This is a genomic window from Lentzea sp. CA-135723 (genome assembly GCF_050936595.1).
Lineage (GTDB): Bacteria > Actinomycetota > Actinomycetes > Mycobacteriales > Pseudonocardiaceae > Lentzea.
Genome location: NZ_JBNJMK010000001.1, coordinates 1 through 57,671, shown reverse-complemented (window position 1 = coordinate 57,671; position 57,671 = coordinate 1). Strand labels below are relative to the sequence as shown.

The window sequence follows — 57,671 nt, the reverse complement described above, 5'->3', positions numbered from 1 at the left end:
GCTCCACCGCGTACAGCTTCTCGGCGGGCGGCCCGATCACCAGCCCGTCCGTCGAGGCGCTGCTGGTCACCCCCGCCTCGCCGCACTCCGCCTACAACCGGGGCGTGGTGCTGTCCGTGCACGACGAGGTGGACCTCGACCTGCTCCCGTCGAGCGGCCGCCTGGCCGTCGAGGTCGACGGCATGGTCGCGGGCTACGTCGAACCGGGCCAGCGGGTGTCGTTGCGGGGCAGGGCCGCGGCGGCGAAGGTCGTGCGGCTCGGCATGACGACCTTCTACCAGCGGGCGCGCCGCAAGCTGAACCTCACCGACTCGGCCGAGCTCACGTGAGGCTGCGCGAGTGGACCGAGGCGGACGCGGCCTGGTACGCGGAGACGACCAGGGACCCCGAGGTCCAGCGCTACACCACCGACCCGCCCACGATCACGGCGGACCAGGTCGCGGCCGCGATCGCGGCACTGCCCGCGAACCCGTCGACCGCCTCGTTCTGCATCGAGGACGGCGGTGAGCGCTGCGGCAACGTCGCCGTCGACTTCACCGGCGGCGTTGGCCACGTGTCGTACCTCGTGGCGGCACCGGCACGCGGCCGCGGCCTCGCGACCGAGGCGCTCACCGCGTTCGTGGCGTGGATCCTCACCCACCACGCGCCCGCCGAACTGAGGCTGTGGACCCACCGGGACAACACGGGCTCGCGCAAGGTCGCCGAACGGGCCGGGTTCGTCCGCGACCCCGCCCGCGACGAGGACCGCGAGATCAAGGGCGAGATCTGGCCGACCGTCGCCTACCACCTCGTTCCCTGACCTCCAGCGGTGCTCAAGCGCCGCTTGTTCGGATGTCCGCGCCGAGCAACGGAGGGGGCATCAGACGATGGAGCTGAACAGGCGCAAGGTGTTCGCACTGGGGGCGGGCGCCGCGCTCGCCGCGAGCACCGGGACCGCCGCGGCCGACGCGGAGAGGACGGCGCCCGAGCCGAACCTCCCCGGCTTCAAGCACAACTACGCCCAGGTCAACGGGGTGCGCCTGCACTACGTCACGGGCGGCAAGGGCGAGCCGCTCCTGCTGCTGGCCGGCTGGCCGCAGACCTGGTGGCTGTACAACAAGATCCTGCCCGCGCTCGCCCAGAGGTTCCGGGTGATCGCGGTCGACATGCGCGGCCAGGGCTCGTCGGACAAGCCCGCGGGCGGCTACGACAAGAAGACCATGGCGACGGACCTGCACGAGCTGGTCAAGAAGCTCGGCTACGCCAAGGTCAACGTCGTCGGCCACGACCTGGGCAGCATGGTCGCGTTCTCGTTCGCCGCGAACTTCCCGGACGCGACGAAGAAGGTCGCGTTCATGGACGTGCTGCACCCCGACGAGAGCTTCTACCAGATCCCGCTGCTGCCTCCGCCCGGCGTGTTCAGCGTGTGGTGGTTCGCGTTCAACCAGGTCATGGGCCTGCCGGAGCAGCTGCTCGCCGGCCGGTTCCGCTACCTGATCGACTGGCTGTTCGCCAACACCGCGTTCACGCCGTCCGCCATCGACGAGCGTTCACGGCGGATCTACGCGCAGAACTACAACTCCGCAGAGGCCATCCGCGCCAGCAACGGCTGGTACCAGGCGTTCCACCAGGACATCGCGGACGGCAAGACGTACGCGAAGCTGGCGGCGCCGGTGCTGGGGCTCGCGTCGATCTCGTCCTACGACCTGTTCCTGGGCGCGCTGCCGAACCTCGCGAACCAGTTCGAGGTCGTGCGGGTCGACGGGTCCGGCCACTGGCTCTGCGAGGAGCAGCCGGACTTCGTCACCGGTGAGATCCTGCGGTTCTTCAGCTGACCGTCCGCACCTGCTGTGCCGAGGGGATGAACGCCGCGACCACGACTGCCAGCAGCGCGGTCGCGGCGCCCAGGCCCATGATCAGCTGGAAGCTGAACGGCACGCCCACCTGCGTGAGCACCACGCCCGCCACCGCGCTCGACACCGACGTGCCGATCGCGCGCATCAGCGAGTTGAGGCTGTTGGCCGCGGCCGTCTCCGACGACGGCACGGCGCCCATGATCAGCGCGGGCATCGCGCCGTAGCCGAGACCGATGCCGGCGCCGATCACGGCCGAGATCACGACCAGCTGCCACACCGCGGTCAGCATGAAGATCCCGATGCCGTACCCGAACGCGACCACCAGGGCGCCGAGGATCAGCGTCGTGCGCGGGCCGCGGGCGTTCGAGATCCGCGCGGCCACCGGTGCCGTCGCCATCATCACCAGACCGGACGGCACCAGCACCAGGCCGGTGACCAGCAACGACTGGCCGAGGCCGTGTCCCGTCGCGACGGGCAGCTGGAGCACCTGCGGCAACACCAGCGACTGCGCGAACATGGCGAACGCGAACACCAGCGACGAGATGTTGGTCAGCAGCACCTGTCGCCGGACCGTGGTGCGCAGGTCGACCAGCGGCTCGCGCGTCCGCAGCTCCCACCAGCCCCACACCCCGAGCACGGCCGCCGCCGCGACGAACAGGCCCGTGACCTGGGTACCGCTCCACTGCGACGCCTTCGACACCCCGAGCAGCAGGCAGATCAACGCGACCGACAGCCCGGCCGCGCCGAGCAGGTCGAACCGGCCGCCGCCGCGCACCGGTGACTCGGGCACGTAGACGAGCACGGCGGCCAGCACCAGGACACCGACGCCCGCCGACGTCCAGAACAGCATGTGCCAGTCGCTCTGCTCGACCAGGATCGCGGCGGCGGGCAGGCCCAGCGCGCCGCCGACCCCGAGCGAGGCGCTCATCAACGCCGTCGCGCCGGCCAGCCGTTCGACCGGCAGCTCGTCGCGCATGATGCTGATGCCGAGCGGGATGACGCCGACGGCCATGCCCTGCACCACGCGGCCGATGATCAACGGCACCAGCGAGTAGCTCAGCGCGGCGATCACCGAGCCCACGACCACCATGAGCAGGCTGAGGATCAGCATGCGGCGCTTGCCGAACATGTCGCCGAGCCTGCCGATCACCGGCGTGGCGACGGCGCTCGCGAGCAGGGTCGACGTGATGACCCAGGCGGTGTCGCCCGGCTCCGAGCTGAGCAGTGCGGGAAACCTCGGCAGGAGTGGGATGACCAGGGTCTGCATCAGCGACACCGTGATGCCGCCGAGCGCCAGGACGGCCACGACGACGTTCGGGCGCGTCACCGGACGCGTTTCTTCGAGGAGCACGTAACTCATACTAAGTCAGTCACTTGACTTAATCTGGAGCGGTCCAGCGATGTCCGTGATGTCCGGAGCGACTCCCGGTGGAAGATGGTGGCGTGATGAGCAAGGTCGACAACTCGACGCGGGCGGAGCGCGCGCACGCCACCCGCGAGCTGATCCTCACCGCCGCCGAACGGCTCTTCGCCGAGCACGGCGTGGTCGCGGTGTCGAACCGCCAGGTCAGCGAGGCGGCCGGCCAGGGCAACAACACCGCCGTCGGCTACCACTTCGGCACGAAGGCCGACCTCGTGCGGGCCGTAGCGCGCAAGCACCTCGCGCACGTCGAGGAGATCCGCCAGCGGATGGTGACGAGCCTCGGCCCGTCCCCCGACCTGCGCGACTGGCTCGACTGCCTGGTCAGGCCGGTCACCGTGCACCTCGACACGGTCGGCAGCCCGACCTGGTTCGCCCGCTTCGGCGCGCAGGTCATGACCGACCCGACCCTGCGGCCGATCATCATCGAGGAGACCCGCTCGTCACCGTCGCAGGTGCGGATCCTGGCCGGCCTGAACTCCTGCCTCACCCACCTGCCGGACGAGGTGCGGGCCGAACGGCACGACATGGCCCGCCAGCTGCTGGTGCACATGATCGCCGAACGGGAGCGCGCCCTCGCCGACGGAACGCCGACCCCGCGCGCGACCTGGGGCGACGCCGCGACCGGCCTGGTGGACGCGCTTCTCGGCATGTGGCGCGCCCCGGTCAGTCCTTGAGCGCGTAGAACCGGATCGGCGAGTTGGGTTCGAACCCGATCCGCGGGTAGACCGGCGCACCCGCCACCGCGGCGCACGTCGGCGTCCGGGTCACTGTCCAGCACCGGCGCGTGCCGGGCCTAGTCGCCGTTGTCCCGCAACCGCCTCAGCATCAACGCGAGGTGGAGGCGGAACCGCCCGGCCTCGTCGAGCCCGAACCCGAGCGCGGCCTCGGCACGGGCGAGCCGCGCCGTCATCGTGCTGTGGTGGCGGTGCAGCACCACCGCCGCCTTGCGCACAGACCCGGTGGCGCACAACGCGTCGAGCGCCGTGATCATGCCCGGCTCGGCGGCCAGCCGGTCGAGCGCCCGCACGTCGGGCAGCGCCGCGATGTCCGCCCCTGCCAGCCGCTCGGCCAGCACCCCGAGACTGCCCAACCGCTCCCACCACACCACCGGCTCGCCGTCCGAGGTGTACCGCAGCGCGGTCAGCGCACCCCGCCACGACTTGGCCGCGTCGACGGCGGGCAGCAACGGTCTGACCCCGAGCCGTCCACCCACCTCGGGCACCTCGGTGACGAGCACCGCCCGCACCGCGCCGAGCACGACCGACCGTCCAGGCACGTCCCCCGTCGCCGCCAGCACCCGCAACGGCGCCGTCGCGGCGACACCGAGCAGGTGCAACGCCCGCGAACGTTCCGCCGTACCAACACCTTCCGAGAGCACGAGCTCGATCAGCGCGGGATCACCCAACTCCGGCAACGGCACGCTGGAGTGCTCCAGCAGCACCGCCGCCGCGATCGCGAACCGCTCCAGCAACATGTCGTCGAGCGGTGCCGCCGGCCCCGGCCGCGCCACCCAGACCTCCACCCCGCCCTCGAGCGCCCGCACCGAGGCCTTCGCGGGCACCGCCGCCGCCGTGCCGCTCCCCCGGCATCCGCGCACAGGGCGAGCCCCTGACCGGGCGCGTAGAGGCCGACCGGGCAGCCGGCGAGTTCGGACGTGCTGCGCACCAGGGCGTCGAGGCCCGCGCGCTCGGTGATCAGGCGATCGAAGAAGCCGATCACCCGCACGGCGCTCTCGGCGTCGGCGTCGAGCCCGGACAACCTCAGCAGCAGGCCCTTCATCCCGTCACGATAGCCGCCGCGTGACGAAGGCGGGCCGGTCGGCGCGACTCCCCGACCGGACCCGGCCACAGGATGATTCCTCCTCCGAATGCGCGAATATTCCAGCCGATCGTTCAAGCCGGAGGTCATCAGGCAGAGTGCGCTCGGCTTACCGCAATCCATCGCCAGGCAGAACCTGGACATTTCCTGGCCAATTCTTTGTCAGCTCGGCAACACCGTGGAAAAACAGCAGGGGAACCACGGACATCGGCACGGTCACAGATTTCTGGCGACCCACCGCGCGCGATGTTCGGCGGCGAGCCGATTCGCCTCGGCCGCGGCCGCGGGAGCGACCGGTTCGGAACACCACGCCGCCAGCACGGATATCATCCCCGTCACGAAATCACGACCGAGAACGGTCAGGTCGGCGCTTTCCACCATCGCGGTCGCCGCCTCCAACGCGCCCGCCCGCCAGCGGGCGAAGTCCGCCTCCTGCCCTGCCTCCCGATGGAAACGCGCCACGCCGAGATGCGCGTACACGCCGTGCAACAGGCCCGCCAACGGACGTGGGTCCTCTCGCCACGGCGCGTAGAAACGATCGCCGGAGTCGGCCTTCACCAGCGGAAACAGATCCATCAGCACGACCAGCTTCTGATGCTGCAGCTCGTGGGCCAGCGTCACGGCGACGGCCTTCTCGTCGTGTCCGAGCGACAGGAACACGCACCCGAACGCGTCCGCGACGGTCGCGCTGTTGACCCCCTTCTCCGACGGGCGCAACGGCGTGAGCACCCGCACGGCCGCCGCGAACTCCTCCGCGACGGCGGGGTGGTCGCCGCGCAGGTAGCCCCAGGCCGAAGCGAGCCCGTCCCGCCACCGCACCACGTCGATGTCCTCGTCCACCCGCATTCCCGCAGGTGGCGAGCCCGCACGCCACAGCTCCAACTCCAGCGACACGCCCTCGTCCAGGTCGACGCGCGGGACCGGCTCCCAGTCGAGCGCGTCGACGGTGACGCGGCCTGCCACCGGGCGGACGACCGTGCCGACCGACGGCAACGCGGCGTGCTCCGCGCGTGCCAGCCGGACCTGCACCGACCTGCCCGCGTGGATCGCCGCTGCGGCGGCCACGTTCGCGAGCCACTCGGGCGCGCTCCGCCCGGTGACCGCGCGAAGCGCCCAGTCGGCGACCCGCGGGTGGTCGAGGACCCGGTGCACGGCGGCCGGCGGGAGGTCTTTCAGCAGGTCGAAGGCCTCCCTCGCGAACGGGGACAGTCGCGCGGCCAGGCCGGTGAGCTGCAGCGTGCGGCTGCGGCGGGCCAGCACGAGCGTCCTGGCGACGGCCGCGCCGCCACCGCCGTGCGACAGGGCGGTGAAGTCCGCGCGGGACAGCCGCAGCGCCGCTGTCACCGGATCGCCGCCAGGTCGCGGGTCAGCCTGGCGCGCACGTGCCTGATCAGGTGCTTGAGGTCCGGGCAGTACACGGACGGGTGGTCGAAGCCCTCCCCCTCCCGATAGCGGTGGGCGCGCAGCCCGCCCCCGCAGACGCGGTGCAGCCGGCACTCCTGGCAGGTCGCGCTCAGTCCGGCCGCGCCCGCCTGCCGCGCACGGATCTCTGGCAGGGCCAGGACCTCGTCGAACGAGGCGGTGCGGACGTCGAGCCCGGTGCTCCCCGCGCCCTCGAAGGCGGACGCGAGGATGTCCGACTGCTCGATCGTCCCGTCGGTCTCGACCACCACCATCAGCGCGGGGCTCAGCCCGATGCCCTCGACGGTGGAGGCACCGCCGAACAGCACGGTGATCAGCTCCTCGAAGATCCGCACCCCGGTCTCCCTGCGCGGCGCGGAGTACCAGCGGTCGAACGCGGCGGCCAGCCACTCGCCGTACGGAGCACGTCCCGCGTCGGCGGTCCGGCCCGGTGGCGGCGCGCTCCAGTTGCCGTGCGGCAGCAGGAAGTCGATCATGGGCGGCGCCAGGCCGAGCAGCGCTTCGTAGGTGTGGACGGGGTCGTTGCGCAGGTCGACCGTGCAGAGGAGGCCTCCGTAGCAGGATCGCCCGCGCAGCAGGTCGACGCCCCGCCGGACACCCGCGAAGCTCCCCGTCCCGTCCGGCCGGACGCGGTGCCGGTCGTGCGCCTGCTCGTCACCGTCCACGCTGACGCTCACCCGGATCCCGAGCTCGGTGAAGAGGTCGGCGAACCGCTGGTCCAGCAACGTGCCGTTGGTCTGCACGCTGACCCGCGCGGGCACCCTGTCCCGCACCGCGCCCACGACGTGCCTGATCGCGGCCTCTCCCGCGAGCAGCGGCTCCCCGCCGTGCAGCACGACGTCGACCGACGCCAGCCCCCAGGTCCGCGCGTGCTCGCCGATCCGCTCGGCGGTGCGCTCGGCGATCTCCGGTGCCATCGCTCTGGGCCGGGTGCGCCAGCGCTGGTCGGCCATCTCGTAGACGTAGCAGTGATCGCACGCGAGGTTGCACCGGCCGTGCAGCTTCAGCACGAACTGGCGAAAGGGCAGCGTCACGAGATACCTCCCATCACAATGAATCATGCTTTGGTGTCCGGAAGGTGGTCTGATCGGCGTATTCCTCATTTCGCGCCCGCGGACACTACGATGTAATCCGGTCTCGTGCACGGGGGAAGGGGTGCGAACATGACCGATGACGAGTTCCTGGAGTCCGAGCTTCTCGACGTCACCGGCGTGAACTTGTCGGAAGTCGACGCGATGCCGGACTCGGTCCTGCGGGCGTCGCTGCGCCGGATACTCACCCAGAACCCCGAGGAGCACCAATACGCCGCGTTTCAGAGCGCCCTGTAGAAGCGGGGATGCGGCCGTTCGAGTGAACCTCGAAACGTTTTCCGAGTGAGGAAAGCCGCACAGGTAATTACGTGACGGGCTACGGCGACCTGGAGTCGTGATGAGCAACGCACCGAGACCCACCATCGCCGCCTTCCTGTCGGCGTCGGGTGGCGCCGGCCGGACGAGCACGGTGGCCAACCTGGCGTGGGTGCTGTCCAGCGCGGGCAAGCGAGTCCTGGTCGTCGACTGGGGCTCCGAACCGCCACGCGTGCCCGAGTACCTGGAGCCGTTCCACGCGGACCAGGTGCAGATGTCGGACGCGACGGGGCGGCTGCTCGCGGCGTTGTACGACGCGACCGGCCTCAACACGCCGTTCCAGCTTGGGCGCTACACCGTGCCGACCGCCGCCGTGCCCGCGGGCACCGGGTACGTCGACGTGTTCGCGCCGGTCGTGCCGGACGGCAGCGGCCCGGCGCGCGGTGACCAGACGCCGTCGGACGGCGACGCGACCGCGCTGCGCGACCGGCTGCACGCCGAGCCGTACGACGTGGTCCTGATCGACGCGCCGACGAGCGAGACGGAGGACGCGCTGTCGTTGCTCTCCTCCATCGCGGACGTCGTCGCCGTGTGCTTCAAGCCCCGCCCCGGCTCTGTCGAGCACGCGGGCAGGCTGGCCAAGAGGTTGCGGCAGCGCGTCCTTCCCCCTGACGTCGTGCCGGTGGCCACCATGGTCCGGCACCAGCGGCTGCCCAGGGCCGACCGCAGCCGCGCCCAGATCCGCGCGGCGTTCACCGTCGCGCTCGGCGACCAGGTCCCGCGGATGCCGGGCGACCCGGTCGTCGAGATCCCCTACCAGGCCCACGAGGCGTTCGACCCGTTGCTCGCCGTGCTGGTCGAGGATGATGCCGTCGCTCACGACGAGCCCGACCTGCTGGCCCAGTACGGCAGGCTCGCCGACGCGATCACGGCGGGCGCCGTGACAGAGGTGCCGCGGGTGGCGCGGGAGTTCCAGCAGCGCTACCGGCGGATCTTCGGCCTCGCCACGACGACCGAACCCGACCGGGTGTTGATCGTCTACGCGCCCCGCGACCGCGCCTGGGCCGACTGGGTGCGCAGCGCGCTGGGCAGAGCAGGCGTCACGACGGCGTTCCTGCGCGAGGAACCGGGGTGGCTCGGCGTCGAGGCCGTCGACGTGCTGGTCGTCAGCTCCGCGGCGGGAGCGGCCACCACGAACGGCGCCGCGCCCGCCTGGCCACCCCGCGACCTGCCCGGCCGGGCCGTCTGGATGCTCACCGAGAAGGACGCGATCGCTCCCGGCGACTCGAGCCGGTTCAGCGTGGCCGGGCTGGACGAGGACGAGGCGCGGCGGCTCCTGCTGCGACACCTCGACCTGATCGACCGCCCCGACGAACCGGGCGCCGACCCCATGCGGTTCCCGACGAGGATCCCGACGGTGCGCAGGCGCCCGCGCCGGCACCCGAGGTTCGTCGGCAGGGACGCGGACCTGGAGGAGATCCGCGACCAGGTGCTGGCCTCGAGAGTCACCACGCTGAGCGGCCCGGCGGGCATCGGCAAGAGCGAACTCGCGCTGGAGTACGTCTACCGGTTCACCGGCGACTACGACCTGATCTGGTGGATCCCCGCGCACGACCGTCCGTCCGCGCTCGTCAGCATCGCCCAGCTCGCCCAGCGGATGCGCGGTGCCGAGTCGCCCGACCTCGGGTCGGTCGAGTACGGCACGACGACCCCGCTCGCGGAGCTCGCCACCGGTCTGCGCTACAAGAGCTGGCTGCTGGTGTACGACAACGTGGACGACCTCGACGAGATCAGCGACCTGCTTCCCGACGGCGGCCCGGGGCACGTCCTGATCACCTCGGCCGACTCCCCCGCCGCCGACATGACGCTGGCGGAGCTTCCGATCGGTGACAGCGTGCGGCTGCTGCTCGAACGCGTGCCGGACGTCGACGCCGAGGCGGCCCGCGAGGTCGCCGCCGTGGTCGGAAACCTGCCGCTCGCGCTGCAGCTCGCGGGGTCGTGGCTCATCGAGGCGATCGCGGTGGAACGCCGCACGGGCACGCCCTCCGGCCGGGAGGCGGCGGCGTGGGCGGTGCGGCGGTTCCTGGAGCGGATGAGCGAGGACGACGAGTCCGGCGCCGACATCGTCGCCCACGTGGTCCGGGTGCTCGTCGAGGCGTTGCGCGGCAGTGCGACCGGCCGCAACGCGCTCCTGCTCGCCCAGCTCTGCTCGTTCCTCTCCACCCAGGGCATCGACCTGCGGCTGGTCCGGTCGTCCACGATGATCAACGCACTGGTGCGCGCCGGCGGCGCGGACGCCGAACCGCTCGCGCTCGACTCGTGGGAGGTCGACCGCGCGCTGTGGATCGGGGTGCGCTTCGGTGTGTTCCGCGTCGACTGGGGCGCGGACAGCAGCCTGCGGATCCACCGCGTCGTGCAGAAGGTGTTGCAGGACTCCATGAGCGACGAGGAGCGGGCGGTGCGGCGGGCCCACGTGCTGAGCGCGCTGGCGGAGTACGCGCCCATCGAGGTCGAGGAACGTTCCCTGCCGACGCGGGCCGCGAAGTTCGCGGAACTGCAGAAGCACGTCTTCGTGTCGGGCGCGCTGACGAGCGGCGACCCGTTGGTGCGCCGCTGGCTCGTGAACCAGCTGCGCTTCCTCTTCACCGACGGCGGCGTGGGCATCAGCTACGCGTCGACCGAACCGGCGCACGCCCTGCTCGCCGACTGGACGCGGAGGTTCGGCCAGGACGACCCGTTGCGCAACCGCCTCGCGACCCAGCTCGCCAACGTCGAACGGCATCTGGGCAACAGCGAGGCCGCGCTGGCGCTGGACGACGGCGCGCTGGTGCACCAGCGCCGGTCGCTGGAGCTGACCCACCCGCAGACCCTGATCACCGCGCGCGGCCGTGGCGGCGACCTGCGCGGCCTCGGGTACTTCGCCGAGGCGCTGGACGAGGACACCGCGACGTGGGAGGGCTACCGGGAGATCTTCGGCGACGACCACCCGGACACCCGTCGCGCCGCGAACAACCTGGCGCACTCCCGTTATCTCGCGGGTGACGCGGCGGCCGCGCTGACGCTGGAGCTGGACAACTTCCGGCGCCTGCGGCGGTTGCTCGGCCCGGACGACGGGCTGACCAGGTGGTCCCAGACGAAGATCGGCATCTTCCAGCGCGAGCTGGGCCGGTTCGACGAGGCGCTCGCGACGCTGCGCACCGCGTGGCAGAAGCTGCAGAACATCAACGACCGCAACGAAAGAGGCCCCGACGAGGCCGAGCTCGCCACCCTGTGGCAGCTCGCCGTCACACAACGCCTCAGCGGGAACCCCAAGGGGGCGCAAGCACGCAGCAGCCGTGCGCTCGGCGGGTTCCGCGAGGTCGTGGGTCCCTACCACCCGACCACGATCGCGTGCCGGCTGAGCCTCGCGAACGACCACCGGATGCTCGACGACGCGTCGGCCGCGATCGGGCTGGCCCGCGAGGTGATCTCCGCCTACCGCACCGAGCTCGGCTATGCGGAGGAGCACCCGTTCCTCGCGGCCGCACGGCTGTGCCTGGGCTCCGCGCTCTGCGCGCACGGCGAACCGGAGGACGGCGAGAACGAGGTGCTCGCCGCACTGGAGGGCCTGCGCTACGGACTCGGCGACGACCACCCGTGGACCGTCGCCGCGGTGGTGTCGCAGGCGCGCGCCCGTGCCGTGCTCGGGCACCCGGCCGAGGCCAGAGACCTCCTGACCGCGGCCAGGGACGACTGCCTGAACTACTTCGGCCCCGACCACCCGGTCACGATCATCACCACCGAGAACCTCGGCGTGGCCGCGAGCCCTGACCTTCTCGCGGACGCCGGATGGAGGGACATCCATGTCGACATCCCCCAGACCTGAGCCGGAGGTGCCGCCCGTGGAGACGCACGAGTTCCAGGCTGCGCACCTGGGCGAGGCGTTCCGGGAGACCCGGTCGGCCTGCCGGGACGCGGTGCGCAAGACGCCGTCGCTCGTGCACGTCGCGCACTACAGCCGGGACGTGTTCGACTTCTCCGTGGACACGTTCGACGAGAACACGCGCCGGGATCCGTTGCACCGGCTCGGCAGGCGCATCGGGTTCGCCGTCACCGAGCTCGACCGGGCGTTGCAGGAGCCGCGCACAGGTACGCTGATCCGCGCGGTCGTGCACACCGAGAGAGGCGCGCTGTTCTGCGAGTCGGTGGTGCCTCGCGAGATGGTCGTCGGCATGTGCGCCTCGGAGCGGCAGGACGACGAGCCGCTGTCGGAGATGCCCGACGTGCGGGCCGCGGACAAGGCGCTGTCGGCACTGGTGACCCAGTTGCGCGCCCGGATCAGCCTGCAGTCGCAGGATCCTGGCGGGTGGACGGCCGAGAACGAGGTGAAGGCGCTGACGTCGGCGGACCCGATGGCCGAGCACCGCGCCACGGTCGCCGAGGACGTGCCGGACGCGGTCCTGCGCGCGTGCCGCGATGCCGTCCGGCCGCAGGACCTGCACTACGTCGCGTACTGCGAGGGAGGGGCGGTGCTCGCCGAACTGGACCAGTTCGACCACCCGTCGCTCGCCCCGTTCTTCAGCCAGATCACGGTCGGGGCGCGCCGTGCCTTCTACCGCGGGTTCACCCAGGAGCTCGGAACCATCGCACAGAGGTTCAACCGGCTCGCCTCCAGCGGTCCGCCCGGCGGCCTGCTGATCCGGCTGGTTCTCGACGTCGAACAGGGAGCGATCTACTACTACCGGCTCAGCATCGGCAGCTATCTGGTGGGAGTGACGGTCGACCAGTCGCGCGTCGTGCCCACCGACGACCGGCTCGCGGCGCTCGCGATCGAGTTGATGGCGCGGTGACAACGGTTGTTGGGGTCCGCACGACCCCGCTAAGCTCGGTTTCCCGGGGTGAGGGGGCCTGGATGACCGCGTTGTGGCGCACTCTCGCGCTCCTCTCCTCGGTCGGCGCCGGCTACGCGCTCTCCCTCGTGGCCGATGTGGACGGTGCCGAGTCCACGGCGTACTACCGGTACTTCGTCACGGCGCTGCTCGGGTTCGGGCTCTACGCGAGCACCCGCGGCATCGACATCGCGGAGTTCCGCGACCAGCTCGGCACCGTGCTGCTGGCCGTGACGCTCGGGGTGCTCGCCAAGTCCGTGATGATCGCGGGCGTGGTGTACCTGGCGTTCGGCGAGCCCTGGCTGATGGTGCTCGGCATCGCGGTCGCCCAGATCGACCCGCTGTCGGTGGCGGCGATGCGGTCGAAGTCGAAGATGTCCCCGTCCGCCAAGGCGTTGCTGAGCGCGTGGGCGTCGTTCGACGACCCGATCACCGTCCTGCTCACCGTGTACTTCACCGCTCTCGCGCTGCACGCGAGCAACGGTGCCGTGGTGATGTCCGCGGGTCTGGCGGCGTTCCTGTGGAACCTGCTGTGGAACCTCGTGCTCGCCGGGGCGGCTTTCCTGGTGTGGCACGGCTTTCTGAAGGTGCGCGCCCGGCTCGCGGCGAAGTGGCACACGGTCGCGAACGTGGTGATGGGCGTCGTGGTGCTCGCGGTGGCGTTCTTCGCGGTGGTGATGGGGCTGCTGCTCGCGATCGCGCTGATCGGACTCTTCTTCCGGCCACCGCTGGGCCGGTTCGTCGACGCCGCCACGCAGGTCGCCCTGTACACCGGCTGCGCGGCCATGGGACTGGTGCTGGTCTTGGAGGTCCGGTGGCTGCTCATCGGCCTCGTGCTCGGAACCGCCGCATACCTCTCTCAGATCGTGACGGCGTTCGCGCTGACCACGCCGCGTCGTTGGCGCGGAGACCGGGTCCGGCTCGCACTCGGCCAGCAGAACGGCCTCACCGCGATCATCCTGGCGTTGTTGCTGGAACCCGACTTCCCCGGCGCCATCGCGGTGATCGCGGTGGCGATCGTCGTGGTGAACGTGCTCAACGCCGTCTGCAACGGGCTGTGGGACCACTTCCGGCCACCCGCGTGGGAGACGTCAGGTTCCGCTGCCGAGCAACGACCGCATCGCCGCGCGCCGGACACGAGGGCTGAGATTGTCCAGCGCGGCACTCAGTCTGGCTCGCCGTGACGTCTTGCCCAGGTCCGCGAGCGTGCCACCGCGAGCCGTCCAGGGCACCAGTTGCACCAGGGGGTCGAACTTGAACGACGGCAGGTACTCGGTGACGTCGTCGTAGGACTGGCAGATCTGGTCGAGAGTGTTCTCCGCGGTCAATGAGAGCGCTCCCCTCGACCTTGCGACCTCGTCGGACCTCAGCCACTCCGCCACCCGATCGCGGAACGACGTCACCGCCACCGTCAGGTGAGCGGCGATCCCCACAGCCTCGAAGTAGGCGGGCGAGGACCGCAGCCTGCGCTGCACGGCGTCGAGAACGTTGCGCTGCTCGGGGTCGAAGGCGTCCCGCAGCATGAGGTCGATCTGGGTCAGCTCCTCCAGCACGGCGATCGCGTCGAGGAACAGGACGTCCACTTCGGACGGAACCGGCTCGCCCTCGCTCTCGGTGCGCAGGCGCTGCTGCTCCTGGACGATCGAGCCGAGCTGGTGCTGCAGGGTGGAGAACTGGCGGTCCGACGACAGGCGCAGGCCGTCCACGTGGCCGGCGAGCTGTTCCAGGAACTCGTAGATGCTCGACTGCTGGCGGGCGACCTGGTCGATGCGGTGGTTCACCGCGCCGACGGGATCGTCGCCGGCCTCGGCGGGGACCTGGCGGGTCACCGCCGCGACGAGTGCGCGGAAGTCCTCGGTGAAGCCGCGCTCGGTGTAGGCGAGTGGTTCCGTGCCGAGCCCCGTCCGCAGGTCGTCGGCGAAGCCCTCCTCGACGACGCCGTTCACGACGAGCACGACCTCGGTGCCCCCGTTCGCGTCACGCACCGCGGCCACCCGGCGCAGGACGGCGGCGAGGTCGGTGGCGGTGAGCACGGACTCGGTGAACAGCACGGCGCAGCCGCCGTCGCTGTCGACGGAGCTCACCCAGAAGTCCGCCCGCGAGTCGGGATCGGCCGAGAGGTGGTAGCCGTGCTGGTACGGCCATCCGTTGGCGACGAGGACCTGCCGCGCGAGCGAGACGATCTCGTCGGAGCTGAGCGCGCCGAGCTGGTTGCGCGCGACCTCGTGGACCAGGTCGACGGTGACGTAGGCGTACTCGCGTTCGCGCACCAGGTGGTAGAGCCCGTGGCACATCCGGATCACCTTGCGCGCGTAGCCGCTGGTCAGCGCCACGATGTACCGGACGGTCTCGGGTGTGAACGGTGCCAGCCGCCGCACGCGCAGCTCCGCCTCCTGGACCTCCTCGATGAAGGTCGTCACCTGGGCGGTGCTCATCCCCGCGGTCTTGATGAGGTAGGTGATGCGCTGTTTGACGCTGTCGTCGATCAGCTCCAGGAAGTCGGGATGACCGCACAGGACGAGGAACGCGCCCGCGTTGGTGAAGATCTCCAGCATGCGCTGGAACGCGCGCAGCACGGGCCCGTTGTCAGGGCGGTCGGCCCAGAGGATCTTGTCGAACTCGTCGATCACCAGCAGGAACCGGCGTTCCTCGCCGCCGAACAGGAGCGCGAAGACCCCCATCGCCTCCAGCACGTCCACGTCGCTCGCGATGGGCCTGGTGATGTCGCGCTCGACGAGGATCGGGTCGGGCTCTGGTTTCGCCCCGGTGAGCCAGCTCCACACGGCGCGGTCGAAACCGGGGCGCAGCAGCAGGGTCAGCGCGATGCCGAAGCTCTCGTTCTCCGTGACGTCGAGCAGTTTCTGCCGCACCCGGCGCAGCAGCGCGCTCTCCATGAGGTGCAGCTGCTCCACCACCTTGTGCGGTTCGACCTTCCGGTCGCGCAGCAGGTCGGCCGCGCGGTGCGCGAGCCCCGTGTCCTGCAGTTCCTCCGCGACGACGTCCGCGTAGAAGTCGCTGACGCGTTTGCGCACGCGGTCGAGGTCGAGTCCGTTCGTGAACCGCTGGTAGGACTCGAAGAGGTCGACCCCGGTGGCCTCGATGTGCATGGCCCGCAGCGGGTCGTCCACCGTGGTCGCCACATGCCTGAGCAGATGTCGCGCGAGGTGCGTCTTGCCGGTGCCGTACTCGCCGATGATGGCGAGCACGCTGCCGGGCGGGCGGTTGTCCACCCGAGATGCCGGGGCCTCGAGGTAGGTGTCCAGATAGGACGTCGCCTGGCGCACGGCGTCGGTCTGCACCGTGACGTCGGCCGGGGCTTCCTCGCCGAAACCGCCCAGCCTGGCCACCGCCATGGGCGAGAACGGGTTGCGGTTGGACGAGTCGGCAGGCTGTCCGCTCATGACGTCCCCGATTCGTAGTGCACGACATTGTGGGAGTCGGCCGCATCGAAGTCCTCGATGGTCACCATCTCCTCGTTCTCGTACCTGAGCTCCCGCAGCCGCCGGAATTCATAGGTACTGTGCAGACTTCGTTGCAGCTGCGCCACCGACCGGACCTTCTCACCAGCGGCACTGGAGGTTTTTTCAGTCATTCGTGGGAAACGGCCGCGGCCGTCGCTCTGGTTCAACCGAGCCGATACGTAACGCCCCGCGTCGCCGTCGGCCAGAGTTCCGAGACGGAGCGTGACCGGCATGGTGAAACCGCCCACCGAAGCGAGGATGGACGCCTCGTCCTTCTTGTCGATCCATTGCGACTCGAACAGGAACAGAACCCGTGGGCTCAGCAGCCCGGCGTAGGTGACGACCTCCCGCACCAGTTCCACCGAGGGCAACAGGAGGACGAGCGCGCGGCCGGGGAGCAACCAGCGGCCGAGGTTCGGGTAGACGCGCCCCGGTTCGGTGCGGCTCTCCTTGAACTCCGCCAGCCCTTCCGCGGAGAGCAGGGGCGTTCCCTCGTACAGCACGCGGTCGTAGAACTTGTCGCAGGTCCTGGCGAGGCGGGTGGGCACGTCGAGACCCTCGTTGCGGCCGACGGCGGACGTCACGTCGATCACCGCCGTGGTCAGCCCGTGGCGGGCCTCGAGGGTGCGTGCCGCCCAGGCGGCGCAGCGGTTGACCGTCGCGGACTTCCCGAATCCCCTGTCCCCCGTCACGAGGGCAAGTCGCCCGTTCCTGACCAGCGACGCAAGACTCCCCATCTCCGCCTGGAACCTCGCGTACTGCGCGACGCTGTCGTCCACCTGCACGTAGAGGTCTTCGTGGTGGGGATGTTCGTACGGGCACAGCGGCTGCATCGGGGAGTCGAGCTCCGGCAGCATGAAGGGGTTGATCGGATCCGTCATCGCGCGCGCCACCACTTCTGCAACGGCGACGTCAGCACCGCCGAGACGGCGAGCAGGTCCTTGCGCAGCTCGGGCAGGGCCGCGACGCATCCCTTGCGCTCGGCCCTGGTCTGTTCGGTGTTGTCGTCCCACCCTGCGGCCATGTCACGCCCGAACCGCCCGGTGGTCAGCTGGGCGATGAGCAGGTCCGGTTTCTTCCACCGGCGCCGCTCCGCGCCCACGACCGCGAGCTGGTGCTCGAGCCTGCTCCGCTTCGCGACGAACTCGGCGTCCGGCCGGGCCGGCCGCCAGTCGTGCAGGTAGGACGACGCCTCCTCGTGGAACTCCTTCACCGCGAGCCGCAGGGCGTCAGCGAGCACCCGGCCGCGGTTGACCCGGTCCCACCACGCGGCGGCGGCGAAGGCGAGCATCGCTCCCACCGCGCCGGTGAGGAACGGCAGCGCGACCGTGAACCAGTCCGGCTGAGGTGTCTTCTGGGCGCCGTAAAGGGCCTCGCAGGCGCGGTTGAAGTCGGCGGCCTTGTTCTTGCGCCAGCCGGCCAGGTCCGCCTCCGGCCGCAACTCCAGCACCTGGGCGGTCTCCTGCAGCGCGGCGCGCTGGGCGGCGGCCAGGCAGAAAGCCACTTCCGCGTCATCGGGGGCGGCCACGGCGGCACCGGGAACGCCCACGGCGAATACGCACAACAGCAGTATCAGCCACGCGGTGCGCAAACCCCGCATACCGCTCCCCTTGATCCGCCGAAAAACCAACTCTACCCACGCGAGAGTCGCATGTCAGGAAATCCTCGTTACTGGCGCACCCCGAATGGCTCAACGCGGAACCGCTTCTCCCGCACCACAACGAGCTATCACGACCGCGTCCCTCACCAAAGCGTCACAATGCAGCAGTCAGTTGCTTCTTTCGAGCGCTTCGATTCCTTTTCCGATGGAATTTCTCTCGCTTCAGGAATCGGCCAGGAGTCGGGAGTGGACGGTGAGGTCGCACGACCGCGACCCGCCAGGTGGCTGGCCGGGTGGCGGAATCGCCCGCCACGTGTCGGCTGTCCGCGCCGCCGCCCCGCGTCGAGGATTGAGGGCATGAGCTACAACGTCGATCCCGAACTGCTGCCTTGGCTCGACATGCTGCCGAAGGTGGCCCTGCCCGACTACGAGGCGCTGCAGGCCGCGCGCAGCGAGCAGTCGCAGCTCGCCGACATGATGCCCGCCTACGAGCCGAGGAACCCCGTCGACATCAGGGACGTCGCGGTGCCCGGTCCGTCCGGCTCGCCCGACGTGCCGGTGCGGATCTACAGCCCGGCGAACCGCCAGGGCCTGGTGCCCGGGCTGGTCTACGTCCACGGCGGCGGGTTCGTCCTCGGCGACCTCGACACGTTCCACGCGCACGTCCTGCGCATCGCCGACGAGCTGGGCATCGTCATCGTGTCGGTGGACTACCGGCTCGCGCCCGAGCACCCCTTCCCCGCGCCGGTCGAGGACTGCTACGCGGCGTTGAAGTGGACCGCCGAGAAGGCGGACAAGCTCGGCATCGACGCTGCGCGGCTCGGCATCGGTGGTGAGAGCGCGGGTGGCGGGCTGACCGCCGGCACGGTGCTGATGGCTCGGGACCGCGGCGGTCCCGAGCTGTGCTTCCAGTTCCTCGGCATCCCCGAGCTCGACGACCGGCTCGGCACCCAGTCGATGACGGACTACGTCGACACGCCGATCTGGAACCACCCCAACGCGATCTACAGCTGGACCGCCTACCTCGGCGGCGAGCCGGGCGGGGACGACGTCTCGCCGTACGCCGCCCCTGCCCGCGCGACCGATCTGAGCGGCCTGCCGCCGACGTTCGTGTCGACGTGCCAGTTCGACCCGTTGCGCGACGAGGGCGTCGAGTACGCGCGCCGTCTCTCGCACGCCGGTGTGCCGACCGAGCTGCGCCTCTACCCCGGCACGTTCCACGGCTCGTCGCTGGTGGCGAGCGCGGCGATCTCGGTGCGGATGTTCGACGACGAGGTCGAGGCGTTGCGGCGCGGCCTGAAGGTCACGGAGTCCCCGTGACCGCGGTGCCCGACCTGGTGACGTCGTAGGTGACGGTGGCACCGCTCCAGTAGTGGAACGTCAGCGTCACCCGCGCGTTGTCGGTGACCTCGGCGAAGAACTCCGGAGTCAGCATCGTGGTGCCCGCCGCGTAGTTTGGAGCGAAAGCCCGGTCGAACTCCTTGAAGGACGTCCAGTTGTGCGGCCCTGCGTTCGACCCGTCGGCGTACTTCGCCTCCATCGTGGCGAGCAGGTCGCCGCGGAAGTTCGTCGGGATCGAGAACGCCGCGGTGGTGCCGGTCGACGCGGACAGCACGGGCGTGTCGTGGGTGACGAGGTTGACCCGCCACGGCACGCCGGCCGAGAAGTGGGCGCTCAGCACGGCGTTCGTGCCGTAGTTGCGCGCTCCGCTCAGCCTGGTCATCGCCGCGGCGGTCAGGGTGAGCTGGTCGCCGGAGACGGTGTAGTCGGTGCCGCGCACCAGGTCCGTCGTGCCCTGGCGCAGGCCGGTGAACGTGGTTCCGTTGGGGTTCAACGTGATCGTCTTGGCGGTGACGGCGCTCGACCTCGCGCTGAACACCTGGTCGGTCGACGCGGTGCCGGAGCGGGTGGTCCAGCTCGCCTTGAGCTGCGCGGCGAGTTCCGCATCGCTCCACTGGAAGGACGTGCGGCCGAGGTGCTGGCCGTTGTCCCAGAGCATCGTCGTGATCTTCTTGGACCTCGCGTAGTAGCCGAGGTGCTCGAAGAACTTCAGCTTCTCGCCCTGCTCGATCGTCCCGGTGTGCCGGTCGAACCCGAGCAGGCCGTACTCGCCGAGGATCACCGGCACACCGCGCGCGACAAAGGTGGTGTGCACGCGGTCGAACGAGTCGGTCAGGTCCTTCTGGGCGGTCGCGTCGTAGCGGGTGCCGCCGGCGACGTTCACGCTGAACGGCCAGTACCCGTAGTAGTGCACGGTGGCGGCCACGTTCGGGTCGCCGAACCCGCTGATCGACGTCGACAGCTCGTCGAGCCTCGCCTGGTCCGACGAGGTGTGCAGGGTCGGCAGGACGAGCAGCCTCGTCGCGTTGGTGCCACCCGATCCGCGGACGATCGTGCGGAACGACGCGTTCAGCTCGTGCAGCAGCTGGGCGTTCTGGGCGTCGCCCGAGCTGCCGGTGAACTGCGGTTCGTTGACGCTCTCGAACACCAGCTGCTTCGGGGAGTCCTTGAAGGCCGTGGCGAGCTGGGTCCAGATGGCGTTGTACCGAGCGAGGACGCCGGTCCGGTCGGCCGGCATGGCCGAGATCCACTGCCACGAGTCGTGGTGGATGTTGATCATCACCTGGAAGCCGTCCGCGAGCGCCCAGCCCACCACCTCCTTGACCCTGGCCAGGTAGGCGGCGTCGATGGTGTGCGCCGCGTTCTGGTGCTGGCCCCAGGTGACGGGGATGCGGATGCTCTTGAAACCCTGCGCCTTCACGTTGTCCAGCAGGGCCTCTGTGACGCGCGGGTTGCCCCAGGACGTCTCGTCGCTGCCCGTGGAGTCGAGGGTGTTGCCGAGGTTCCAGCCCGGTTGCATGGCCGCGACCTGGGCCATCGCGTCGCCCGGTGGCGGGGTGCCGGGGTCGCCGGTGCACGCGACGCCGTTGAGCGAGAACGCCTGAGGAGCCGTGTTCGCGCCCGACCAGCTGCCGTTGAAGCCGAAGGACGCCTTCGCATTCGGCTCGATCACGGCGTTGTACCCGGCGTTCACGGCGGTGACGTCGGCTCCCGATGACGTGACGGTGGCGTTCCAGGCCTGGGTCACCCGCTGGCCCGACGGCCAGGACCAGGTGAGCCGCCAGCCGTCGACGCGGTCGCCGAGGTTCGTGACCGTGACGTTCGCGGTGAACCCGCCCTGCCACTGGCTGGGCACCGCGTAGTCGACCCGGCAGCCGGCCGCGGCACTCGCGCCCGTCACCAGACCGGCGGTCACGACGGCGAGAACCGTTGCCAGCACGGCGAAACGCCCTCCGGGCACAGCGCACCTCCCCTGTCCTGGGAACGTTCCCAGGTGGCCGCACTGTAACCATCCGCACCCCGCCGAGGAAGTCGCGCCGTCGATTCGACGTCGAATGCGAAGTCGTTCTGCCACAACGCTTTCGTGACCGTTACAGTTCGCCTTCTGGGAGCGCTCCCAGCCCACCTTCCGGAGGCCGCCGCATGTTCAGAGCTGTGACAGCCGTCCTCGTCGCGGTGCTCGCGAGCGCCGGTCCGCTGGTGTCACCGGCGGCCGCCGCGCCCGCGTTCAACTACGGCGAGGCGCTGCAGAAGTCCGTTTGGTTCTACGACGCCCAGCACTCCGGGGTGCTGCCCGCGACCAACCGCGTCGGCTGGCGCGGTGACTCGGCCGTGCGCGACGGCTCCGACGTCGGCCTCGACCTCTCCGGCGGGTTCTACGACGCCGGGGACCACGTGAAGTTCGGGCTGCCGTTCGCGTTCAGCGTGTCGATGCTCGCCTGGGGAGCCGTGGAGAACCGGGCCGCGTACGCGAGCTCCGGCCAGCTCCCACACCTGCTGGCGAACCTGCGGCACGGCACCGACTGGATCATCAAGGCGCACCCGTCGCCGAACGTCGTCTACGGGCAGGTCGGCGCGGGCAACCCCGACCACGCCTGGTGGGGCTCGCCCGAGGTGATGCCGATGGCGCGTCCGTCGTACAAAGTGGACAGTTCGTGCCCCGGCTCCGACCTCGCGGGCGAGTACGCGGCGGCGATGGCGTCGGCCTCGATGGTCTTCAAGGACACCGATCCCACCTACGCGGCGACCCTGGTCACGCACGCCAAGCAGCTCTACGCGTTCGCGGACACCTACCGCGGCAAGTACAGCTCGTGCATCACCGACGCCGCGAACTTCTACAACTCGTGGAGCGGCTACCAGGACGAGCTGGTGTGGGGTGCGATCTGGCTGCACCGCGCCACCGGTGACGCGGCGTACCTGACGAAGGCGAAGACCGAGTACGTGAAGCTCGGCACCGAACCGCAGAGCTCCGAACGTTCCTACAAGTGGACCATCGCCTGGGACGACAAGTCGTACGGTGCCTACGTCCTGATGGCAAAGCTGACCGGCGAGCAGACCTACGTCACCGACGCCAACCGCTGGCTGGACTTCTGGACCACGGGCTACAACGGCAACCGCGTCCGCTACTCCCCCGGCGGCCAGGCGGTGCTGGACAGCTGGGGATCGCTCCGCTACGCGGCCAACACCGCGTTCGCCGCATTGACCTACTCCGACTGGCTGTCCACACGCGACAGTTCTCGGGCGAGGACCTACCACGACTTCGGCGTCCGCCAGATCAACTACGCCCTGGGCGACAACCCGCGCGGCGCGAGCTACGTCGTCGGCTTCGGCACGAACCCGCCGCGCAACCCCCACCACCGAGGCGCGCACGGCTCGTGGGCCGACAGCATCCAGGAGCCGGCGACCAGCCGTCACGTGCTCTACGGCGCCCTGGTCGGCGGCCCCAGCACCAACAACGACGCCTACACCGACAGCCGCTCCGACTACGTGATGAACGAGGTGGCCCTCGACTACAACGCGGGCTTCACCGGTGCGCTGGCCCGGCTCTACGGCGAGTACGGCGGCACCCCGCTCACGTCGTTCCCCGTAGCCGAGACCCCGGACGGCCCGGAGCTCACCGTCGAGGCGTCGGTGAACCAGAGCGCCGCCCAGTTCACCGAGGTCAAGGCCTTCGTGCTGAACAGGAGCGCGTGGCCGGCGCGGACGTTCAACGGCACCCTGCGCTACTACTTCACCCTCGACGGCGCCACGACTCCGCAGCAGATCGCGGTGACGACGAACTACAACCAGTGCGGCACGGCCAGTGGTCCCCAGCAGCTCCGCGGCTCGATCTACTACGTCGAGATCCCGTGCACCGGCGTGGCGCCGGCCGGCCAGTCCGCGTACCGCAAGGAGGTCCAGTTCCGCATCACCAGCAGCGGCACCTGGGATCCCGCCAACGACTGGTCCTACACGGGTCTCGGCACGGGCAACGCCGTCCTGCGCACCGACCGCGTCGTCCTGCGGCAGAACGGCGTCGTCTGGGGCACCGAACCCACCGGCGGCACCGAGGACTCCCAGGCCCCGTCCGTCCCCAGTGGACTGACCGCGACCGACGTCCGCTCCTCCAGCGCGGCGCTGAACTGGACGGCGTCGACGGACAACGTGGGCGTCACCGGCTACGACGTGCTCAGCTCCGGCACCGTCTTGGCTTCCTCCACCACCGCGGGCCTGCTACTCACCGGCCTGACCCCGGACACCCCGTACACCCTCGCGGTCCGCGCCCGTGACGCCGCGGGCAACGTGTCCGCTTCCAGCGCGTCTGTCACGGTTCGCACACTTCCGGGTGCTACCAGCGCTTTGTCCGTGCAGCACAAGGGTTCCGGCGCGGCCACGTCGAGCCAGATCGGTGCCACCCTCCAGCTGACCAACCGCGGCACCACACCCCTGAACCTGACCACCACCTCGCTGCGCTACTGGTTCACCGGCGACAACGCTCCCGGCTACCAGGCGTGGTGCGACTGGGCCCAGCCGGGTTGCGCGAACGTCCGGACCCGCGTGGTCGCCGTCTCCCCTGCCCGCCCCGGCGCCGACGCGTACCTGGAGGTCACCTTCACCTCGGGCGCGCTCGCCGCCGGAGCGAGCACCGGCGAGATCCAGCTCAGGGTCGCGAAGTCCGATTGGTCCACTTTCGACCAGTCCAACGACCACAGCTACCGAACCAGCAACAGCCTCAACGACTTCGACCGCGTGACCGCCCACACCGCCGGCACCCTCGCGTGGGGCGTCGAACCCTAGACCTCGGGGCGGGATGTTCTGCGCGGCACAGGCGTCCCGCCCCGTTCCCACTCATGAACGCGCTCTCACGGCCCTACGATGGAGGTCATGACGGAGACGCACCGACGCCCCGGCCCGCGCATCGAGGAGGTGGCGCGGCTCGCCGGCGTGTCCAAGTCGACGGTCTCCAGAGTGGTGAACGGCGAGCAGTACGTGAGCGCCAAGGCCAAAGCCGCCGTGGCCGCGGCCATCACGCACCTCCGCTACAGCCCCAACCAGGCGGCCCGCTCCCTCGCGGGCAGCAAGGCGAACGCCGTGGCCCTGATCGTCTCCGAACAGGGCAGCAGAGTCCTGAGCGACCCGTTCTTCTCCGGCGTCCTCCGAGGCGTCCACGCCGAACTGAGCGGCCGCCACATCCAACTCCTCCTCATGCTCAGCCGCCCGGAGGACCACGACGACCTCATGGCCTACCTGGCGGGCGGCCACGTGGACGGCGCCCTCCTGGTCAGCCTCCACGGCGAGGACCCCCTCCCGAGCCGCCTGCAGCAGATCGGCCTGCCGGTGGTGGCAGGCGGCCGCCCCCTGAGCACCGGCACGGTCCCGTACGTCGACTCGGACAACTTCACCGGCGGCCTGGACGCGGTCCGCCACCTCGTCTCCCTGGGCCGCACCAAGATCGCGACAGTCGCGGGCCCCAGGGACATGGCGGTGGGCCAGGACCGCCTGAGCGGCTGGCGCAGGGGCCTGAGCGAGGCCCGCCTGCCCGCCAACCTGGTGGCGGAGGCCGACTTCACCCCGGAGAGCGGCGCCAGGGCCATGTCCGCACTACTGGACCGCACCCCGGACATCGACGCGGTCTTCGCCGCCGCCGACATCATCGCGCTGGGCGCCCTCCAGGTGCTCCAGGCGAGAGGCCGCCGAGTCCCGGAGGACGTGGCCGTCGTGGGCTTCGACGACTCCCTGCTGGCCGCCACCGCCACCCCACCTCTGACCACCGTCCGCCAGGACGTGGAACAGCTGGGCCGCACGATGACCTGGCGCCTGCTGGGCGAACTGGCGGGCGACGCGGGCCTCCCGCCGTCGCTCCTCCTCCCGACCTCGCTGGTACGACGGGCAAGCGCCTGACTCGGCCGCCGGGCAGGGCGGAGGTGTGGCGGCTCAAGGCCGAGGCGTGCGGCCCAAGGCGGAGCCGTGGCGTCTCAAAGGCGAAGGTGCCGCGACTGAACGCGGAGCCCGGCGTGGCAAGGCAGGCTCGCGCGGGGGTCCCCTTCGATGTTGGCTCCCCCGCGACCCAACGTACCTGGGGGGTCTGACAGTCCGGCTGGGCGAGACGGGATGAGGCAAGACGGGTCAAGGATGGCTTTAGGGCCTGGCGAAGCCGAAGGCGAGGCGCCCTTCCCTCTCACCGCCGCAAAACCGGTGTGGTGACCTGCCCACCCAACCCAGCCACGCACCCGAAGAGATTGGGGCTTGACTTTGGGTGCGAGGTGCTACCACTTGTGGCTCGGCCGGGCGTTCTTCCCGGCCTTTTCCGGTCCGACAAGCACCTCGCAAGGGCCCCGAAGTCAAGCCCCAATCTCTATCGCCGCGCCAGCGGCGATGACAAAAACACGCCCGTCAGGACCCGCGCGACCACCCGCTCAAAGCGACCAACCCGAGCAACCCCGGCCAGAAGCACTGCGTACCCACCCCACCACGCACTGTTAACCAACCGGCAACATTTCCGGGAACGCTCCCAGGTTTCAAAACCGTGACCTAGCCATCAAACCCCGAGGTCACCCACCCCGCACCACCCAAAACCCAAGCCCATACCCCGAAGTGTGTCTTGACACACATCCGAAGCCGAGACGAAACTCCCCCACGTCTGGGAGCGCTCCCAGAACCCGCCGCCGAGACCAGAGGAGTTCTCCCGTGCGACACCGTTGGATCAGCGCGCTGATCTGTGCCGCCACCACAGCCGCCGTCACCACAGCGTGCGGATCAGGCGGGGCGAGCCAGACCGCGGACGGAAAGACCGAGCTGACGATCGCCACGTTCAACGAGTTCGGGTACGAGGAGCTGTTCAAGGAGTACGAGGCAGCCCACCCGGACATCAAGATCACGCAGCGCAAGACCGGCCAGGGCCAGCCGCACCACCAGAACCTCTTCACCAAGCTCGGCGCGGGCTCCGGTCTCGCGGACATCGAGGGCGTCGAAGAGGGTTACCTCAGCCAGTTCATGTCGAAGGCCGGGCAGTTCAACGATCTCAAGGAGATCGGCCCGAAGGTCGAGGACGACCGCTGGCTGCAGTGGAAGACGCAGGCGATCACCACCAAGGACGGCAAGCTCATGGGCTACGGGACCGACATCGGTCCGCTGGCCATGTGCTACCGCAAGGACCTGTTCGACAAGGCCGGTCTGCCGTCCGACCCCGAGGGCGTCAAGGCGCTCTTCACGAGCTGGGACGCGTACTTCGCGGCCGGTGACCAGTTCATCGCCAAGGTGCCCGGTGTCGCGTGGTTCGACAGCGCCGCGCAGGTCTACAACGCCATGCACAACCAGCTCGAGACCGGCTACTACGACAAGTCGGACAAGCTGGTCGTCGACTCCAACGCCGCGATCAAGGCCAACTGGAACACCGTGACCGCGGCTGTCGCGAAGGGACAGTCGGCGCGGCTCGGCGCGTTCAGCAACGAGTGGAACACGGGCTTCAAGCTCGGCAAGTTCGCCACCAAGACGTGCCCGTCGTGGATGCTCGGCGTGGTCGAGTCGCAGGCGGGGCCCGAGAACAAGGGGCTGTGGGCGGTCACCGACGCGTTCCCGAACGGCGGCGGCAACTGGGGCGGTTCGTACCTGACGGTGCCGAAGCAGAGCAAGAACCCGCAGAAGGCCGCGGAGCTCGCCGCCTGGCTGACCGCGCCGGAGCAGCAGATCAAGGCGTTCAAGGCGAAGGGCACGTTCCCCAGCCAGGTGAAGGCGCTCGACGCTCCTGAGCTGCTGGACCAGACCAACGCCTACTTCGGTGACGTCAAGGCCGGCGCGCTGTTCGCCACGCAGGCCAAGAAGATCAAGGCCGCGCAGTACAAGGGCCCGGCCGACGGCCAGATCCAGGAGACGGTCTTCAGCCCGGCGCTGCAGTCGGTCGAGCAGGGCAAGAACGCCGACGAGGCCTGGAAGACCGCCGTCGAAGGTGCTCAGAAGGCGGCCAAGTAGTGACGGCCACGCTTTCCAAGGTTGACCGCGGGCGAGCCCAGGAGGCTCACCCGCGGCCTCCGCGGCGCTACCGGCTCGCCAACGCCGACGCCAAGTTCTCGCCGTACCTGTTCGTCGCACCGTTCTTCGTGCTGTTCGGGGCCATCGGCCTGTTCCCGTTGCTGTACACGGCTTACGTCTCCCTGTTCGACTGGGAGGTCGGCGCCGACGACCCGGCGTTCATCGGGCTGGAGAACTACCGGACGCTGTTCGAGGACGACCAGTTCTGGAACGCGCTCTTCAACACCTTCAGCATCTTCGTGCTGTCGAGCGCCCCGCAGATCGTCGTCGCGGTCGTGATCGCCGCGCTGCTGAACGCCAACCTGCGCGCCCGCACGGCGTGGCGGATGGGCGTGCTGCTCCCCTACGTGGCGAGCCTCGTGGCGCTGACGATCATCTTCGGCAACCTGTTCGGCCCGCAGTACGGCCTGGTGAACAGCGTGCTCTCCGGCATCGGCTTCGACCCGATCGACTGGCAGGCCAGCACGTTCGGCAGCCACGTCGCCATCGCGTCGATGGTCAACTGGCGCTGGACGGGCTACAACGCGCTGATCATCCTCGCCGCGATGCAGGCCATCCCGCGCGACGTCTACGAGGCCGCGCTCGTGGACGGAGCGAGCGCGCTCAGGAGGTTCTTCAGCATCACGCTCCCGATGCTGAAGCCGACGCTGATCTTCGTGATCGTCACGTCGACCATCGGCGGGCTCCAGATCTTCACCGAGCCCAAGCTGTTCGAACCCTCCGGCGGCAGCGGCGGCGGCACGGAGCACCAGTACCAGACCGTCGTGCTCTACCTCTACCAGTCGGCGTTCCAGGGTCTCGACCTCGGCTACGCCTCCGCCATCGCCTGGGTGCTGTTCCTGGTCGTCATCGCCGTGGCGGGCCTCAACTTCTTCCTCACCAGGAGGGCCGTCAAATGATGCGACGACCGTCCTTCGCGATCTACGGCTTCCTCGCCGCGTTCGTGCTGGGCTCCGCCTTCCCGTTCTACTGGTCGTTCCTCGTGGCGAGCCGCGACAACGCGGTGCTGACCGGCGACTTCACGCTCGTCCCCGGCGGCAACTTCTTCGCCAACGCGACCAGGGTGTTCGACACCGTCCCGTTCTGGAAGGCGCTGGGCAACAGCTTCATCGTGTCCGGCACGGTGACGTTCTCGGTGGTGCTGCTCTCGACGCTCGCCGGGTTCGCGTTCGCCAAGCTGAAGTTCCGCGGCAGGGGCGTGCTGTTCCTGTTCGTGGTGGCGACGCTGGCGGTGCCGACCCAGCTCGGCATCATCCCGCTGTACATGGCGATGGCCGAGTTCGGCTGGGCCGGTGAGCTCGAGGCCGTGATCGTGCCGAACCTCGTCACCGCGTTCGGCGTGTTCTGGATGCGGCAGTACCTGCTCGACGCCATCCCCGACGAACTGGTCGAGGCGGCGCGGATGGACGGCTGCAGCCTGTGGCGCGCGTTCTGGCACGTGGCCCTGCCCGCCGCCCGGCCGGCCGCCGCGATGCTGGGCGTGTTCACGTTCATGCAGTCCTGGAACGACTTCCTGTGGCCGTTGGTGGTGCTCAACGCCGACAACCCGACGCTGCAGGTCGCGCTGGAAAAGCTCCAGAGCGGTTACTACGTCGACTACTCGCTCGTCCTCGCCGGAACCACGCTCGCGACGGTTCCGGTGCTCATCGTGTTCCTGGTTCTCGGGCGGCAGATCGTCGCCGGTGTCATGCAGGGCGCCGTCAAGGGGTGAAAATGGAGAACATTGTTTTCCCGCAGGGTTTTCTGTGGGGAGCCGCGACCGCCGCGTTCCAGGTGGAAGGGGCGACCGCGGTGGACGGTCGCACCGACTCCATCTGGGACGAGTTCTGCCGGCAGCCCGGCAAGGTGGTGGGCGGCGACTGCGGAGAACCCGCCGCCGACCACTACCGGCGCTTCGAGCAGGACGTCGCCATGATGGCGGACCTCGGCCTGAAGGCGTACCGCTTCTCGATCGCCTGGCCGCGCGTGCGGCCGGACGGCGGCAAGGTCAACGACGCTGGCCTCGACTTCTACAAGAGGCTCATCGACTCGTTGCTGGCGCACGACATCGCGCCGTGGCCGACGCTCTACCACTGGGACCTGCCGCAGAAGCTGGAGGAGGCGGGCGGCTGGGCGAACCGCGACACCGCGTTCCGCTTCGCCGACTACGCGGCCGCCACCGTCGAGGCGCTCGGTGACCGGGTCTCCACCTGGACGACGATGAACGAACCGTGGTGCTCGGCCTTCCTCGGCTACGCCGGGGGAATCCACGCGCCGGGCCGCACGGAGCCGGAGGCCGCCGTCGCCGCCGTGCACCACCTGCTGCTCGCGCACGGGCTCGCGACCGACACGATCCGCGCCGCCCAGCCGGACGCCAAGGTCGGCATCACGCTGAACATGTACCCGATCATCCCCGTGGACCCCTCGAACCCCGCCGACATCGATGTCGCGCGCCGGCTCGACGGACTCCAGCAGCGGATCTTCCTGGACCCGTTGCTGCGCGGGGAGTACCCGGCCGACATCGTGGAGGACCTGGAGCCGTTCGGGTTCGGCGCCAACGTGCTCAGCGGCGACCTCGACGTGATCTCCGCGCCGATCGACATGCTCGGCGTCAACTACTACACCGAGCACTACGTCAGCTCGACCCCCGACGGCGACGCCGGGCCGTCGCCGTGGGTCGGGGTCCAGCACGCGTCGTTCCCGCCCCGCGACGCCCCCATCACCGACATGGGCTGGGAGGTCAGGCCGGACGGGCTCACCACCGTGCTGCTCCGGGTGCACAACGACTACCCGAAGCTTCCGCTCTACATCACGGAGAACGGCGCCGCGTTCCGCGACGACTTCTCCGGCACCGGCGCCATCGACGACGTCGACCGCACCGGCTACATCGCCTCCCACCTCCGCGCCGCCTACGCGGCGATCGAGGCGGGCGTCGACCTGCGCGGCTACTTCTGCTGGTCGCTGCTGGACAACTTCGAGTGGGCAGAGGGGTACGCGAAGCGGTTCGGCATCGTCCACGTCGACTACGACACCCAGATCCGCACGCCGAAGATGAGTGCGAGGTGGTACAGCAGGGTGGCCAGGGACAACGCGCTGGTCGCCGTCTCATGACGGAGGGCAGGAGTCGGCGCCCCGGCCCGCGCATCGAAGAGGTCGCGCGCGTCGCCGGGGTGTCGAAGTCCACCGTCTCCCGGGTGATCAACGGGGAGAAGTACGTGAGCGAGCGGTCGCGCCAGGCGGTGCACCGCGCGATCGCCCTGCTCGGGTACTCCCCCAACCACGCCGCGCGCACCCTCGCGGGCAGCAAGGCCAACGCGATCGCGCTGGTGATCTCCGAGCTCGGCAGCAGGGTGCTCGCCGACCCGTTCTTCGCCGGGGTCCTGCGCGGGGTGCACGCCGAACTGGCGGGGCACCACGTGCAGCTCCTCGTGATGATGAACCAGCCGCTCGACGGTGAGGACCAGATCGCCTACCTCACCGGCGGGCACGTCGACGGCGCCCTCGTCGTGAGCCTGCACGGCGAGGACCCGTTGCCGAGGACGTTGCACGAGACGGGGCTGCCCATCGTGGTGGGCGGCCGTCCGCTCGCGGGCGGCTCCGTCCCGTTCGTCGACGCGGACAACTTCACCGGCGCGCTGGAAGCCGTCCGGTACCTGATCTCCCTGGGGCGCCAGAAGATCGCCACGATCGCCGGGCCGCACGACATGGCGGTCGGCATGGACCGGCTGAGCGGCTGGCGCTGCGGGCTCGCCGAGCACGGCATGCCCGTCGACCTCGTGGCGCACAGCGGCGACTTCACGCCCGAGAGCGGCGCGCTGGCGATGCTCCAGCTGCTGCGCCGCGCCCCCGACCTCGACGCGGTGTTCGTGGCCGCGGACATCATGGCGCTCGGAGCGTTGCGGGTGCTGCAGGAACGCGGCTACCGCGTACCCGCCGACGTGGCCGTCGTGGGGTTCGACGACTCCGTGCTCGCCTCCACCGCCGTGCCGCCGCTCACGACCGTGCGGCAGGACGTGGAGGGCTTCGGCCGGACGCTGACCTGGCGGCTGCTCGCCGAGCTCGCCGGCGAGGAGAAGCTGCCGCAGTCCGTGCTGCTGCCGACTTCCCTGGTTCGCCGGGCGAGCGCTTAGGGCAAGGATTCCTGGCCGGAAGGTCAGACCGTGGCGGCCGCTCGGGCTGCCAGTCCCTCGATGACACCGGACAGCTTCTCGGTGACCTCGGGGTCGTCGACCGGGTGCAGCTCGGCGAAGCGCACGACCGACTCGGGGATCGACAGGGTCAGGTCCTCTGCGGGCACGCCACCGGCGATCCGGACGGCCTTGCGGGCCTCGTCCTGCGCCCACACGCCGCCGTACTGGCCGTAGGCGGTGCCGACGACGGCGACCGGCTTGCCGGACAGCGCGCCCGCGCCGTAGGGGCGCGAGAGCCAGTCGATGGCGTTCTTCAGCACGGCGGGGATGGTGCCGTTGTACTCGGGCGACACGAGCAGCAGCGCGTCGGCGTCCGCGGCGGCCTCGCGCAGCTTCGTGGCGGCGGCCGGAACGGTGCCCTCGGCGTCGATGTCCTCGTTGTAGAACGGGATGGTGCCCAGGTCCTCGAACAACCCGATCTCGACGTGGTCCGGGGAGATCTGCACCGCGGCCTCGGCGAGCCTGCGGTTGTGCGAACCCGACCGGAGGCTGCCGACGAGGGTGAGAATGCGGACGGCCATGACGTGACTCCCAGATGCAGACTGTGGTGGAACGACTACAGCCTAAACGGGACGCGGCCCGTTTATCTTCCGGCTAGGCTGCTCAGGTGATCGAGAGCACACCTCTCCCCCTCGCGGGTCCCGACGGGCGACTGCGCGCCGACGCGGTGCGCAACCGCGCGTTGTTGCTGGAAGCCGCGGCCAGGATCGCGGCGGACCGCGGCGCCGCGGCGATCACGATGGAGTCGGTGGCCGCAGAGGCCGGCGTCGGCAAGGGCACGGTGTCGCGGCGCTTCGGCGACCGCAACGGGCTGCTGCGGGCGTTGCTCGACCACGCCGAGATCCAGTTCCAGCAGGCGTTCCTGAGCGGGCCGCCGCCGCTCGGCCCCGGAGCGGACGCGGCGTCGAGGCTCAGGGCGTTCGGCCCGGCCCTGCTGCGCCACGAGCACGCTCACCTCGACCTCTACCTGGCGGCCGAACCACCGCCCGACCGCCGGTACGCCGTCCCCGCCGACCAGCTGCGGCACCGGCACGTCGCCATGCTGGTGCGCGAGGTCCTCCCGGACGCGGACGCCGACCTGCTCGCCCACACGCTGCTGTCGTCGGTGGACGTCGTGCTGGCCGACCACCTCGTCCGCTCGCACGGCATGTCGCTGGAGCGGATCGAGGCCGGGTGGCACGACCTCGCCGACCGCCTCCTCACCTGATCCCCCGGTTCGCTTCGAGTCGAATCGCCCGTCGAATTCGACCGGTGACGACTCAGGGCTTGTAGCCCGTCCACGCCTCGCCCTACGGTGCCTCTGGGAGCGCTCCCAGAAGCCCGTCGACGAGGACGGAGAACCTCATCGCATGAGATCGCAACCTTCTCGCCTGCTCGCCGCGACCCTGCTCGCGACGCTCACGGCGGCCTCACTCCACGCTTCGGCCGCGGCGGCGGACTACGAGCGCGTGCTCAACGGAACGTTCGACACCGGCGCCGACCCCTGGTGGGCGGGCGCGGGCGTGACGAACCGCGTGACCGGCGGTGAGCTGTGCGCGGCCGTCACCGGTGGCACGACGAACCCCTGGGACGCGCTGATCGGCCAGAACGGCGTGCCGTTCGAGACCGGCCAGTCCTACACGTTCTCGTTCGACGCCCGTGCGTCCGTCGCGCAGCCGATCACGGCCGCCGCCGGGGAGAGCGTCAGTCCGTATCGCGGGATCGCGAGCCGGCAGTTCACGCTTTCCACGGAGAAGCAGCGGTTCTCGTTCACGTTCACGTCCACTTTGGACTTCCCGGATGCCGGGAACGGCCAGGTCGCGTTCCAGCTCGGCGGTCAGCCCGCGGACAACACGATCTGCGTCGACAACGTCTCGCTGGTCGGGGGCGTGAAGCCGCCCGGTGGCGTGAACCCCAACCCGGCGCGGAAGGTCCAGGTGGACCTCGTGGCGTACGTGCCGGGCCTGCCCAAGCGGGCGACGCTCGTGTCCTCCGCGACCACCCCGCAGACGTGGACGTTGAAGAACTCGGCGGGCGTGGCCGTGGCCACCGGTCAGAGCACGCCCAAGGGTGCGGACGCGACCTCCGGCGACTCGGTGCACCTCATCGACTTCTCGTCGTTCGACACGGCCGGCACCGGCTACACGCTGTCCGTCGGGGAGGACGCGAGCTTCCCGTTCGACATCTCCGCGGATCCCGTGAAGAGGCTGCGCTACGACTCGCTCGCGTTCTTCTACCACCAGCGCAGCGGAACGCCGATCGAGGCGCAGTACGTGGGCGACGAGTACGCGCGCCCGGCCGGTCACCTGAACGTCGCGCCGAACCAGGGCGACAACAACGTGCCGTGCCGCGCTGACCTGGCGTGCGGCTACACGCTCGACGTGCGCGGCGGCTGGTACGACGCGGGCGACCACGGCAAGTACGTGGTCAACGGCGGCATCGCGACCTGGCAACTCCTGAACGCCTACGAACGCGCGGTTCGCGTCGGTGACGCGTCCGCGTACCGCGACGGCTCCCTGAACATCCCGGAGAAGGCGAACGGCGTGCCAGACCTGCTCGACGAGGCGCGCTGGGAGGTCGACTTCCTGCTGAAGATGCAGGCGCCCGACGGCATGGCGCACCACAAGATCCACGACGCGAACTGGACCGCGCTGCCCACCCGTCCCGAACTGGACGACCAGCCGCGCCGCCTCTCCGCGACCAGCACCGCCGCCACCCTGAACCTGGCCGCGGTCGCCGCGCAGGCGTCCCGGCTGTGGAAGACCATCGACCCGGCCTACTCGGCTTCCTCGCTCGCGGCAGCCCGCAAGGCCTACGCGGCGGCCAAGGCGAACCCGGCCAAGCTCGCCGACCCGAACGACGGCACCGGCGGCGGCGCCTACAGCGACGACACGGTCAGCGACGAGTTCTACTGGGCCGCCTCCGAGCTGTACGCGACCACGGGCGACGCCGCCTACCGCACCGACGTCACCGGTTCCCCGCACTACAAGGCGGCGAGCCTGAACCGCGGCGGCTTCCACTGGGGCGGCACCGCTCCCCTGGGCGACATCACCCTCGCCCTGGTGCCGTCGGGCCTGCCCGCGGCGGACGTGTCGGCGATCAAGTCGGCGTTCGCCACCGTGGCGGACCAGCACCTCACGGCCATGGCGGGCATGGGTTACGCGGCGCCGTACGACAACAGCACCGCCGGCTACGTCTGGGGCTCGAACTCCACGGTCCTGAACAACGCCCAGGTGCTGGCGCTGGCCCACGACTTCACCGGCGCCGCCAAGTACCGCGACGGCGTCTTCGAGGCGCTGCACTACGTCCTCGGCCGCAACCCGCTCAGCACGTCGTACGTGGCGGGCTACGGCGACCAGGCCATGACCAACGCCCACCACCGCTTCTGGGCGCACCAGAACGACCCGACCCTGCCGATCGCGCCTCCGGGTTCGTTGTCCGGCGGCCCGAACAGCGCACTGCAGGACCCGGTCGCCCAACGCCTGCTCGCAGGCTGCCCGCAGCAGAAGTGCTGGGTCGACGACATCGGCGCCTACTCGGTCAACGAGGTGGCGATCAACTGGAACTCCGCCCTCGCCTGGGTCTCCGGCTGGGCGGCGGAGAAGTCCGGCACCACCACGCCCGCCGGCGGCTGCGAGGTGAGCTTCGGCGCGGGCCGGTGGCAGGACGGCCTGTCCGCGCAGGTGAAGATCACCAACACCGGCACCGCGGCCTGGACGTCGTGGAAGCTCGGGTTCGCGCTGCCCGGCACGCAGCGGGTCACCTCCGGGTGGTCGGCGACGTGGAGCCAGAGCGGGCGTGACGTGACGGCGACCAGCATGTCGTGGAACGGGCGGGTGGAGCCGGGGAAGTCCGTCCAGATCGGATTCAACGGATCGGGTTCGGGGGCCGATCCGACGGTCTTCACGATCAACGGGAAGACCTGCCGGACCGCCTGACCGGACCAGGGACGTGCGCCCGCTGCCCACTTCGTGGCGGCGGGCGCACGGCTGTTCGGGGGGAGAAACGCGGCGGGTCGCGGACTGTCGCGAGGGGGCGAGGGGGCGAAGGCCGACGCGGGGGTGAGGACGACGCGAAGGGCGCGAGGACCTTTTCGGGACAGACCGGCCAGGCGGCACGTCGACTGCGCGGGAACCACTGCGGAGACGTGCGCCCCTCCCGCTTTCGCTCCTTCGACTCGCAACTCGCTTTCCGCCCCGCCTCTCACTCTTCTCCTGGTCCCCCACCTCTAACCCAAGGCCGCGCGGGAGCGCTCCCTGTGAGCGCTAACAGGCACGACCTGGCGTTATCCAGATGGAACTTGACGGGCCAGTTGTTAGCGATAACACTCCCCGGCTACAGCACTGTTGCCTGTCGGTGCCATCGAGGAGAAGCAATGAGGCTTGCCCGGATCGCGGCCACCACCGCACTCGCCGTCACCCTCGCCGCCTGCGGTTCGGCGGAGAAGACCATCGACCAGCAGAGCGGATCGGCCGAGGGCGCGCTGGTGGGCGTCACCATGCCCACGCGGTCGTCCGAACGCTGGATCCACGACGGCGACAACATCAAGAAGGCCTTGGAGGCCAAGGGGTACAAGGTCGACCTCCAGTACGCGGAGAACGACATCCCCACCCAGGCCAACCAGATCGAGAACCAGATCACCAAGGGTGCCAAGCTGTTGATCGTCGCCTCGATCGACGGCACCGCCATCACGTCGCAGCTGCAGCAGGCCGCCGACGCGAAGATCCCTGTGATCGCCTACGACCGGCTCATCCGCAAGAGCCCCAACGTCGACTACTACGCCACGTTCGACAACGCCAAGGTCGGCGTGGAGCAGGCGAACTCGTTGCTCGCCGGGCTCAAGACCAAGGGCGAGGGTCCGTTCAACATCGAGCTGTTCGCCGGGTCGCCGGACGACAACAACGCCACGTTCTTCTTCAACGGCGCCATGTCCGTGCTGCAGCCGCTCATCGACCAGGGCAAGCTGACGGTCAAGTCCGGGCAGAAGGACTTCAAGACCGTCGCGATCCTGCGCTGGGACCCCGCGACCGCGCAGAAGCGCATGGAGGACCTGCTCACCTCGACCTACGGCGGTGCCAAGGTCGACGGTGTGCTGTCGCCGTACGACGGCATCTCGATCGGCATCCTCTCCGCGCTCAAGAGCGGTGGCTACGGCACGGCCGGGCAGGCCTACCCGATCGTCACCGGGCAGGACGCCGAGGTCGCCTCGGTGAAGTCCATCATCGCCGGTGAGCAGTACTCCACGATCCACAAGGACACCCGCCAGCTCGCCGACGTCACGGTGAAGATGGCCGACGCGGTCCTCAAGGGCGGCAAGCCCGAGGTCAACAACACCAAGGACTACGACAACGGTGTCAAGGTCGTGCCGTCGTTCCTGCTTCAGCCGGTGCCGGTGGACAAGGCCAACTACCAGAAGGAACTGATCGACTCCGGCTACTACACCGCCGACCAGCTCAGGTAACACGCCGTGCCCGAAGACATCCTCACCATGCGCGGCATCACCAAGAGGTTCGCGGGGGTCACCGCGCTGCACGAGGTCTCGCTGACCGTGCGGCGCGGTGAGATCCACGCGATCTGCGGGGAGAACGGCGCCGGCAAGTCCACGTTGATGAAGGTGCTGTCCGGGGTGCACCCGCACGGCACGTACGAAGGCGACATCCTCTTCGAAGGCGAGCCGTGCGCGTTCCACGGAGTTCGTGACAGCGAACGGCGCGGCATCGTGATCATCCACCAGGAGCTGGCCCTGTGCGGCCGGCTCTCGGTCGCGGAGAACCTGTTCCTGGGCAACGAACAGGCCCGGCGCGGGTTCATCGACTGGAACCGCACCAACCACGAGGCCCAGGCGTTGCTCGACCGCGTCGGGCTCAGGGAGAACCCGACCACACCGGTCGACGACCTCGGCGTCGGCAAGCAGCAGCTGGTCGAGATCGCCAAGGCGCTGTCGAAGGAGGTCCGGCTCCTCATCCTGGACGAGCCGACCGCGGCGCTCAACGACGACGACTCGCAGCACCTGCTCGACCTGCTGGAAGGCCTGCGGGAGCAGGGCATCACGTCAGTGATCATCTCCCACAAGCTCGGCGAGGTCACCAGGATCGCCGACACCGTCACGGTGCTGCGCGACGGCAGGACGATCGAGACGTTGCCCGCCGAAGGCCTCAGCGAGGAACGGATCATCGCCGGCATGGTCGGCCGCGACCTGGAACACCGGTTCCCGCCGCGCACCCCCGACATCGGCGAGGAGGTGCTGCGCATCGAGGACTGGACCGTGCACAGCCCCGCGCAGCCGGACCGCGTCGTCGTCGACAACGCCACGCTGTCGCTGCGGCGCGGCGAGATCGTCGGGCTCGCCGGCCTGATGGGCGCCGGCCGCACGGAGCTCGCGATGAGCGTGTTCGGCCGCTCCTACGGCGTGAACATCTCCGGAAGAGTCGTCAAGGACGGCGAGGAGATCGACACCAGAACGGTCCAGGCCGCGATCCGGCACGGCCTCGCGTACGTGAGCGAGGACCGCAAGCGCTACGGGCTCAACCTCATCGAGGGCGTGCAGCGCAACGTCTCCGCGGCCGCGCTCCGGAAACTCGCCACCCGCGGCTGGGTCGACGAGAACGAGGAGTACACGGTCGCGGAACGGTTCCGCCGCTCGATGGGCATCCGCACGGCCGCGGTGTCGACGCCGACCGGCACGCTCTCCGGCGGCAACCAGCAGAAGGTCGTGCTGGCCAAGTGGATGTTCACCGACCCGGACGTGCTGATCCTCGACGAACCGACGCGCGGCATCGACGTCGGCGCGAAGTACGAGATCTACTCGATCATCAACGACCTCGCCGCCCAGGGCCGCGCGGTGCTGGTGATCTCCTCGGAGCTGCCGGAGCTCCTCGGCCTGTGCGACCGCGTGTACGCGCTCTCGGAAGGCCGCGTCACCGGCGAGGTCGGCAGGCAGGAGGCCACGCAGGAACGGCTGATGCAGTACATGACACGAGGACAGAGCTCATGACCACCAAGACCGCGCCCGCTCCCGCCACCGCGCCGCCCGCGCCGTCCCGCCGGTTCTCGATCAACCTGCGGCAGTCCGGCATCTACGTCGCGTTCGCGCTGATCGTCGTGCTGTTCACCGTGCTGACCGACGGCGCGCTGGTGCAGCCGCAGAACATCTCGAACATCATCGTGCAGAACTCGTACGTGCTGATCCTCGCGATCGGCATGATCCTGGTGATCATCGGCGGGCACATCGACCTGTCGGTCGGCTCGACGGTGGCGCTGACGGGCGCGATCTGCGCGGTGCTGACCGTCCACTGGGGACTCCCGTGGCCGGTGGCGGTGCTGCTGACCCTGTTGTCCGGCGCGGTCATCGGCGCGGCGCAGGGCTACTGGATCGCGTACTTCGGCATCCCGGCGTTCATCGTGACGCTGGCGGGCATGCTCGTGTTCCGCGCGCTCACCCTCACCACGCTGGGCAACCAGGGCATCGGCCCGTTCCCGGACGAGATCCGGTCGCTCGCGAACGGGTTCACCGGCGGCTACCTCGGCAACGTCGGCCTCGGCCCGCTCGGCGGCGCCGACCTGGTGAGCCTGCTGGCGGGCCTGCTGTTCGTGGCCGGGTTCGCGTTGTCGCAGTGGCGCAAGCGCGCGGCCCGGCTCGGCTACGGCCAGACCGTCGACCCGATGCCGGTGTTCGTGCTCAAGATCGCGGGCGTCGCCGTCGTCGTGATGGCGGTCGTCGTGCAGCTCGCCCGGTTCCGCAACCTGCCGTGGGTGCTGGTGCTGCTGGCGGCGCTGGCGCTCGGCTACTCGTTGATGGCCAACAACTCGGTGTTCGGCCGCCACATCTACTCGATCGGCGGCAACCTGCAGGCCGCCACGCTGTCCGGGGTGAAGGTCAAGGCCGTCACGTTCTGGGTGTTCGTGAACATGGGCGTGCTGGCCGCACTGGCCGGCGTGATCTTCGCGGGCCGGCTCAACCAGGCGGGTCCCACCGCGGGCACGGCCTTCGAGCTCGACGCCATCGCGGCCGCGTTCATCGGCGGAGCGGCGGTGCAGGGCGGTGTCGGCAAGGTCGTCGGCGCGATCACCGGCGGCCTGATCATGGGTGTCATCAACAACGGCATGTCGCTGATCGGCGCGCCCAGCGAACGCGTGATGCTCGTGAAGGGCCTCGTCCTGCTCGCGGCCGTCGCGTACGACGTCTGGACCAAACGACGGGCCTGACCCCGATGTGGTCCCGTCGGTGAGATGATCTCGTCTCAGACCCGGCCGAGATCACGCGGCGCTCCGGTCGGCCGAGCATGAGGAGTTCGATGGCACAGCGCGAACCCGAGATCCGCCGGGAGCTGTTCGGCCGGGTCGGTGACACCGACGTGCACCGGTACGTGCTGGCCTGGCCCGGTGGGCTGACCGTGCGGGTGCTCGACCTCGGCGGCGTGGTGCAGTCGGTGGAGGCACCGGACCGGTCCGGGGTGCCCGCCAACGTGGTGCTCGGGTTCGGGTCGCTCGACGAGTACGTCAAGAACAACCAGCCCGGTGGGAACCGCGTGTTCTTCGGGGCCTTGGTCGGCCGGTACGCCAACCGGATCGCCGGCGGGAGGTTCTCGCTGGACGGGGTGTCGTACGAGCTGCCGCTGAACAACGGGGCCAACACGCTGCACGGCGGACCGGACGGGTTCGACACCCGGGTCTGGTCGGCGGCCGAGGTGCGGTCGGCCGACGCGGTGGGCGTGCGGCTCTCGTTGACCAGTCCGGCCGGAGACAGCGGGTTCCCCGGTGCCGTGTCGGTCTCCGTCACCTACCTGCTGGACGGGCAGAACCGGTTGCGGGTGGTCTACCGGGCCACTTCCGACGCTCCGACCGTGCTCAGCCTGACCAACCACAGCTACTGGAACCTCGCCGGCGAGGGGTCCGGGGACGTGTACCGGCAGACGTTGATGCTGAACGCCCGCCGGTTCTGCGCCGTCGACGATGCCCTGATCCCGGTGGGGGATCCGGTTTCGGTGGAGGGCGGGCCGTTCGACTTCCAGGTGCCCACCGCCATCGGGGAGCGGATCGACGGCGAGGACCCGCAGTTGCGGATCGCCGGTGGGTACGACCACAACTGGGTGCTGGAGCCCGGTCCGGTCGCCGCTCGGGCGTGCGATCCCGGGTCCGGGCGGGTGCTGACCGTGTCGACCACCGAGCCCGGGATGCAGTTCTACTCCGGGAACTTCCTGACCTCGGATCTGGTCGGAACGGGCGGGCGGGCCTACGGGCGCGGGGCCGGGTTCGCCCTGGAGGCCCAGCGGTTCCCGGACTCGCCCAACCGGCCGGACTTCCCGTCGGCGGTGTTGCGGCCCGGTGAGGTGTACGAGCAGGAGACGGTGTTCCAGCTGTCCACTGAGGACTGATCTGGGGACGGGCCGGGCCGCAACGGCCCGGCCCGTCCTGGACGGCCGGTGGATCAGGAGCAGGCCGTGCCGTTCAGCGCAGGGGACGCGAACGGCGGGGTGCCGTTGTAGTTCGCGTTGTAGCCGATGCTGACCTGGGCGCCGGCGCCCAGCGAGCCGTTCCACGCCGCGTTCGTCACGCGGACCTGGTCGCCCTGGTCCGTCCAGGTGCCGTTCCAGCCCTGCGTCACCGCCACGCCGGGAGCCGAGAAGGTGAAGGTCCAGCCGGTGACGGCCTGGCCCCGGTTCACGATCACGACCTCGGCGGAGTAGCCGCCCTGCCACTGGCTCGTCACGCGGTGGGTCGCGGTGCAGCCGCCGGTGCCGGGGTTGCCGCTCGTGGTCGTGGTGGTCGTGGTCGTCGTCGTGGTGGGAACCGGGCCCGCGGCGATGGCCAGGTCATAGGCCCGTTGGGGGACGAACTGGCCCGCCGGCGCGATGCAGCCGTCGGACTCGCCGGGGAGCTTGACCCAGAGGTAGGCGGCGATGGCCGAGTCGTTCGTGTTGGTGGTGCTGGGAATGCCGATCGCCCGGCCTGCCGGGTCGCACCACTCGCTGCCCGCCGGGCCGTTGCCGTTGCGGCTCGTGTCCACCACGGCCTTGAGGCGGCTGTCGCCCAGCGCGGACAGGACGTTCTTGGCGAAACCGACCTCGTCCGAGGTGGAGCGGTAGTTGGAGACGTTGGTGGAGATGCCGTCGGCACTGCTGGAGATCTCCGCGCCGCGCAGGCGGTTGGCGGCCTCGGACGGGGTCAGCCAGGCCGAGTGGCCGATGTCGAAGTAGACCTTCGCCTGGCTGGAACCGGACTTCAGCTTCTTGCCCGCGTAGGCCATGGACGCCCTGGTCTGGGCCTGCTGGTCCGCGGTCTGGCAGTTGGTCATCAGCGGGAGGACGTCCGGTTCCAGGACGATCGTGGCCGGACGGCCCGCGAGGCCCGCCGCCACCTCGTCCACCCAGGCCCGGTAGGCCTGGTGGGACGGCGCCCCGCCGCCGCTCGCGCCGCCGCAGTCGCGGTTGGGGATGTTGTAGACGACCAGGATCGGGATCTTGCCCGCGGCGGCCGCGGCGCCCACGAAGGAGCTGACCTCCGACCTCACCGCCGAGGTGTTGGTGGTGGTGTACCAGCGGGCCTGCGGCACGGAGGCGATCCGGTCGCGGATCACCGCGGCGCGGGAGTCGCCGGGGTTGGCCGCCACCCAGCGGGCGGCCGAGGCGGACGGGTCCACGTAGAAGGCCGACTCCGCGGCGTTCACGGTGGTGCCACTGCTGATCACCAGGGCGGTGGCCCCGGCCAGAACTGCCGCCGCGAGTGCGCACGCACCCCGCTTCCACTGTGTCATCGGATCTCCAGTTCGCTCGGTCGCAGGGATTCGCATGACGTCATCGACCTTTTCGGAAGTGAGCCGAGAGCGCTCTCGTGACGCGGATCAGCGAATGCGAGTTCGGGCCAACGTAACCACGGCCCACTGAATCGTCAACGGCGGAAGCGGGGCGGTGCAAGGTTTCTGCGAGTGTTTTCGAAACGCTTTCACGGAGTGCGGACAATGCTGTGACGTGGTAGTTGGGAGCGCTCCCGCAAGATAGTGGGCCGATCGGGGTAACCTGCCGTCGAATTCGACGGCCACTTCTTGTTGGCGTGGACCGGTGACTGCGACACTCCGGAACGGCACCGGCGGGCGGCGGCGGAACGACTTCCGCTGTTTTTCGTCGCCCACCGAGATCCGGCAATGGCGCACCGGATCCGGCCTTCTGTCCTGTCCGTCACCCGAATTCGGGTCGACCCCGGGAAGTGTGGAAGATGAAACTGACGTCGAAGTCAGTGGCCCTGGTCCCGATCATCGCCACGGTCGCGGCAGCCGCGATCGGCGCCACCCTGATCGCCCCTCCCGTCGCGAACGCGGCGACCACCCTCGGCGCGGCCGCCCAGCAGAGCGGCCGGTACTTCGGCACCGCCGTGTCGGCCAACAAGCTCAGCGACTCGACGTACGTCGGGATCCTGAACCGCGAGTTCGACATGGTCACGGCCGAGAACGAGATGAAGATGGACGCGACCGAGCCGAACCAGAACCAGTTCAGCTACACCAACGGCGACCGGATCGTGAACCAGGCCCGCGGTCAGGGCAAGCGGGTGCGCGGGCACGCCCTGGCGTGGCACTCGCAGCAGCCCGGCTGGATGCAGAACATGTCCGGCACGGCACTGCGCAACGCGATGCTCAACCACGTCACGCAGGTCGCGACCTACTACCGCGGCAAGATCTACGCCTGGGACGTCGTCAACGAGGCATTCGCCGACGGCAGCAGCGGCGCGCGGCGCGACTCCAACCTCCAGCGCACCGGCAACGACTGGATCGAGGCCGCCTTCCGCGCGGCACGGGCGGCCGACTCCGGCGCGAAGCTCTGCTACAACGACTACAACACCGACGACTGGTCGCACGCGAAGACCCAGGCCGTGTACCGGATGGTGCAGGACTTCAAGTCGCGCGGCGTCCCCATCGACTGCGTCGGCCTCCAGTCGCACTTCAACAGCCAGAGCCCGGTGCCGTCGAACTACCAGACCACGCTGCAGAACTTCGCGAACCTCGGCGTGGACGTGCAGATCACCGAGCTCGACATCGAGGGCTCCGGCAGCACGCAGGCCCAGAACTTCCAGCGCGTCACCCAGGCCTGCCTCGCCGTCACGCGCTGCACCGGCATCACGGTGTGGGGCATCCGCGACACCGACTCGTGGCGCGCCTCCGGCACCCCGTTGCTGTTCGACGGCAACGGCAACAAGAAGGCCGCTTACGACTCCACTCTCAACGCGCTCAACGCGGGTGGCGGTCCCGATCCCACGACGACGACCACTACCACCACCACGACGACGAGCGGCAACCCCGGCACCGGCGGCTGCACCGCGACCGTCTCGCTGAACCAGTGGAACGAGGGCTTCGTCGCGACGATCAAGGTCACGGCGGGCTCGAACGCGTTGCGCGGCTGGACCGTCGGGACCACGGTGTCCAACGGCACGGTCACCAGCTCGTGGAGCGCGACCCGCAGCGGCAACAGCGGTGCGGTCACCTGGACCAACGTCGACTACAACGCCAACGTCCCCGCCGGCGGCTCCACCGAGTTCGGCTTCCAGGGCAGCGGCAGCGGAGCAGGCCTGAACCCGTCCTGCTCGGCGCGGTGAAGGTCGTGGTGACCAGGCTCCGCATCGGCGCGCTCGTCGTCGCAGCGCTGGCGTTGATCGCCGCCGTGGGCTTCTCCTTCGTGCCACGACAGGCACAGGCCGCGTCCCTCACGCAGGTGACCGGCTTCGGGACCAACCCGACCAACCTCAACATGTACGTCTACGCACCGGACCGGCTCGCGGCACGGCCGGCGCTGCTCCTGATGATCCACTACTGCACCGGGACGGCCAGTGCGGTGCACAACGGCGGCGGCCGCGACTACGTCACCGCGGCCGACCGCTACGGCTTCGTCATCGTCTACCCGGAGGCGACCAGGGACGGGCGCTGCTTCGACGTCTCCACCCAGAACGCGTTGCGCCGCAACGGGGGCAGCGACTCCACCGGCATCATGTCGATGGTCGCCCACGCCCGGCAGCGCTACAACGTCGACCCGGCGCGCATCGTCGTCTCCGGCATCTCGTCCGGCGCGATGATGACCAACGTGCTGGCCGCGCAGTACCCGGACGTGTTCAGCGCCGCCTCGGCGTTCGCCGGTGTCCCCGCGGGGTGCTTCGCGACGACGGACGGGTCGCTGTGGAACAGCCAGTGCTCTGGCGGCACGCTGAACAAGACCCCGCAGCAGTGGGGTGACCAGGCCAGGGCGATGTTCCCCGGCTACACCGGGAGCTACCCGCGCATCCAGCTGTGGCACGGCACGAACGACACCACCCTGGCGTACCCGAACTTCGGTGAGGCGCTCGACCAGTGGACGAACGTGCACGGGGTGAGCAGGACACCGGTGTCCACCGACCAGCCCCAGTCCAACTGGACCAGAACGCGGTACGGCGCAAGCGGTGTCATCGAGGGCATCAGCGCTCAGGGCACCGGCCACGACGTGCCGACGGCCGGCATGGTGGGCCACGCCATCACGTTCCTCGGCCTGGACCGCCCTTCCGGTCCCACCACCACAACGACGACGACCACTACCACCACCACGACCCCGCCGCCGTCCTCCGGCTGCTCGGTCAAGACCTCGGTCAACGCGTGGAACACCGGCCTGACGACGAACATCACCATCACCAGCGCGGCACAGGTCCGCGGGTGGTCGCTGGCCTTCACGCTGCCCGCCGGCCAGACGATCACGTCCGGGTGGAGCGCCACCTACTCCCCCGCGTCGGGCCAGGTGACGGCGAGGAACGTCTCCTACAACGGCGACATCGCGCCCGGCGCCTCGATCACCATCGGGTTCCAGGCCACCCACACCGGCAACGCGGGGGCGCCGTCCTCGTTCAGCCTCAACGGGAACACCTGCACGACCGCCTGACCAGCCGGGGCGAGGAGAGCAGCGCGGCACTCCTCGCCCCGGCCTCTCAGGCCAGCTCCCGCGCCAGTTCCGCGATCATCTCCGGCCCGGTGCGGCAGCACCCGCCGACCAGGTCGGCTCCCCCGGCCCACTCCCCCGCGAACCCGGCGCCGTCCCCGGTCCACGAACGCCCGGAGGCGTCCCAGGTCTCGCCGCTGTTCGGGTACGCGACGACCGGCAGCCCGGTCACCCGCCGCGCCACGGCGACCGCCTGCGCCACGTCCCCGGGAGCGCAGCAGTTGACGCCCACGGCGATCACCTCGTCCACATCGGACACCACCGCGAACGCGTCCTCCAGCGGCTGTCCCGCGCACGTCCGGTCGCCGCGAACGCTGTAGGAGAGCCACATCGGCACACCGCTGCCGCGCACGACGTCCAGCACCGCCTCGGCCTCGTCGGCGTCCGGGATCGTCTCGACGGCGAGCACGTCCGGTTCCGCCGAGCAGAGCGTCTCCAGGCGCGGCCGGTGGAACGCCGCCAGCTCGTGCCGGGAGAGCCCGTACCGGCCGCGGTACTCCGAGCCGTCCGCGAGCACCGCCCCGTACGGCCCGACCGACGCCGCGACCCAGCGCTGTCCGTCCACTTCGGACGCGGCGGAGCGGGCGAGCGCCACGCTGGACCGCAGCAGGCGCGTTGTCTCGTCCGCACCGATGCCGCGGCGCGCGAATCCGGCGTAGCTCGCCTGGTAGCTCGCGGTGATGGCGACCTGGGCACCTGCCCGGTAGTACGCCAGATGAGCGGCGCGAACCGCGTCCGGGTCGGTCAGCAGCAGCCGCGCCGACCACAGCTCGTCGGACAGGTCGTGCCCGGCGAGTTCCAGTGCCGTCGACATGCCGCCGTCGAGCACGACCACGCCGCGTGCCACGGCTTTCGCCAGTTCCACCCGTTCAGCCTACGTGCGCGAAAAGGGTGGAGGAGTGCGCGACGGTCGCTCCGCCGTTGTGGCCGCGCACTCCTCCTGGACGGTCTCCGCGGGTTCGTCGTCCTGCGCCGCCGCTGGGTCGCACAGGACGACCTCCCGTCAGGCCGTCCCGCGGTGGGGCACCGGGTCGGGCGTGCTCGCCCGGCGCGACAGGCGCGGCGGCAGCAGCACCAACGGCGGTGGCTGCTTGCCCTCCAGCTTCGCCACCAGCAGGTCCACGGCGTGCCGGCCGAGCTCCTCCGCCGGCAGGCGCACCGAGGTGAGCAGCGGTGACGTCTGCTCGGCCAGCTCGTCGGGGCAGATCGCGACCACGGCGACGTCACCGGGCACCTGGCGGCCGGCCGCGCGCAGGCACGGGGTGATCCAGCCGAGCGCGGCCTCGTTGTGCACCACCAGGGCCGTCATCGACGGGTGCGCCCGGATCAGCGCCTTGGTCGCTCTCAGCACCGAGTCGTGGTCGCCCTCGACGGACAACGCCGTCGCGGCCACTCCCCTGCGCATCGCCGCCGCGCTGAAGCCGTTCATGGTGCGGTGGGCGAACCCTCCGCTGCGCCGGTAGACGGCGCTGGGGGCGCCGAGGAAGCCGATGAAGCGGTGCCCCAGGTCCGCCAGGTGGTCGACGCACTTCGCGCCCGCGGCCTCGAAGTCGAGGTCCACGCAGGTGAGCCCGCGCGCGGCGGCCGGGTGTCCGATGAGGACGGACGGTTTGGACAGCTGTCTGAGCAGGGGCACGCGCTCGTCGTCCATCTCCACGTCCATCACGAGGAACCCGTCGACCTGCGCGCTGCTCGCCGCCCGGCGCAGACCGGCCGCGCCGTCGTCCGCGGTCATCAGCAGCAGGTCCATCTCGAAGCGCCGCGCTGTCGTCACCGCCGCCGTGACGAAGCGCATCACGGCGGGCAGGTGGGTGCCCGCGCGCAACGGGAGGACCAGGCCGAGCACGCCGGTCCGGCCGGCCGACGTCGTGCGGTCGGAGGCGTGGGGCCGGTAGCCCAGCGTCCTGATGCTGTCGCGGACCCTCGACTTCGTGTCCGCGGAGATCGACCGCTTGCCCGTGAGGACGTAGGAGACCGTGCTCGGGGCGACCCCGGCGTGTCTTGCGACGTCCGCGATGGTGACCACACAGCCTCCTCTCGCGCTTGCGCTCAGTGAGCGTGCCGACACCATAGGGAGCACCTTCTGATGACATCAAGAGTTATGTGTGCGTTAACATTGCGCAATTCGGGTGGTCCAGACGAATTGCGCACCGTCTGGAAACTTGCCCGACAAAAGACTGCGGGCAGGCCGGAAGAGCGTGCCCACCCGCCGTGAGGCCGGGCGGATGAGCACGCTCACATCCCGCAGGTCAGAGCGCCGGGTAGGCGTTCCGCATGAGCTCCTGGAACTGCGCCGAGAACCAGTGTCCTGACAACGGCGCGTTGCCCAGCGAACCGGACATGTTGTTGTTGTTCCGGGCGTTGCCGGTGTACGTGGGGTCGCACATCCGGTCGAAGCCCTTGCCCTCGTTGTTCGGGATGTCCTCGCTCGCACCGTCGGACTCACCCGGCGGCTTGATCCACACGTAGGCGTCGATGCCCGCCGCGGGGGCGGCCTTCGGGCGCTCGCCGAGGCCGGCACCGGCCTGGTTGCACCAGTTGCCGAGGTGGATGCGCCGGTCGAGCCTGCCGCCGTCGACGTAGGCGTCCACCGACGTGCGCGGGCCGGGACCCGTCGGACGCGCGGAGCCGCCCCAGCCGTTGCGGCTGGTGTCGATCAGCATGCCGACGTTCGCGTCGAAGCCCGCCTGCACGGCCCGCTGCCGGAACGCCTGCGCGTAGCCCAGCTCACCGGTGTAGCGGTTCCAGTCCACCCACTTCGACTGCCGGACCTGGGTGCCGTTGATCGACTCGTCGATCGAGAAGTTCGGCTCGGTCAGGATGCCGTAGTTGGCGGTGTTGGCGATGAAGCCGTGCACGTTCGCCTTGGTGCTGCCGGACGCGTTGGCGGCCTGGAACAGCAGCTCCGCGGACGGGCCGAAGTTGTCGTCCCAGCCCAGCCAGCCGTGGTGGCCGACATCGATGTAGTTGTAGACGTTCGGCACCGCGCCGAGCTTCGCGAGCGCGTAGCCGACACCGGTGACGTAGTTGCCGTTCGCCTTCATCACGTCGCAGTTGGGCGTCTGCGTGGGCCGCGGCGTGACGTTGGTGATCAGGTTCGGCAGCGAGTCGATCTCCACGACGGTCACGATGCGCAGGTTCGCGTACGCGGGCCGGGCGAGGATCGACGCGATCGGGTCGATGTACTCGGTCTTGTAGCGGTCGATCTCGGTGGCCTTCAGCTCACCGTTGGACGCCAGCGCCGCGCAGTCGCGGCCCGGCAGGTTGTAGATCACCAGCTGGATGACGAGCGGTGAGCCCGCCGCCTGGCGCACCGCCTCGTCGAGGTGCGAGGCCAGGCCGCGCGCGCCGGTGGTGCCGGAGATCGCCGCGATCCGGTCCATCCACACGCCGGTGGGCTGGTTCGCGATCCGGCTGCCACCCGACTCGGCGCTCGCCTTGGCCGCCCAGTCCGGGTTCACGTAGACCTTGGCGCCCGCGTACGGGTTGTCCACGCGCGTCCCCGGGTTCGGGTTGCCGCTCGTGGTCGTGGTCGTGGTGGTGGTCGTCGTCGTGGTCGTCGTCCCCGGCTGACCGGTGCAGGTCGTGCCGTTCAACGTGAACGTCGACGGATTCGCGTCACCGGTCGCGGCGTTGCTGCCGTTGAAGCCGATGTCGATGGCCGCGTTCGTGCCCAGGTTGCCGTTCCACGACATGCTCGTCGCGGTCACGTCCTTGCCCGACTGCGACCAGTTCGCGCTCCAGCCCTGGGCCACGCGCTGGCTTCCGGGGAACGAGAACTTCAGCGTCCAGCCACCCGAGATCGCATCACCGAGGTTGGTGATCTTCACCGAGGCGCCGAACCCGCCGCCTCCCCAACCGTTCGCCGAGTAGTCGACGCGGCAGCCCGGTGCTGCGCCCGCGGGTGCGCTCATCGCCACCCCGAACGTTGCCACGGCAGTGGCGACCACGACTCCCGCCGCGGCCCACCGCCTCTGTCCGTTGAGCTTCATTGCTCCGGATCTCCTGTCTCTCAATGATGTTTGATCTCCATGAGCGAACACGCGGTCGGTGTGCACTCAAGTCTCTTCAGGCCGAGGTACTCCATGCCGATCGAGCCGGTGAGCGCGAACCCGTCCCCGAACGCGAGGTCCGGGTCGCCCCGGACCTCGCCGTTCGCGAGCGCCGCCAGCCAGGCCTGCTCCAGGCCGGGCTTGAGGACCAGCAGCCCGAGCCGTTCGTACGGCGGTTTGGCGCAGGTCCCCCACTCCGCGATGAACGGCGCGTAGACCTTCGACCGCACCGGACCGGCGAAGTCCGCGAAGTCGTCGTCACGCTTGACGTCCGCGCACTCGTCGGTCAGGTCGTGCAGCCAGGCGGCGATGCCGTCGACGCCTCTGCTGAGGTCCGGGGTGGGTTCGGCGCGTCCCACGAGGAGGGCGAACGTCACCGAACCCACCACCAGAAGGGCGAGGAGCGCCCTCCTCACCGGACGGCGCACGCCGAACCGTTGAGCGTGAAGGCCGTCGGGTCCACCGGGGTGGACGTCGTGGCCGCGTTGAACCCGAACGACGCCGTGCCGCCGGCCGGGATGTCCGCGTTGTACGACACGCCCTTCGCCGTGGCGCGTCCACTTGCGACGGTGACGGTCGACGACCACGCCTGCGTCAGCGTCTGCCCGGACGGGAAGTCCCAGCCGAGCTGCCAGGCGCTGACCGCGCTGGTGCCCGTGTTCGCCACCGTCACGTTCGCGGTGAAGCCGCCGTTCCAGGTGCTCGGCCGCGTGTACGTCACCGTGCAGGAACCCGTGGGGGTGCCGCCGCCGGTCGAGGTCCTGACCGTGACGCCGCTCGACGCCGGGGAGGCGTTGCCCGCGGAGTCCGTCGCCACCACCGTGAACGAGTACGAGGTGTCCGCGCTCAGGCCGCTGACCGTCACCGAGTTCGTGGAGGAGGTCGCGACCACCTGGCCACCGCTGAGGACGCGGTAACCCGAGACGCCGACGTTGTCCGTCGACGCGCTCCAGTCGAGCTTCACCGTGCTGCTCGTGACGCCGGAGGCGACAGGGGTGCCGGGCGTCGAGGGCGCCGTGGTGTCGGGGGTGCCGGTACCACCGCCGAACACGACGTCCGAGCAGCTGTAGAACGCCTCGGGGCTGTCCGAGCGCTGCCACAGCGAGTAGATGACGTGCCGGCCGGTCTTGTTGGGCAGCCGGGCCTGCCAGGCGTACTCACCGTTGGCGAGCGGCGGGTTCGTCACCGAGTTGAACGGCGCCGACTCGAGGTCGGACCACTTGAGCGGCTTCGTGACGTCGAAGCCGTCCTTGGTGACGTACTGCTCCCAGGTGCCGGGGTGCGGCGCCCACGCGTTGTACCGCAACGTGACCGTGCTGTTCGCCTGCACCTGCGTGGTCGGCCAGTCGGCCCTGGTCAGGTTGTAGGCGGCGTACTTCGTGGTGGGACCGCACAGGTTGCCGTCGGGGATGATCTCCCGGTGGCGACCGCCCGCGTTGCTGATCAGGTTGCCGAACCAGTCCCAGAGCGGTTGTTTGCCGCCCTGGGCCACGGCCGCGGCGCACGCGGGGTTGGTGGGGTTGAGATCGCCGCCACCGCCGCCCGTGCGGCCGTCCTCGTAGCAGAGGTACGTGCGGCTGCCGGGCCACACCATCGAACCGTGCGCGACGGCCGTGCCGCCGGTCTGCACCAGAAGCGCGCCGACCGCGGCCGCGACTGCCAGCAGGGCTATCCGTTTCCTCATCTCGGGACTCCTCACCCGTAGATCTCGGCGTGCAGGGAGAACGCCGTCGCGATCTCGGCTTGCGCCCAGAAGCGGTGGTACGTGAACGTCGGTGCCGGTCCACCGTCCAGGTAGGACTGCACCTTCGGCCACTGCGGGTCGTTGCGGAACATCGACCGCATGGACAGGAACGAGCTGCCCTGCCCGATCTGGTCACCGTTGGGCATCCGCCCGGTCCAGCCGCTCGGCACGTACGGGCCTTCGAGCGTGCTGGTGTTGTAGACGTCGTCGAACCGGTTGTAGTCGGTGCGCGTCTCCGGCGTCGCGATGCCGAGGCTGTCCTGTTTGGACAGCAGTGACGTCAGGAGCGCCTCACCCGTGGTCTTGGCCGAGGCGTTGCCCGACCGCGCCGCGTAGTTCAGCAGCACCTTGGCGTAGGACGCGGCCACGCCGACGTCCTGGCTGTGGTTGAGCACGCGCACCCGCAGGTTCGCGTTCGAGCCGGGGTTGGTGGCGTTCCACGTGTCCGGCGCGCCCGACCACTCGAGGTCCGACGGGATCTGGAAGTTCGTGCCCGTCGTGGTGTTCGCGATCGCCCACGGCACCCACTTGTCGAGGATCTTCTTGGCCCGCGCGTCGCCGGTCAGCCGGTACAGCGCGGCCGTGCGCTCGATCCCCCACACCTGGAAGCCGAACCACCGGTTGCTCGGCGGGTCGCGCCACACCGGGTGGGCGTCGTAGTACATGCCGTAGAACGTCGGGGTGCCGGACGGCGGGGTGCCGTACTGGCCCTCCCAGCTGTTCGTCACGCCGCCGGCGAGACCGCCGTCGGCCGACTGCAGCCACTGCAGCATCTCGAGCTGCCGGTTCAGCGACGTCGCCCAGTCCTGCTGCCCGGTGGCGGACAACGGCTTGAGCGCGGCCACGTTCGACAGCGCGTACGCCGCCAGCGGGTTCTGGTAACCCTGGTGCGAGGCGCCGTCGCCGATGCGCCACGCCCAGCCGGCGGACGTGTCGGTCGCGCCGCCCCACGCGTAGTACCAGGACATCAGGTAGTGCGCGCTGCTCTTGCCGGTCCCGCCGGGGCACGCCGACGCACCGGTGCAGTTGCCGACGCGCTTGAAGTACTTGTCGAACATGGCGTACCGCAGGTAGTCGCCCATCTTCGCGGACTTGCCGATCTCCGAGGAGATGTCACCGGCCTTGCCCTGCGCCGTCGCCCACTGCTGGGCGAGCAGCGCCACCTGCACCACGCGGGCGTCCGCGTCCGGCGCGTTGGTGTACTTCCACTGCCTGGCGTAGGAGGAGTCCTTGGTGAAGAGGTCGAGGAACCCGTTGGGGCCGCCGTACTTGAACGTGTCGCAGGACGGCTGCGGGATGGTCTCCCACACCGACTCCGACGAGCCGCGCTGGTAGGTGTTGATGTACGCGGGCGCCGTCGTGCCGTCACCGCAGCGGCCGAAGCCGTAGGTGTTGTCGACGTCGATCAGCCAGTGCATGCCGTAGACGTCCGAGTTGCCGTACGCGGCCTTGAGCTCCGCCGCGAGCGGGTCCTGGCCGACCGGGACCGCGCTGTCGAGCACCGACGGGTACTGGTTCATCCGCGGGTGTTCCGGCGCGTAGGTCGCGGGCTTCGACGGGTCGTACTTGTCGTTGGTCGGCTGGTCGGCCTTCGCCGGGATGATGAACTTCTCCATCGACGCGAAGGCGGACTTGAACGGTGCCCAGTCGCCGGTGACGCGGCCGTAGCTCGCCTCCAGCCACAGGTAGTAGCTGAACGCCTCGGACGTCGTCTGGTGCCCGTGGTCCGGCGCCTCGACCATCAGCGTCTCGACCGAGTGGTACGGCACGAGCAGGTCGCCGAACTTCCGGAAGTAGCCGTTGGCCGGGTCCTTGATCTTGTTGTACTGGTCGAGGAACGCCTTGTTGAAGTCCGATGTGGACGGGTCGATCTCGTTGACCGTCACGCTCGCCGGGCTGTACCCGGTGGCCGAGGCGGTGAACGTGGCCGTGCCGAGCGCGCCGCCGTTGTTCGCCGACGTCACCGTCACGGTCTGCTTCGCCGCGCTGGTGAACGTGAGCGTGGTGGGGCTCGCCGTCAGGTCACCGCTGCCGCCGCGGGCGATCGTGACGGTGACCGGGGAGCTCGGTGCGGTGGCGAGGGAGACGTCGAACGTCGCCGTCTGGCCCTGCTTCACCGAGACCGTGCCCGGCGAGGCGAGCACCGCCGGTCCCGACAGCACCTTGACGGTCGCCGGGGCCGAAGTGGTGGTGGCGCCGCGGTTGTCCGTGGCCCGTGCCGTGATGACGTGGTCGCCCGCGGTGGCCGACGTCCAGGTGCCGGTGAACGGCGAGCTGGTGTCGGTCGCGATCAGCGCGTCGCCGGCGTAGAAGTCGACCTTGGCGACCGTGCCGTCGGTGTCCTGCGCCGTCGCCGCCAGCGGGATCGAGGCGGGAAGGGTGTAGCTGCTGCCGCTCGCCGGTGCCGTCAACGCCACCGACGGGGCCTGGTTCGGTCCGGTGCAGGACACGCCGTTCACGGCGAAGTCCGTCGGAGGCCGGTTCGTCGAACCCTTGCTGCCGTTGAAGCCGACCTGCGCGGTGCCACCGCTGGGCAAGGTCGGCGCCCAGGCCGGGTTGGTCACGCTCACGACCGCGCCGTTCTGGCTGAAGTTGCCGCTCCAGCCCTGCGTGACGCGCTGGCCGTCCGGGAACGTCCAGGTCAGGTTCCAGCCGTTGAGCGCCTCCCCGTCGTTGCGGATCGACACGGCCGCGCCGAATCCGGTGTTCCACTCGTTGGTGATCTGGTAGGTGACGGTGCAGGCCACCGCCAGTGGTGCCGCGACGGCGGGGGTTCCGCCTATCAGCACCACCGCCGCAACCGACAACGCCGTTGTTCGTCGAGTCATGCCGCCGCCCTCTCGACAACTGGGAGCGCTCCCAGAGTTCACGGCACTGTAACGTGGCCCACAGCGACCAACTGATCACAGGCGCAAGCCGGACAGGACCGGACAGCCCTCGGCATTGGTCATTGCAGCGCAAGAGGTCTTGCTCCCGCAGTTCCTCTTGCTGCTCCCTTCGAGTGGAATTCTGGGAGCGGTCCCAGTAACAGGCAGGGGCGCCCCGACTACTCGGGGCGCCCCCTGGTCCGATCAGCCCCGTTCGGCTCCGGCACCGGCCGTGACCACGCTCTTCACGCTGCTCGCGCTGTCCAGCGGGTACGAATAGGGAAGGCTCTTGACCGAACCGCCCTGGTCACCGGTCCCCGAGTTGACGAAGTGGTTGCTCCGCGCGACGAGCGATCCGCCGGGCGAACTGCCCTCCCCGCGGTGGAACGGGTCCTTGGTGTTCTCGAAGTAGTTGCCCTCGACCAGGACCCCGGCCTCTACGGTCGACGCGACGCCGTAGTCGGTCACGCCGCCGTAATAGTTGTTGTAGACGTGCACCGGGTTGCCGAACCGCACGCGCGGGTGCCGTTGTTGCGTGCCGGCGAACCAGTTGTGGTGGTAGGTCACCCGGAGCTTGCCGCGATCCTCCGAGCCGTTGTCGTCGCTGTGGCCCAGCAGCATCGTCTTGTTGTGGCTGGTGAACTTGTTCCACGACACCGTGACGTAGTCCGAGGCCCGTTTGACGTCGACCGCGCCGTCGTAGCCGTTGGAGAAGGTGTTGTGGTCGATCCAGACGCGGGTCGAGTACTGCACGTTGATCGCGTCGTCACCCCAGTTGCTGAAGTTGAGGTTGCGCACGATCACATTGGACGCGTTGGCGATGTTCAGGCCCTGCCCGGTGATCGCCGAGGAGGAGCCGACGCCCTCGATCGTCTTGTTCGAGGCCACCTTCGTCATGCTCGGCAGCGAGATCGTGCCGGACACCCGGATCACGGCGGCGCTCGACGACTTCGCGGCCGCGACGAACGCGGACGCCGTGGTCACGGTGACCGGCGAGGCGCTGCCACCTCCGGTCGTGCCACCTCCTTGAGTCGCCCAGCCGACCAGCCCGAACGGGGCGGCGGCCGCCTGGGGTGCGGACACCGCGCCGACCACGAGCGCGACCGCGGAAATCAGTGCTGTGCGTTTTCCGATCATTTACCCACTCCCATTTCAGGGTGAGCGGCGGTAAAACTCACGAAACCAGTCGCGCGCAGGCCGGTCAACCAATTCGAAGATATTCGACAGGCACATTCCCGAATTCTCACCGCACTTCAAGAGTGTGAACTCCGATGTGTTCGAAATTCCAGTCGTCGCCGATTCCCGAAATGGTGGGGAGCGGCACGTTCCCGTTCTCGTCGAGCGGGTCGGCGATGGTGTTGCGGTGTGGTGGGACGCGGTCGAAGTCGACGTGCGGGTGCAGCAGGCCGCGTTCGTACCACCGCCCGGCGTCGGTCGCGCCGAGCACGGTGAGGCTGCCCGACCCGTTGCCGTGGATCTCGCAGTCCACGTTGAACGCCTCGGCGAGGTGCACGGTCTTGAGCACCGGCGTGATGCCGCCGCTGCCCGCCGGTCCTGCCCTGAGGACGTCGCAGGCGTGGGAGCTGATCCACTCGGCTCTGGTGTGGTGCTTGCCCCACGCCACCTCGGGGCCGATCACCGGGATGTCGAGCTGCTCGGCGAGCCAGCGGTAGGAGCTGGCGGAGGCCTCCTCCATCGGCTCCTCGAACCAGTAGAAGTCCAGCTCCTGCAACGCTCTGCCGAGTCTCAGCGCCTCGGTCCGCGAGTACCAGTGGCTCGCGTCGAGCATCAGGTCGACGTCCGGGCCGACCGCGTCCCGCACCGCGGCGCACGCCTCGACGTCCCTGCTGACGCTCGGCGCACCCGGTACCGGCGGCATCCAGGTGTGCAGCTTGATCGCCCGATAGCCGAGCTGCACCAGGTGTTTCGCGAAGTCGCCGTAGTCGGCGGGGGTCGCGAGGCCGTCCGTGTCGCCGCACATCGTGCTGGCGTAGGCCGGTATCCGGTCGCGGGCACCTCCGGCGAGCTTCCACGCGGGCAGGTTCACCTTGCGCGCCACCAGGTCCCACAACGCCTGGTCGACGAACCCCAGCGCGCGGTCGGTGAACCCGCCGTGCGAGCCCCGTTGCCGTCGCGCGAGCAGGCGCCACAGCCGTTCGCGGTCCCACGGGTCCTGGCCGAGCAGCACCGGCCGCACGTGCCTGTCCAGCACGGACGGCCTGAGCTGGTCGGGCTGGACCTGGCAGTAGCCCGTGACGCCGTCGGTGTCGGTGATCTCCAGCAGTGCCTCGACGACCTCGTGCTCCGGAGCCGGGTGGCGGTGGCCCTCCTCGTCGACGGCCGTGGCCGCCGTCGTCTTGAACGTCCGCACGACCACGCGTTCGATCATTTGCGCTTCTCCCAGTCCTGCTGGGCGGTGGTGAGCTTCGCCGCGAGCTGGTCGAGGAACTCCTGCGCGGACATCTGACCCAGCAACACCTTCTGGTACAGCGGTTCGGTGTCGGTCTTGGTGATCGAGGAGTACTCGGGCAGGTAGACCGGCGCGGGCACGAGCACGGTGGCCGGGTCCTCCAGCACGCCGAGCGCCATCTTCACGGCGGGGTTGTCCTTGATCCACTGCGCGTCGCGGACGTCGGTGTTGGCCGGGATCTGGCCGACCTTCTCGTTCCAGTAGCCGTTGCTCTCGGCCGAGGTCAGGAACTCGACGAACTTCCAGGCCGCGTCGCGGTTCTTCGTGCCCTTGAACACCGCGAAGCCGTCGGTCGGGTTCGGCACCACGGTCCGCTTGCCCGACGGGCCCTTGGGCAACGGCATGGCGCTCACGCGTTCCGGGCCGAGGGCCTTCATGACGTCACCGGTCGAGCCCAGGTTGTGGTGCATCATCGACACCGTGCCGCCGGTGAACTGGGCGACCATCTGGGTGTAGTTGTTGTTCACGTCGGCTTCGGGCGTGGCCTTCTTGTACAGCTCGGCGACCTTGCGCACGAGCTCGGCGTTGCGCGGGTCCGCCACCGTGCTCTTCCCGCCGTCGTAGAACTTCTCGACGGCGGAGTAGGAGTAGGCCTCGGCCAGCAGCTGGAAGATCGAGCCGGCGCCGCCGCGGATCGTGAAGCCGTACTGGTTCGCGGCGGGGTTCGTGAGCTTCGCGGCGGCCGCCGCCAGATCGTCCCAGGTGGACGGTTCGGGGATCTTGTTCTCCTCGAACCGGTCCGAGCGGTACCAGACGACGTCCATGTTGCCCGAGGCCGGAACGGCGTAGAGCTTGCCGTCGGGTGCGGTCTGCTTGACGGTCTCCACCAGGCTCGTGAGGAGCTTGCCCTTCAGCACGCCGTTGTCGATCCGGTCGTCGGCGGGTTCGAGGGCGTCCTGCCCGACCAGGTGCGCGAGGTACGACGTCGTGACGCCGCCGACGTCCGGCGTGGAGCCGCCGGCGATCGCGGTGTCGTACTTCTGCTGCACCGACGAGCTGGGGATGCCGACGTACTCGATCTTGACGTCCGGGTTCGCCGCCTCGAACCGCTTGATCAGCTCCTGGTAGATCGGCGTGCGGCCAGGGCCGCCGTTGTTGTCCCAGAACGTGATCGTCGTCGGTCCGTCCGATGTCGCCGAACACGCGCTGAGCACGAGCGCGAGCGCGACCAGCAGTCTTCTCATTCGTCTCTCCTCATCCCTTGACGGCTCCGGCGCTGAGTCCCTGCACCAGGAACCGCTGCACCACGGCGAAAACCAGCACGACCGGCACGGCGGCGACGACCCCGCCCGCGGCGAGCGCACCGAAGTCGGTGTTGAACTCGCC

General features: G+C 69.8%; 43 protein-coding genes (1 of these 43 running past the window's edge). 24 read left to right on the top strand and 19 right to left on the bottom strand.

Features of this window, described 5'->3' with window-relative positions; genetic code table 11:
* The 3 genes from ACQEU1_RS00215 to ACQEU1_RS00205 form a co-directional block, all read left to right on the top strand.
* Positions 1-329: the end of an NAD(+)/NADH kinase gene (locus tag ACQEU1_RS00215; protein ID WP_433194863.1), read on the top strand. 523 nt of this gene lie to the left of the window's left edge; only the last 329 of its 852 coding nucleotides appear in the window; its start codon lies beyond the left edge, outside the window; its stop codon occupies positions 327-329.
* Positions 326-799, top strand: coding sequence for a GNAT family N-acetyltransferase (locus tag ACQEU1_RS00210; protein ID WP_433194861.1), 474 nt, complete (start codon positions 326-328; stop codon positions 797-799). The genes ACQEU1_RS00215 and ACQEU1_RS00210 overlap by 4 nt, the downstream gene beginning before the upstream one ends.
* A 67-nt stretch (positions 800-866) precedes the next feature.
* A complete protein-coding gene (locus ACQEU1_RS00205) occupies positions 867-1,814 on the top strand; it encodes an alpha/beta fold hydrolase (protein ID WP_433194859.1) in 948 nt (315 codons plus the stop codon).
* Here ACQEU1_RS00205 and ACQEU1_RS00200 read toward each other — a convergent pair.
* On the bottom strand, positions 1,807-3,195 hold the full coding sequence (locus ACQEU1_RS00200) for an MFS transporter (protein WP_433194857.1): 1,389 nt from the start codon (positions 3,193-3,195) through the stop codon (positions 1,807-1,809). The genes ACQEU1_RS00205 and ACQEU1_RS00200 overlap by 8 nt on opposite strands.
* 86 nt (positions 3,196-3,281) lie before the next feature.
* Between ACQEU1_RS00200 and ACQEU1_RS00195 the strand changes: the two genes are divergently transcribed.
* Positions 3,282-3,932 carry a TetR/AcrR family transcriptional regulator gene (locus ACQEU1_RS00195; RefSeq protein ID WP_433194855.1) on the top strand — a complete coding sequence of 217 codons (651 nt, stop codon included), beginning with the start codon at positions 3,282-3,284 and terminating at the stop codon, positions 3,930-3,932.
* A gap of 119 nt (positions 3,933-4,051) precedes the next feature.
* On the opposite strand, the gene ACQEU1_RS00190 is transcribed toward ACQEU1_RS00195, so the two are convergent.
* From ACQEU1_RS00190 to ACQEU1_RS00180, 3 genes are all read right to left on the bottom strand, one after another.
* Entirely contained in the window at positions 4,052-4,855 is an 804-nt protein-coding gene (locus tag ACQEU1_RS00190) for a helix-turn-helix domain-containing protein (RefSeq protein WP_433194853.1), read from the bottom strand.
* Between the two features lie 437 nt (positions 4,856-5,292).
* On the bottom strand, positions 5,293-6,420 hold the full coding sequence (locus tag ACQEU1_RS00185; protein WP_433194851.1) for an aKG-HExxH-type peptide beta-hydroxylase: 1,128 nt from the start codon (positions 6,418-6,420) through the stop codon (positions 5,293-5,295).
* Positions 6,417-7,532, bottom strand: a complete 1,116-nt coding sequence (locus tag ACQEU1_RS00180; RefSeq protein ID WP_433194849.1) for an FxsB family cyclophane-forming radical SAM/SPASM peptide maturase — start codon at positions 7,530-7,532, stop codon at positions 6,417-6,419. The genes ACQEU1_RS00185 and ACQEU1_RS00180 overlap by 4 nt, the downstream gene beginning before the upstream one ends.
* 129 nt (positions 7,533-7,661) lie before the next feature.
* Here ACQEU1_RS00180 and fxsA point away from each other — a divergent pair, with 129 nt between their 5' ends.
* The 4 genes from fxsA to ACQEU1_RS00160 all read left to right on the top strand — a co-directional run bounded on the left by fxsA (position 7,662) and on the right by ACQEU1_RS00160 (position 13,896).
* The gene (fxsA, locus tag ACQEU1_RS00175) at positions 7,662-7,826 is read left to right on the top strand and encodes an FxSxx-COOH cyclophane-containing RiPP peptide (RefSeq protein ID WP_433194847.1); all 165 of its coding nucleotides are present in this window, start codon (positions 7,662-7,664) and stop codon (positions 7,824-7,826) included.
* A gap of 100 nt (positions 7,827-7,926) precedes the next feature.
* On the top strand, positions 7,927-11,709 hold the full coding sequence (gene fxsT, locus ACQEU1_RS00170; RefSeq protein WP_433194845.1) for an FxSxx-COOH system tetratricopeptide repeat protein: 3,783 nt from the start codon (positions 7,927-7,929) through the stop codon (positions 11,707-11,709).
* Between the two features lie 16 nt (positions 11,710-11,725).
* Positions 11,726-12,673 carry a hypothetical protein gene (locus tag ACQEU1_RS00165; protein ID WP_433194843.1) on the top strand — a complete coding sequence of 316 codons (948 nt, stop codon included), beginning with the start codon at positions 11,726-11,728 and terminating at the stop codon, positions 12,671-12,673.
* A 62-nt stretch (positions 12,674-12,735) separates the two neighbouring features.
* A complete protein-coding gene (locus tag ACQEU1_RS00160) occupies positions 12,736-13,896 on the top strand; it encodes a hypothetical protein (protein WP_433194841.1) in 1,161 nt (386 codons plus the stop codon).
* Here ACQEU1_RS00160 and ACQEU1_RS00155 read toward each other — a convergent pair.
* From ACQEU1_RS00155 to ACQEU1_RS00145, 3 genes are read right to left on the bottom strand one after another with little or no spacing between them, the layout of a single operon-like run.
* Positions 13,804-16,113 carry a hypothetical protein gene (locus ACQEU1_RS00155; protein WP_433194839.1) on the bottom strand — a complete coding sequence of 770 codons (2,310 nt, stop codon included), beginning with the start codon at positions 16,111-16,113 and terminating at the stop codon, positions 13,804-13,806. The genes ACQEU1_RS00160 and ACQEU1_RS00155 overlap by 93 nt on opposite strands.
* A complete protein-coding gene (locus tag ACQEU1_RS00150) occupies positions 16,110-17,054 on the bottom strand; it encodes a hypothetical protein (protein WP_433194837.1) in 945 nt (314 codons plus the stop codon). The genes ACQEU1_RS00155 and ACQEU1_RS00150 overlap by 4 nt, the downstream gene beginning before the upstream one ends.
* Entirely contained in the window at positions 17,051-17,773 is a 723-nt protein-coding gene (locus ACQEU1_RS00145) for a hypothetical protein (RefSeq protein ID WP_433194835.1), read from the bottom strand. The genes ACQEU1_RS00150 and ACQEU1_RS00145 overlap by 4 nt, the downstream gene beginning before the upstream one ends.
* A 357-nt stretch (positions 17,774-18,130) precedes the next feature.
* On the opposite strand from ACQEU1_RS00145, the gene ACQEU1_RS00140 reads away from it, so the two are divergent.
* A complete protein-coding gene (locus tag ACQEU1_RS00140) occupies positions 18,131-19,093 on the top strand; it encodes an alpha/beta hydrolase (protein WP_433194833.1) in 963 nt (320 codons plus the stop codon).
* On the opposite strand, the gene ACQEU1_RS00135 is transcribed toward ACQEU1_RS00140, so the two are convergent.
* Positions 19,077-21,074 carry a cellulase family glycosylhydrolase gene (locus ACQEU1_RS00135; protein WP_433194831.1) on the bottom strand — a complete coding sequence of 666 codons (1,998 nt, stop codon included), beginning with the start codon at positions 21,072-21,074 and terminating at the stop codon, positions 19,077-19,079. The two genes, ACQEU1_RS00140 and ACQEU1_RS00135, sit on opposite strands and share 17 nt — an antisense overlap.
* Before the next feature lie 194 nt (positions 21,075-21,268).
* On the opposite strand from ACQEU1_RS00135, the gene ACQEU1_RS00130 reads away from it, so the two are divergent.
* The 7 genes from ACQEU1_RS00130 to ACQEU1_RS00100 all read left to right on the top strand — a co-directional run bounded on the left by ACQEU1_RS00130 (position 21,269) and on the right by ACQEU1_RS00100 (position 31,230).
* Positions 21,269-23,890 (top strand): glycoside hydrolase family 9 protein, encoded by a 2,622-nt coding sequence (locus ACQEU1_RS00130; RefSeq protein WP_433194829.1) that lies wholly within the window; start codon positions 21,269-21,271, stop codon positions 23,888-23,890.
* Between the two features lie 87 nt (positions 23,891-23,977).
* Positions 23,978-24,994, top strand: a complete 1,017-nt coding sequence (locus ACQEU1_RS00125) for a LacI family DNA-binding transcriptional regulator (protein ID WP_433194827.1) — start codon at positions 23,978-23,980, stop codon at positions 24,992-24,994.
* Positions 24,995-25,780: 786 nt separating this feature from the next.
* On the top strand, positions 25,781-27,061 hold the full coding sequence (locus ACQEU1_RS00120; protein WP_433194825.1) for an ABC transporter substrate-binding protein: 1,281 nt from the start codon (positions 25,781-25,783) through the stop codon (positions 27,059-27,061).
* Positions 27,061-28,020 (top strand): carbohydrate ABC transporter permease, encoded by a 960-nt coding sequence (locus ACQEU1_RS00115; RefSeq protein ID WP_433194823.1) that lies wholly within the window; start codon positions 27,061-27,063, stop codon positions 28,018-28,020. The genes ACQEU1_RS00120 and ACQEU1_RS00115 overlap by 1 nt, the downstream gene beginning before the upstream one ends.
* On the top strand, positions 28,017-28,832 hold the full coding sequence (locus ACQEU1_RS00110; RefSeq protein ID WP_433194821.1) for a carbohydrate ABC transporter permease: 816 nt from the start codon (positions 28,017-28,019) through the stop codon (positions 28,830-28,832). Before ACQEU1_RS00115 ends, ACQEU1_RS00110 begins: the two co-directional genes overlap by 4 nt.
* 2 nt (positions 28,833-28,834) lie before the next feature.
* Complete coding sequence (locus ACQEU1_RS00105) at positions 28,835-30,211, top strand: GH1 family beta-glucosidase (RefSeq protein WP_433194819.1); 1,377 nt, start codon at positions 28,835-28,837, stop codon at positions 30,209-30,211.
* Complete coding sequence (locus ACQEU1_RS00100) at positions 30,208-31,230, top strand: LacI family DNA-binding transcriptional regulator (protein ID WP_433194817.1); 1,023 nt, start codon at positions 30,208-30,210, stop codon at positions 31,228-31,230. The genes ACQEU1_RS00105 and ACQEU1_RS00100 overlap by 4 nt, the downstream gene beginning before the upstream one ends.
* Before the next feature lie 23 nt (positions 31,231-31,253).
* Here the strand turns inward: ACQEU1_RS00100 and ACQEU1_RS00095 are convergent, their stop codons facing one another.
* A complete protein-coding gene (locus tag ACQEU1_RS00095; RefSeq protein ID WP_433194815.1) occupies positions 31,254-31,811 on the bottom strand; it encodes an NAD(P)H-dependent oxidoreductase in 558 nt (185 codons plus the stop codon).
* Between the two features lie 86 nt (positions 31,812-31,897).
* On the opposite strand from ACQEU1_RS00095, the gene ACQEU1_RS00090 reads away from it, so the two are divergent.
* From ACQEU1_RS00090 to ACQEU1_RS00065, 6 genes are all read left to right on the top strand, one after another.
* Complete coding sequence (locus ACQEU1_RS00090) at positions 31,898-32,497, top strand: TetR/AcrR family transcriptional regulator (RefSeq protein WP_433194813.1); 600 nt, start codon at positions 31,898-31,900, stop codon at positions 32,495-32,497.
* A gap of 142 nt (positions 32,498-32,639) precedes the next feature.
* Positions 32,640-35,207, top strand: a complete 2,568-nt coding sequence (locus ACQEU1_RS00085) for a glycoside hydrolase family 9 protein (protein WP_433194811.1) — start codon at positions 32,640-32,642, stop codon at positions 35,205-35,207.
* Between the two features lie 437 nt (positions 35,208-35,644).
* Positions 35,645-36,730 (top strand): multiple monosaccharide ABC transporter substrate-binding protein, encoded by a 1,086-nt coding sequence (gene chvE / locus ACQEU1_RS00080; protein WP_433194809.1) that lies wholly within the window; start codon positions 35,645-35,647, stop codon positions 36,728-36,730.
* Positions 36,731-36,757: 27 nt separating this feature from the next.
* Positions 36,758-38,263, top strand: a complete 1,506-nt coding sequence (gene mmsA, locus ACQEU1_RS00075) for a multiple monosaccharide ABC transporter ATP-binding protein (protein WP_433211234.1) — start codon at positions 36,758-36,760, stop codon at positions 38,261-38,263.
* Entirely contained in the window at positions 38,260-39,474 is a 1,215-nt protein-coding gene (gene mmsB / locus ACQEU1_RS00070) for a multiple monosaccharide ABC transporter permease (RefSeq protein ID WP_433194807.1), read from the top strand. The genes mmsA and mmsB overlap by 4 nt, the downstream gene beginning before the upstream one ends.
* Positions 39,475-39,563: 89 nt before the next feature.
* Entirely contained in the window at positions 39,564-40,643 is a 1,080-nt protein-coding gene (locus ACQEU1_RS00065; RefSeq protein WP_433194805.1) for an aldose epimerase family protein, read from the top strand.
* A gap of 53 nt (positions 40,644-40,696) precedes the next feature.
* On the opposite strand, the gene ACQEU1_RS00060 is transcribed toward ACQEU1_RS00065, so the two are convergent.
* The gene (locus ACQEU1_RS00060; protein ID WP_433194803.1) at positions 40,697-42,022 is read right to left on the bottom strand and encodes a glycoside hydrolase family 6 protein; all 1,326 of its coding nucleotides are present in this window, start codon (positions 42,020-42,022) and stop codon (positions 40,697-40,699) included.
* A 458-nt stretch (positions 42,023-42,480) separates the two neighbouring features.
* Here ACQEU1_RS00060 and ACQEU1_RS00055 point away from each other — a divergent pair, with 458 nt between their 5' ends.
* Entirely contained in the window at positions 42,481-43,851 is a 1,371-nt protein-coding gene (locus tag ACQEU1_RS00055; protein WP_433194801.1) for an endo-1,4-beta-xylanase, read from the top strand.
* Positions 43,848-45,155: an extracellular catalytic domain type 1 short-chain-length polyhydroxyalkanoate depolymerase gene (locus ACQEU1_RS00050; RefSeq protein WP_433194799.1), complete on the top strand. Its 1,308-nt coding sequence runs from the start codon at positions 43,848-43,850 to the stop codon at positions 45,153-45,155. The genes ACQEU1_RS00055 and ACQEU1_RS00050 overlap by 4 nt, the downstream gene beginning before the upstream one ends.
* Positions 45,156-45,201: 46 nt before the next feature.
* Here ACQEU1_RS00050 and mmuM read toward each other — a convergent pair whose 3' ends face one another.
* The 9 genes from mmuM to ACQEU1_RS00005 all read right to left on the bottom strand — a co-directional run bounded on the left by mmuM (position 45,202) and on the right by ACQEU1_RS00005 (position 57,529).
* On the bottom strand, positions 45,202-46,077 hold the full coding sequence (gene mmuM / locus ACQEU1_RS00045) for a homocysteine S-methyltransferase (protein ID WP_433194797.1): 876 nt from the start codon (positions 46,075-46,077) through the stop codon (positions 45,202-45,204).
* 138 nt (positions 46,078-46,215) lie between these two features.
* Positions 46,216-47,238 (bottom strand): LacI family DNA-binding transcriptional regulator, encoded by a 1,023-nt coding sequence (locus ACQEU1_RS00040; RefSeq protein ID WP_433194795.1) that lies wholly within the window; start codon positions 47,236-47,238, stop codon positions 46,216-46,218.
* Between the two features lie 223 nt (positions 47,239-47,461).
* Positions 47,462-49,204 carry a glycoside hydrolase family 6 protein gene (locus ACQEU1_RS00035; protein WP_433194793.1) on the bottom strand — a complete coding sequence of 581 codons (1,743 nt, stop codon included), beginning with the start codon at positions 49,202-49,204 and terminating at the stop codon, positions 47,462-47,464.
* 20 nt (positions 49,205-49,224) lie between these two features.
* Entirely contained in the window at positions 49,225-49,641 is a 417-nt protein-coding gene (locus tag ACQEU1_RS00030) for a hypothetical protein (RefSeq protein WP_433194791.1), read from the bottom strand.
* Between the two features lie 35 nt (positions 49,642-49,676).
* Complete coding sequence (locus tag ACQEU1_RS00025) at positions 49,677-50,948, bottom strand: lytic polysaccharide monooxygenase (RefSeq protein ID WP_433194789.1); 1,272 nt, start codon at positions 50,946-50,948, stop codon at positions 49,677-49,679.
* 11 nt (positions 50,949-50,959) lie between these two features.
* Positions 50,960-53,836 carry a glycoside hydrolase family 48 protein gene (locus ACQEU1_RS00020; protein ID WP_433194787.1) on the bottom strand — a complete coding sequence of 959 codons (2,877 nt, stop codon included), beginning with the start codon at positions 53,834-53,836 and terminating at the stop codon, positions 50,960-50,962.
* A 243-nt stretch (positions 53,837-54,079) separates the two neighbouring features.
* On the bottom strand, positions 54,080-55,012 hold the full coding sequence (locus ACQEU1_RS00015) for a pectate lyase family protein (protein WP_433194785.1): 933 nt from the start codon (positions 55,010-55,012) through the stop codon (positions 54,080-54,082).
* A gap of 106 nt (positions 55,013-55,118) precedes the next feature.
* Positions 55,119-56,264, bottom strand: coding sequence for an enolase C-terminal domain-like protein (locus ACQEU1_RS00010; protein ID WP_433194783.1), 1,146 nt, complete (start codon positions 56,262-56,264; stop codon positions 55,119-55,121).
* Positions 56,261-57,529 (bottom strand): ABC transporter substrate-binding protein, encoded by a 1,269-nt coding sequence (locus ACQEU1_RS00005; protein WP_433194781.1) that lies wholly within the window; start codon positions 57,527-57,529, stop codon positions 56,261-56,263. The genes ACQEU1_RS00010 and ACQEU1_RS00005 overlap by 4 nt, the downstream gene beginning before the upstream one ends.
* Between the last annotated feature and the right edge of the window lie 142 nt (positions 57,530-57,671).

Excerpts from the sequence above, each read along its gene's own strand:
- ACQEU1_RS00205 (WP_433194859.1), top strand. The coding sequence starts at position 867 with ATGGAGCTGAACAGGCGCAAGGTGTTCGCACTGGGGGCGGGCGCCGCG.
- ACQEU1_RS00200 (WP_433194857.1), bottom strand. The coding sequence starts at position 3,195 with ATGAGTTACGTGCTCCTCGAAGAAACGCGTCCGGTGACGCGCCCGAAC.
- ACQEU1_RS00195 (WP_433194855.1), top strand. The coding sequence starts at position 3,282 with ATGAGCAAGGTCGACAACTCGACGCGGGCGGAGCGCGCGCACGCCACC.
- fxsA (WP_433194847.1), top strand. The coding sequence starts at position 7,662 with ATGACCGATGACGAGTTCCTGGAGTCCGAGCTTCTCGACGTCACCGGC.
- fxsT (WP_433194845.1), top strand. The coding sequence starts at position 7,927 with ATGAGCAACGCACCGAGACCCACCATCGCCGCCTTCCTGTCGGCGTCG.
- ACQEU1_RS00160 (WP_433194841.1), top strand. The coding sequence starts at position 12,736 with ATGACCGCGTTGTGGCGCACTCTCGCGCTCCTCTCCTCGGTCGGCGCC.
- ACQEU1_RS00155 (WP_433194839.1), bottom strand. The coding sequence starts at position 16,113 with ATGAGCGGACAGCCTGCCGACTCGTCCAACCGCAACCCGTTCTCGCCC.
- ACQEU1_RS00150 (WP_433194837.1), bottom strand. The coding sequence starts at position 17,054 with ATGACGGATCCGATCAACCCCTTCATGCTGCCGGAGCTCGACTCCCCG.
- ACQEU1_RS00145 (WP_433194835.1), bottom strand. The coding sequence starts at position 17,773 with ATGCGGGGTTTGCGCACCGCGTGGCTGATACTGCTGTTGTGCGTATTC.
- ACQEU1_RS00140 (WP_433194833.1), top strand. The coding sequence starts at position 18,131 with ATGAGCTACAACGTCGATCCCGAACTGCTGCCTTGGCTCGACATGCTG.
- ACQEU1_RS00125 (WP_433194827.1), top strand. The coding sequence starts at position 23,978 with ATGACGGAGACGCACCGACGCCCCGGCCCGCGCATCGAGGAGGTGGCG.
- ACQEU1_RS00110 (WP_433194821.1), top strand. The coding sequence starts at position 28,017 with ATGATGCGACGACCGTCCTTCGCGATCTACGGCTTCCTCGCCGCGTTC.
- ACQEU1_RS00105 (WP_433194819.1), top strand. The coding sequence starts at position 28,835 with ATGGAGAACATTGTTTTCCCGCAGGGTTTTCTGTGGGGAGCCGCGACC.
- ACQEU1_RS00100 (WP_433194817.1), top strand. The coding sequence starts at position 30,208 with ATGACGGAGGGCAGGAGTCGGCGCCCCGGCCCGCGCATCGAAGAGGTC.
- ACQEU1_RS00095 (WP_433194815.1), bottom strand. The coding sequence starts at position 31,811 with ATGGCCGTCCGCATTCTCACCCTCGTCGGCAGCCTCCGGTCGGGTTCG.
- ACQEU1_RS00085 (WP_433194811.1), top strand. The coding sequence starts at position 32,640 with ATGAGATCGCAACCTTCTCGCCTGCTCGCCGCGACCCTGCTCGCGACG.
- chvE (WP_433194809.1), top strand. The coding sequence starts at position 35,645 with ATGAGGCTTGCCCGGATCGCGGCCACCACCGCACTCGCCGTCACCCTC.
- mmsA (WP_433211234.1), top strand. The coding sequence starts at position 36,758 with ATGCGCGGCATCACCAAGAGGTTCGCGGGGGTCACCGCGCTGCACGAG.
- mmsB (WP_433194807.1), top strand. The coding sequence starts at position 38,260 with ATGACCACCAAGACCGCGCCCGCTCCCGCCACCGCGCCGCCCGCGCCG.
- ACQEU1_RS00065 (WP_433194805.1), top strand. The coding sequence starts at position 39,564 with ATGGCACAGCGCGAACCCGAGATCCGCCGGGAGCTGTTCGGCCGGGTC.
- ACQEU1_RS00060 (WP_433194803.1), bottom strand. The coding sequence starts at position 42,022 with ATGACACAGTGGAAGCGGGGTGCGTGCGCACTCGCGGCGGCAGTTCTG.
- ACQEU1_RS00055 (WP_433194801.1), top strand. The coding sequence starts at position 42,481 with ATGAAACTGACGTCGAAGTCAGTGGCCCTGGTCCCGATCATCGCCACG.
- ACQEU1_RS00035 (WP_433194793.1), bottom strand. The coding sequence starts at position 49,204 with ATGAAGCTCAACGGACAGAGGCGGTGGGCCGCGGCGGGAGTCGTGGTC.
- ACQEU1_RS00025 (WP_433194789.1), bottom strand. The coding sequence starts at position 50,948 with ATGAGGAAACGGATAGCCCTGCTGGCAGTCGCGGCCGCGGTCGGCGCG.
- ACQEU1_RS00020 (WP_433194787.1), bottom strand. The coding sequence starts at position 53,836 with ATGACTCGACGAACAACGGCGTTGTCGGTTGCGGCGGTGGTGCTGATA.
- ACQEU1_RS00015 (WP_433194785.1), bottom strand. The coding sequence starts at position 55,012 with ATGATCGGAAAACGCACAGCACTGATTTCCGCGGTCGCGCTCGTGGTC.
- ACQEU1_RS00010 (WP_433194783.1), bottom strand. The coding sequence starts at position 56,264 with ATGATCGAACGCGTGGTCGTGCGGACGTTCAAGACGACGGCGGCCACG.
- ACQEU1_RS00005 (WP_433194781.1), bottom strand. The coding sequence starts at position 57,529 with ATGAGAAGACTGCTGGTCGCGCTCGCGCTCGTGCTCAGCGCGTGTTCG.